Genomic DNA, 56,441 nt, shown 5'->3' with positions numbered 1-56,441 from the left:
AATCAAACTCCGGCTCATCAGCACCCAACGCCGCATCTTCGGCGGTAAAGGAAGGCTCGATCGGCGGATGCTCGAGGCTCTGGGACAGGCGATCGAGCTCAGCGTTGACGTCGTCCAGCTCGGATGTGAAGGCATCCGGCTTGGCGGCCGGCGGCGCTTGCGGTTCGTCAGCCAGGGACAGGTCGAAGTCTTCCGGCAGGTCGAAATCATCCAGTGCGGCAGGGGTAAGGGTTGGCGGCTCAACAGCCGGCACATCCTTCATCTGGTCTTCAAGGCCCGAGAGGAAGTCATCGTCCGATTGCGTGGACGACGGCGCGTCCAGCTGCAGGTCCAGATCGAAGTCCGACACATCATCCGGCGCGGGCTTGGCTTGCGTCTGGCGCTGCAGGACAGACTCGAAACTCGATTCATCCTTGGGGCTGACCACGGCCGGCGAAGCGGCTTCCAGATCGTCCAGGCTCAAGTCGAAATCCGTATCGAACGCGTCGGGTTCCGGCGCCGGCGCTGCCGGTTTGTCTTCAAGCAAGTTCTTCACGTATTGAGCGTCCAGCGCCGCCGCGGCCACCGCAGCGCTGACGCCCGCGGCCAACACGGCCATGGCCGGGAAGCGACTCTTGAGCTGCTCGACCTGGGCGTGGTTTTCGCCCGTGGCCACCAGTTGACGCTCTTGCGTGACGAAGCCGTCCTTATCGCTTTGCAGACCGTAGACTTCCATCAGCTTCAAGCGCAGGTCACTGCGCTTGGGCTCGCGCTTGATCGCCTGCTCCAACACATCGGCGGCCTGATTCAGGTGACCACGGTCGATATGGGATTGGGCTTGTGCGAGCGCATCGCTGGAATTTTCCGGGGCCACGGCGACGGCCAAAGGCGCCAGCACGGAAGCCACGCTCGGCACCACGACAGGCTCAACCACCGGGGCAGGCGCAGGCGCGGCCGCCAGCTTGACGTTCGGCGGCGGCACTTCCAGGCCTTCGAAGCTGTCCGGCGGCAGGTCGTGATCCACATTCGGCGAAAACTGTGGTTCTTCAGCCAGCGCCCGCGCCATACGCAGGTGCTTTTCCTCTTCGAGGCGGGCATTGCGGTGACGGGCCCACAGCAGCAGGAGCAACAACACCAGCAAGCCGGCAGCACCGCCGATGACCCCGAGGACAATCGGGTTGGTCAGCAGATCGTTGAATTTACCTTCGGTGCTGCTGGCCGGCGCGGCATCCGGCTTGATCGGCTCGGGCGTAGCTACCACGGCAGCCGGCGTCGCATCGGGCGCCGGCGCCGTCGATGCAGTCGCCGCAGGCTCACCTGGCAGCTGCGCCGGAATGGCTGCCGTCGTCGGCGCAGTGCCCGGCACTGCCGGGTTACCGCCCTGAGCCTGCAACTTGGCCAGTTGATCGTTTTTCAATTGAATCAGCTTTTGCAGCTTGTCCAACTGACTTTGCAGGTCGGCCGCGCGGCTTTTCAGCTCGGCATTGTCGCGGCGCGTGGTGTCCAGCTCTTCCTGGGTCATCGCCAGCTTGTCGCTCAATGCACGCCCGTCAGCGGCCCTGCCCTTGGCACCTTTCTTGGCGGACTCGGCCGACACCAGGCTCAAGTTGTCCTTGGCATTGGTGCTCGAGGGCGCATCGCCTGCCTGGGTGCGCCGAGTGGCGTCCAGTTGCTGCTTGCCGGCGGCCTGATTATTGGCCGTGCGACGGCCCTCGCGCCAGGCGGCATTTTGCGCAGTGACTTCGGCAATCGCCTCCGGCTGCGGCAGGCTGGTGGCTTGCTGGCGATCCGGAAGACGCAGCACCTGGCCGGTTTTCAGGCGGTTGATATTGCCGTCGATAAAGGCATCAGGATTGAGCGCCTGGATCGCCAGCATCGTCTGCTGGACCGACGCGCCGTTGCGGTTCTTCGCGGCAATTTCCCACAAGGTATCGCGAGACGTCGTGGTGTGCTGCGCAGCTTTGCTGACCGTGGGCGCCGTGCTGGCAGGTGCCGACTGGGTCGGCGCACTCAAGCGCGGTGCAGGTGCGCTGGCGGTCGGTGCCGGCTGCTCGAACTTGGCCGGGTCGAGCAGCACACTGTAGTCGCGCATCAGACGGCCGTTGGGCCATTGCACTTGAAGCAGAAACCGTACGTAGGAATCAGGCAGCGGCTTGCTGGAGGTGACGCGCACCACACTGCGGCCATTGGGGTTGATCACCGGGGTAAACGTCAGGTCATTCAGAAACGCCTGGCGATCCACGCCGGCGTCCACAAACGCCTGGTCAGACGCCAGGCTCGGGGTGATCTCGGAGGCAGTGAGGCCGCCGACATCGAGCAATTCGATTTCCACCGCCAACGGCTGGTTCAACTTCGACTTGAGGGTCATCTCCCCAAGCTGCAGCGCCTGCGCCATACCGGAAGACAGCGCCGAGGCGGCCGCTATTGCTAACACCAGTTTGCGAACTTGAACCATAGCCTCATCCTTTGTTTGAACACTCCCCGGCCTGCGAGAAGGTTGGTAACCGCTGCCATAAGGCATGGCGAGCCGATAGGTTACCGACGCGCTTCTGTTTCGCTTGGGGCCAAGCATAGCGCTTGGCTAGAATCAATCTACAAATTGCCGCCAAGTATCTTTTACACAAGGCCTTTTATCAACAACTGCGCCAGTTGCACGGCGTTCAATGCCGCGCCTTTGCGTACGTTATCTGACGTCAGCCACAGATTTAGTTCCGCCGGGTCGTCCACGCCCGCACGCACTCGGCCAACGTAGACCACATCCTGGCCGACCGCATCCCCAACGGCCGTGGGGTAGTCGCCCTCTTCCACCAGCTCGATCCCCGGCGCTGCCTCCAGTGCACGGTTGACAGCGGCCAGGTCGACCGGCGCGCCCAACTGCAATGACACTGTCAGGCTATCGCCAAAAAACACCGGGGCTTGAACGCAGGTTGCGGAAATCTTTAGCAGAGGTGTTTCCAGCACCGCACGCAACTCGTGTACGAGGCGTTTCTCCAGGGCTGTATGACCCTGGGCGTCAGGCGTGCCGACTTGCGCCAGCAGGTTGAAGGCCATCTGCCGATCAAAGAACTTCGGCTCCAGCGGGCGCACGTTCAGCAACTCGGCGGTCTGCCGGGCCAGCTCGCTGACGGCCTCGCGGCCCTGGGCCGAAACGGCCAGGTTGGCAGTGACGCTGACGCGCTGGATCTCCAGCAGGCCGCGCAACGGCGCCAGAACCACCGCCAGGTTGGTGGCCGACGGACTCGGGCTGCCGAGCTGGAAGGGCTTTTTCAGACCCTTGAGAATATGCGCGTTGGCTTCCGGCACGACCTGAGGTGCCTGATCGGCCGGCAAGGCGCCGGAGAGGTCGATCACCGAGCAACCGGCCGCCGTGGCGCGTGGCGCGAAACTCAGGGTCACCGCCGGGCCTGCCGCGAAGAACGCCAACTGGGCTTTTTTGAAGTCGAACTCATCAACTTCCTTGACCCGCACGTTCTTGCCGCGAAACGGCACCGAGGCGCCGGCCGAGTTGCTGCCCGCCAGCAGATACAGGGTGCCTACCGGAAAATCCAGCTCTTCGAGAATCTGCACCAGGGTTTCACCCACGGTGCCGGTTGCACCGATCACGGCGATTTCAAAGGTCTGGGTCATGGTGGCTGCCTCGGGCATTGCGGGGGGAGCGGCACTTTACCGGGTGGTGGGGAGTGAGGCAATTGACCTGGGGTGGATGGTGTGGCTGATGGCCTCATCGCCGGCAAGCCAGCGCCCACATTCAAACGCCTCCCAACGTTGAAATGCGATCGAGTGTGAGAGTGGACTTGCCCGCAAAGAGGCCCTGAAGGGCAATAAAAAACCCGCGCCTGTCACCAGAACGCGGGTTTCCTACTCACCAGCAGCGATCAACGCTCCAGCAAAATCCGCAGCATGCGACGCAGCGGTTCAGCCGCGCCCCACAGCAGTTGGTCGCCGACGGTGAACGCGCCCAGGTACTGAGTGCCCATGTTCAGCTTGCGCAGACGGCCAACCGGCACATTCAGGGTACCGGTGACCTTGGTCGGGCTCAGCTCCCGCATGCTGATGTCGCGGTTGTTCGGCACCAGCTTGACCCATGGGTTGTGCTGGCTGATCAGCCCTTCGATATCGGCGATCGGCACATCTTTGTTCAGCTTGATGGTCAGCGCCTGGCTGTGGCAGCGCATGGCGCCGATGCGCACGCAGATGCCGTCCACCGGGATCGGGTTCTTGAAGCGACCGAGGATCTTGTTGGTCTCAGCCTGGGCCTTCCACTCTTCGCGGCTCTGGCCGTTCGGCAATTCCTTGTCGATCCACGGGATCAGGCTACCGGCCAAAGGCACGCCGAAGTTTTCGGTCGGGTAGGCATCGCTGCGCATGGCTTCGGCCACACGGCGGTCGATGTCCAGGATCGCGCTGGCAGGGTCAGCCAGTTGATCGGCAACGGCCGCGTGGGTGGCACCCATTTGCTTGATCAGCTCGCGCATGTTCTGCGCGCCGGCGCCGGAAGCCGCCTGATAGGTCATGGCGCTCATCCACTCGACCAGGCCAGCCTCGAACAGGCCACCCAGGCCCATCAGCATCAGGCTGACGGTGCAGTTGCCGCCCACATAGTTCTTGGTGCCAGCGTCCAGCTGCTGGTCAATAACCTTGCGGTTCACCGGGTCGAGGATGATCACGGCGTCGTCCTGCATGCGCAGGCTCGAGGCGGCGTCGATCCAGTACCCCTGCCAGCCGGCTTCGCGCAGCTTGGGGAAGACTTCGCTGGTGTAGTCGCCACCCTGGCAGGTCAAAATCACGTCGAGGGTTTTGAGCTCTTCAATGCTGTAGGCGTCTTTGAGCGGAGCAATATCCTTGCCCACGGACGGCCCTTGGCCACCCACGTTCGACGTGGTGAAAAACACCGGCTCAATAAGATCGAAATCCTGCTCTTCCAGCATCCGCTGCATGAGCACGGAACCGACCATACCGCGCCAACCGATCAGACCTACACGTTTCATCGCAACTACACCTTGTTAAAAAGTGGGCCGCCTTGCAGCAACAACTGCAAGCGGGCCCGAGAGATTACAGATTCCGCAGCGCGGCGACTACTGCGTCGCCCATTTCTTGCGTCCCAACCTTGGTGCAACCCTGCGACCAGATGTCGCCGGTGCGCAAACCCTGGTCCAGTACCAGGCTCACAGCCTTCTCGATTGCATCCGCCGCTTCACTCAGGTTGAAGCTGTAACGCAGCATCATCGACACCGACAAGATGGTCGCCAACGGGTTGGCAATGCCTTGGCCTGCGATGTCCGGCGCCGAACCGTGGCACGGCTCGTACATGCCCTTGTTGTGGGTGTCCAGCGACGCCGACGGCAGCATGCCGATGGAACCGGTCAGCATCGACGCCTGGTCGGACAGGATGTCGCCGAACAGGTTGTCGGTGACGATCACGTCGAACTGCTTGGGTGCACGCACCAACTGCATGGCGGCGTTGTCGACGTACATGTGGCTCAGTTCGACGTCCGGGTAGTCCTTGGCCACTTCTTCGACGATTTCGCGCCACAGTTGGCTGGAGGCCAGTACGTTGGCCTTGTCGACCGAGCAGACCTTCTTGCCACGCACGCGGGCCATGTCGAAACCGACACGGGCGATACGGCGGATCTCGCTCTCGCTGTACGGCAGCGTGTCGTAGGCCTGACGCTCGCCATTTTCAAGGGTGCGCACGCCGCGTGGCGAGCCGAAGTAAATACCGCCGGTCAGCTCACGCACGATCAGGATGTCCAGGCCCGCCACCACTTCCGGCTTGAGGCTCGACGCGTCGGCCAGTTGCGGGTAGAGAATCGCCGGACGCAGGTTGCCGAACAAGCCCAGTTGCGCGCGAATTTTCAGCAGGCCGCGCTCCGGGCGGATGTCACGCTCGATCTTGTCCCACTTCGGGCCGCCCACGGCGCCGAGCAGTACGGCGTCGGCTGCACGGGCGCGGTCCAGGGTTTCGTCGGCCAGGGGCACGCCGTGCTTGTCGATGGCGGCGCCGCCGATCACGTCGTGGCTCAACTCAAAGCCCAGGCTGTACTTGCTGTTGGCCAATTCCAGGACTTTGACCGCTTCGGCCATGATTTCCGGACCAATACCGTCGCCAGGAAGAATCAGAATCTGCTTGCTCATGCGTTCCTCATTTCATCAAGCGACCCGCCCGTGGGCAGGTCGGGAAAATTAATCAGCGTTCGGCAAAGACCACCAGCACGTCGGTGCTGAAGGTGCCGTCGGCTTGAATCTCGTAGTAATCGCGTACTTCCTGGCCCATCGCCTGCTGCAACTCAAGGATCGCGGCGCGCAATACCTCTGGGGTGCGCATGCGCTCCACCCACGAGGTGTATTCCAGGCGCAGGCGCTGACGGCTGCTGGTGCGTACGTGCAGGCCGGCCTCGCTGAGCTGGCGCATCCATTCGGCGGCGGAGTAATCGCGCACGTGGCTGGTATCGCGCAGCACTTCGACGGTTTGCAGGTAAGTGTCCAACAGCGGGCTGCCCGGTGACAAGACATCGACAAATGCCGCGATACCGCCAGGCTTGAGCACCCGACGCACTTCACGCAGGGCCAGGCCGAGGTCGCTCCAATGGTGGGCCGAATAGCGGCTGAACACGAAGTCGAACTCGCCATCGGCGAATGGCAGGCGCTCAGCGGCGCCGTGCACGGTGCGGATGTTGTTCAGGCCACGCTCTTTTGCGGCGGCTGCCACCACGTCGAGCATCTGCTGGGACAGGTCGTAGGCCACCACTTCTTCAACCAGCGGCGCAACGTGGAAGCTCACATGCCCGGCACCGCAACCCAGGTCCAGCAGTCGCGCAGCGCCCTGCCCGGCCAATTCGGCCTGGAGTAGCGCGAATTCGGTGCCTTGAGCGTGAACTGCGCTGCTCAGGTAGGCCGAGGCCTGTTCGCCGAATTGTTTTTGCACGACTTGGGTGTGGGCGGTGCTGGTCATGGTGGTTTTCCTTGGGTTTTGTGGTGTTGGTACGGGCGCTATCGCAGGCAAGCCAGCTCCCACACTCGACCGTGTTCACAGGTCAACATGTGGGAGCGGGCTTGCCCGCGATGGGGCCCGCACGGCCTACCTCAAATCAAGCGTCGCGAAACAACCAGGGCTGGCTCGCCCGGTGCCTGGTTTCAAACGCGGCAATCGCATCGCCGTCCTGCAAGGTCAGGCCGATATCGTCCAGGCCATTGATCAGGCAGTGCTTACGGAACGCATCGACTTCAAAGTGATACACCTTGCCGTCCGGGCGGGTCACGGTCTGCGCAGCCAGGTCAACGGTCAGTTGGTAGCCGACATTGGCTTCGACCTGCTTGAACAGCTCGTCCACTTCGGCGTCGCTCAAGATGATCGGCAGCAAGCCGTTCTTGAAGCTGTTGTTGAAGAAGATGTCGGCGTAGCTCGGCGCGATGATGCTGCGAAAGCCATATTCTTCCAGGGCCCACGGCGCGTGTTCACGGCTGGAGCCGCAGCCGAAGTTCTCGCGGGCCAGCAATACGCTGGCGCCTTGGTAACGCTCGGCGTTGAGCACGAAGTCCTTGTTCAACGGGCGCTTGGAGTTGTCCTGGTAGGCGTAGCCCACGTCCAGGTAGCGCCACTCATCGAACAGGTTCGGACCAAAGCCGGTGCGCTTGATCGACTTCAAGAACTGCTTGGGGATGATCTGGTCAGTGTCGACGTTGGCACGGTCCAACGGCGCGACAAGACCGGTGTGTTGGGTAAAAGCTCTCATCGGGTTTTCCTCAGATCAATTCGCGAACGTCGATGAAACGACCGTTGACGGCAGCGGCGGCGGCCATGGCCGGGCTGACCAGGTGGGTACGCCCACCGGCGCCCTGACGCCCTTCGAAGTTACGGTTGGAGGTGGACGCGCAATGCTCGCCCGACTCCAAACGGTCCGGGTTCATCGCCAGGCACATGGAGCAGCCCGGCTCGCGCCATTCAAAACCGGCCTCAAGGAAGATCTTGTCCAGGCCCTCGGCTTCGGCTTGCGCTTTGACCAGGCCCGAACCTGGCACCACGATGGCTTGCTTGATGGTCGAGGCCACTTTGCGGCCCTTGGCGATCACCGCCGCGGCGCGCAGGTCTTCGATCCGCGAGTTGGTGCAGGAACCGATAAACACGCGATCCAACTGGATGTCGGTGATCGCCTGGTTGGCCTTCAAGCCCATGTACTTCAAGGCACGCTCGATGGAGCCACGCTTGACCAGGTCGGTTTCCTTGGCCGGGTCCGGCACGTTCTGGTCGACGGCCAGGACCATTTCCGGCGAGGTGCCCCAGCTGACTTGCGGCTTGATCTGCGCGGCGTCGAGCTCAACCACGGTGTCGAAGACAGCGTCGGCGTCGGACACCAGGTCTTTCCAGGCCTCTACGGCAGCCTCCCAATCGGCGCCTTGCGGAGCGAAAGGACGGCCTTTGACGTATTCAACGGTTTTTTCATCCGCCGCGACCATGCCGACACGGGCACCGGCTTCGATGGACATGTTGCAGATGGTCATGCGGCCTTCGATGGACAGGTCGCGGATGGCGCTGCCGGCGAACTCGATGGCATGGCCGTTACCGCCGGCCGTGCCGATCTTGCCAATCACGGCAAGCACGATGTCCTTGGCGGTCACGCCAAATGGCAATGTGCCTTCGACTTTGACCAACATGTTCTTCATCTTTTTGGCGACCAGGCACTGGGTGGCGAACACATGCTCCACCTCGGAAGTGCCGATGCCATGGGCCAGGGCGCCGAATGCGCCGTGGGTGGAGGTGTGAGAGTCACCGCAGACCACGGTCATGCCCGGCAAGGTGGCGCCCTGCTCCGGGCCGATCACGTGCACGATGCCCTGACGCACGTCATTCATCTTGAATTCGGTGATGCCATATTCATCGCAATAGTCGTCGAGGGTTTGCACCTGCAAACGCGACACCTGGTCGGCAATGGCCTCGATGCCGCCTTTGCGCTCCGGGGTGGTCGGTACGTTGTGGTCCGGGGTGGCGATGATCGAGTCGACGCGCCAGGGCTTGCGCCCGGCCAGCCGCAGGCCTTCAAACGCTTGGGGCGAGGTCACTTCATGGATGATGTGACGGTCGATATAGATCAGCGACGAGCCATCGTCGCGCCGTTTCACTTCATGGGAATCCCAAAGCTTGTCGTAAAGCGTTTTGCCGGCCATCAGTCGGTCCTCATCATCGGTCTTTCTATGCCCCGGGCTTTTGAGACATTCAATAACCCTTTGGCTTGTGAGGCTGATGGTATGGCGCTACATTAAATAACTCAAATTCATATTTTTTATGCTTTGGATTACCAACTGGAATACCACAATGGACCTGGCCAACCTTAATGCCTTTATTGCCATCGCCGAGACCGGCAGCTTCTCCGGCGCCGGCGAACGCCTGCACCTGACCCAACCGGCCATCAGCAAGCGCATTGCCGGGCTGGAACAACAATTAAAGGTACGTTTATTCGACCGCCTGGGCCGTGAAGTCGGCCTGACCGAGGCCGGGCGCGCTCTGCTGCCGCGTGCTTACCAGATTCTCAATGTGCTGGACGACACCCGCCGCGCGCTCACCAACCTGACCGGCGAAGTCAGCGGCCGCCTGACATTGGCCACCAGCCACCACATCGGCCTGCACCGCCTGCCACCGATTTTGCGCACCTTTACCCGCGAGTACCCGAACGTGGCGCTGGATATTCAGTTCCTCGATTCGGAAGTGGCCTACGAGGAAATCCTCCATGGTCGCGCTGAAGTGGCCGTTATCACCCTGGCGCCCGACCCGCACAACCTGGTACGCGCCACGCCGGTGTGGGACGACCCGCTGGATTTCGTGGTCGCGCCCGAGCACAGCCTGACCGCCAATGGCACGGTCAACCTGGCCGATATCGCCAAACACCCGGCGGTATTCCCCGGTGGCAACACCTTTACCCACCATATTGTCAGCCGCTTGTTTGAAGCCCAGGGCCTGACGCCGAACATCGCCATGAGCACCAACTACCTGGAAACCATCAAGATGATGGTGTCCATCGGCCTGGCCTGGAGCGTGTTGCCGCGCACCATGCTCGATGAACAGGTGGCAAGTATCGCTTTGCCGGGCATACAGCTCAGTCGCCAGCTAGGCTATATCGTGCACACCGAAAGGACGCTGTCGAACGCTGCGCGGGCTTTCATGAGCCTATTGGATGCACAGGTCGATCTGCCAGGGACACCGGCATGAAGCTGTGCGGCCTCAAGGTCTGAATAAACCGCGCCGAACGCCCATTGAGCCAAGGCCCTTTGATAATGCGCAACCCCGTCGATTCCGTGCCACCCCTGCCCCGCATTTACGCCCTGGACCCTCAAGAGGCGGAACAAAGCTGGGACAGCGCTCCGCAGTTGCTGGCAGCCCTCAACGCTGCCCGCCTGGGCGCATGGTGCTGGGAAATCGACACCGGCAGGATCAGCTGGTCACGCGGCACCCAGGCGCTGTTCGGCTACGATCCGCGCCAGCCGTTACCCAAAGACCTGGATTACCTGGATCTGCTCGCGCCTTCGGATCGCGCGCGCGTGGTGCGGGCCTTTCACGCCGTGCTGGCGGGCGAGCCGTTTGAACAGGCCATGCACCACCACATCCAGTGGCCCGATGGCAGCCATCACTGGCTCGAAATCAACGGCAGCCTGGCACCGGACAGGACCGGCCGGCGCCGCATGATCGGCGTGATTCGCGAAACCACTCGCCAGCGCGAGCGCGAACACGCCCTTATCCACTCGGAAAAACGCTTCGCCACACTGTTTCATCTGTGCCCGAATATGGTCCTGCTGACCCGCCAGGCCGACGGCCTGATCAGCGAAGCCAACCAGTATTTCGAGATGCTTTTCGGCTGGCCCGTGGCCCAGGCCATCGGCCGCACCACGCTGGACCTGGGCCTGTGGCGTGACCCGCAACAGCGCGCCCTGCTGGTCAGGGCAACCCAACGCAAGGGCGAACCCATCAGCATGGAAGTGCAGTTCTGCGCCAGCAACGGCCAGATCCACGACGGCACCTTGAGCGCACAAAAAGTCGAGCTGGAGGGCGAGGCCTACCTGATCAGCACGTTTGTCGACACCACCGAGCGCAAAAACGCCGAGCAGGCGCTCAAGGACAGCCAGGAGCGCCTCGACCTTGCCCTGGATTCGGCACAGCTGGGCACCTGGGACTGGCATATCCCCAGCGGCATGCTGTATGGCTCGGCCCGCGCGGCGCAACTGCACGGCCTGGAGGCGTTGCCGTTTCACGAACCTTTCGATGCGTTTTTTGAAGGCATGTCCGATGAAGAACGCGAGGGCATGCGCAACGCCTATCGCAGCCTGCGTGAAGGCCCGGACGGCAATTACCAGCTGACCTACCGCGTACAGATGGAGGACGGCAGCGCTCGTTACCTGGAAAGCCGCGCGCGGCTGTATCGCGACGAATCGGGCAAACCGTTGCGCATGGCCGGCACCTTGCTGGATATCACCGACCAGGTGGAACGCGAGCAGCGCATCACCGCCTCCGAAGAAAAGTTCGCCAGCCTGTTCCAGGCCAGCCCTGACCCAATCTGCGTGACCTACCTGGACAGCGGCGCCTTTATCGAAATCAACCCCGCGTTCACTCAGACCTTTGGCTGGACCGCCGCCGAGGTGATCGACAAAAGCGCCGACCAGATCGGGCTGTGGGATGACTCGAGCAAGCGCCTGCAACGTATCGAACGGGTCATTCGCGAGCAGTCGTTAAACAATGTCGCCATTGTGGTGCATCACAAAAACGGCCAAAGCCTGACCTGCGTGATTTCCAGCCGCCTGATCAAGGTCGGCGACCAACCCTGCATTGTCACGACCCTGCGCGATATCACCCAGCAACAACGCTCCGAGGCCGCCCTTAAGGCCAGCGAAGAAAAATTCGCCAAGGCCTTCCATTCAAGCCCCGATGCCATCTCCATTACCGAACGTGACACCGGCCGTTATGTGGAGGTCAATGACGGCTTCTGCCGCCTCACCGGTTACCGCGCCGAGGAGGCCATCGGGCTGACGCTGTATCAGATCGGCATCTGGGCCGATGAGAATCAGCGCGCGGCGCTGCTGGCCGAACTGCAGATCAAGGGCCGAATTCATCACCTGGAAATGCTGTGGCACAACAAACGTGGCGAATTGTTGGCCGTGGAGGTATCGGTCGAACCGATCACCCTCAATGAGACGCCGTGCCTGCTGCTGACGGCGCGGGACGTGAGCCTGCTGAAAAACGCCCAGGCGCAGATCCGTCACCTGGCCTATCACGACCCGCTGACCAACCTGCCCAATCGTGCGCTGCTGATGGACCGCCTGAGCCAGCAGATCGCCCTGCTCAAACGCCATAACCTGCGGGGCGCCCTGCTGTTTCTCGACCTCGACCATTTCAAGCACATCAACGATTCCCTCGGCCATCCGGTGGGCGACACCGTGCTGAAAATCGTCACCGCACGCCTAGAAGCCAGCGTGCGCATGGAAGATACGGTGGCGCGCCTGGGCGGCGATGAGTTCGTGGTGCTGCTCAGCGGCCTGGAAGGTACACGCGTGGAAGTCAGCGCCCAGGTACAGGAACTGGCGGACACCCTGCGCGAATTGCTCTCGGAACCGATGTTCCTCGATGGCCATCGCCTGCAGGTCACGCCGAGCATTGGCGTGGCGCTGATCCCCGACCATGGCTCGACACCCGCAGACCTGCTCAAGCGTGCCGACATTGCGCTGTATCGGGCCAAGGATTCAGGACGCAACACCACGCAGATGTTTCATAACAGCATGCAGAAAACCGCCAGTGAACGCCTGCGCATGGAGACCGACCTGCGTCTGGCGCTGTCACGCGGTGAGTTCAGCGTGCATTACCAGCCTCAAGTCGATGCGCGCGGCAATCGCATCATCGGTGCCGAAGCGCTGGTGCGCTGGCAGCACCCGCAACTGGGGGCGCAGTCACCCACCGAATTTATCAAAGTGCTGGAAGACAGCGGCCTGATCCTGGAAGTCGGCACCTGGATTCTTGATGAAGCCTGCGGCGCATTTGCCCAATTGATCGCCGATGGCTTGGTGGACCCGTTGAATTTCAGCCTGTGCGTGAATATAAGCCCGCGCCAGTTCCGCCAGAACGACTTCGTGGAGCGGGTGGAGCGCAGCCTCAAGCAGCATCACCTGCCGTATAGCCTGCTGAAACTGGAAATTACCGAAGGCATCGTGATCCAGAACCTGGATGACACAGTGGCCAAGATGCGCCGCCTGAAAAAACTCGGCGTGAGCTTTGCCATGGACGACTTCGGCACCGGCTATTCGTCGCTGACCTACCTCAAGCGCCTGCCGGTGAATGCGTTGAAGATCGATCAGTCCTTCGTGCGCGACGCCACCCACGACCCCAACGATGCCGAAATCATCCGCGCCATCGTCGCCATGGCGCGCAGCTTGAACCTGGATGTGATCGCCGAGGGCGTGGAAACCCCGGAACAACTGGCATTCCTGCAAAAGCTGGGCTGCCATTTGTTCCAGGGGTATTTACACAGCCGGCCTCTGCCCATCGAGGCGTTCAGGAAGCTACTGGGCTGACCCTTACACGAGCTTCAATGCGCGAAACCCGGTGTTCATCCATCGCGATGACGCCAGGTCCTGCTTTTGCCCATAGAAGTCCAGCGCGCCATTGATGACCGCGACCGAGTGGCCCGTGTCCGCCAGCGTACCGACCGCGCCCCGGGCCAGTTCTTCAACCGTGCTTTCACGCATATAGGCGTACAACCCAAGCCGCCGCAGCGCCTCCCCCGGGTACTCGCCGTCGTTGAGGGTGTGCAGGGCGGCTGCATAGCTCTGTCCGGCGCGCATGTCGTTATTCTCCATGTGCGCGCGCTTGGCGCTGACCGCGTACAAGAAGTTGGCGTAATTGATCAGCTGCGTATGACTGCCGTGGAAGTTTGACGCGACGATGGCCTGGCGCAGTTCATCATGGGTCACCGTCAGCGTGAAGGAGTCCCTCATGACCACCTCAAAACCGTCGGCGGTGACTTGGATGCGCTTATAGATCCCCTGAGGGTCCTGCCAGAACCGGATGATCGCCGCCTTGATCGCCGACACCGTGACGCAATTGCCTTCCACGCCCTGATAAAAACCACCCCAGATCTGTTCGGGCGTCATGCCGGACACGACGTCGGACACCTGCCTGGCGTTGTCGGGGGCCGCCGGTTTGTCGTCGAACAACACGTACCCGTAACCCTGCTTGACCGTGCGCCGCTCGTGGTAATGATGGCTTACGCCCTCCATCACCAGCGCCGAGCCAAAGTTGTGCGTCCCCATGACCCCCACCGCGCCCTTTGCCTGCATGGCACTTGACGGCACGTACTGGCACAGGCCGAACAGGCCCATGCCCTGCAAACACCGCTGGACGGTCTCGCCCTCCAGTGTTTTTGCCAGCGCAGCTTCAAACGTCGGGTAATTGCCGGTCAGTTGCTTGCGCTTTACGAACGCCGCGAACACAAAATTGGCATCCTTGACTGCCCCGCTATCGTCGCCGCTGAACCTTGAGGCCTGCGTCGCCTGCGCCAACTCCTGGCGAGACAACTGAACCTTGAACTCGTCCTTCATGGTGATGTGGTACCCATCGCCCGTGGCAGTCAGCGCATTGAACATGCCAGCCGGGTGTTGCCCGAAGGTTGTCATCATCAGTTTGATGACGGCTGCGTGGGTGCTGGTGTCAAAGTGCTCGCCAAACTGGCCGTGCGCCGCATTGAATGCACGGATGATCTGCGCAGGTTTTTCCCCCGCACGTTTCGACGAAAACACCGAAGCCGCGTCGTCGTACCCGTTGGCCGGCGAGCCTGGGCCATTACTTGCTGTGATATTCATTCACTGATTCCTGAGACTTACCGAAGCAATAACCTGCAAAACACAATCGGGGCGGCGTTGCGATGGGGTGAGCCGCCCGCATCGCCTGTGGTCGCGCCCTAGAAAAGTGCTATCGCCTGACCGCGGGCAGGCGTGGCGCCCCTGCGTCCCCACAACTCTTCGCGGCCGTTGATCACCGCCACCGAATGCCCGGTGCGATTGCACATGCCCAATTGCCCACGGGCGAGCTCTCGCACAGAGACCGTTTTCATGTGCTTGCGCAGCCCCAGGCGCATGAACCCCTCCCCCGGCCCATGCTCATCCTCACCGTTGTTCAGGCTGCGAATCGCAGCCTGATAACTTCTGCCCGCCGTGTAATCGTTGTTTTCCATCTGTGCGCGCTTGGCACTGACCGCAAACAGAAATTGCGCATCCTTGAGCATGCCCTTGTCCTGCCCTCTAAACTTCGCGCCTCGCGCACCTTCGGCCAATTCACGGTCAGTCAGGGTGAGCTGAAAATCATCGCGCATCACTACTCGATAACCGCCGCTGAGGCGGGTGACGTGCTGGTAGATATCCGTGGGGCTCTGGCCAAATCGGTGCATCGCCGCCTTGATCGCCGACACCGTCACGCAGTTGCCATCGGGGCCTTGGCGAAATCCACTCCAGATGTTGTCCGGCTTCGCACCGCCACGCTTGTTTGAAAGGCACGGGATCGCGGCTTCGGAATTGGGCCTGGGGGTGATCGGCTCATGCACCACCGACGGATTGACCGGTGGCGTGGGTATAACGGGGACGGACTTATCTTTGTCGGCCGACAACACCCTCAGTATCTGAGTCAATAAAGAACTCAACAGCGCAGCAAACGATTGAACAGCATCGCGTTCATTATCGCCGCGCACCCGGCGCTCTGAATGACTGACAGAGGGACGACAAATAGTCGCCGCAGTTTTTTGTTCAATCAGGTTCAAGTGAATATCCACTGGATGATTGGCACTTCTTAAATCACTATTGATCGCCTGCCTGACATCGATGACACGCGCAATATTATTAATTAAACAGTTAGACATATGCCCCCCATGGGCAGGCGCCTCTTTGCAACTTACAGCCAAAGAGGTGCCTGCACGCCTCAAGAAGTTAAACCGGGTTTGGGACGATCAGGCCTTGAACATTGGCCTGGTATTTAACCGCCAGTTTCTTGGATCAAAATGATCTTCAACCGGGCCTGGGCTGGTTAAGTCCGGAACCGGCGTATCAGGCAAGGGCTTTGGAGTGATGTCCGGCACCACCGACGGCGTTGGCTCTGGCGTGACCACCGGCGTGACGCTGCCTGGCACCGCCGGTGTTTGGTCTGGCTTGATCTCGGTCTTTGGCGCTGGCGGCACGCCAGGCTTGATACCCGACTCGACCTCAGGCGTGACCGTGCCGGGCACCTCAGGGGCAGGTTCTGGCGTGATGTCAGCCTTCACGTCCGGTGTCACACCTGGCTTGATCCCCGGCTGCGGGGCGGTTTCAGGCAATGGCGACAGATCCAGCACACGCTTTAGTTGTGGCACGTTGTTCACAACCGCCTGCGCATCCGTGCAATGGCAATGACCGGCATTCACATTGACGTGTACGTTGGTCTTGCCGTCATTCGTCACGGTAATCGCCGGCTCGGACGCGGACTGATGTGGCAGCGCCACTGGCGCCTTGAGTGCAGTGGGCACTACCACCGCAGCATCCATCAGTTGCCGCTTTGCTTGCGGCTTCGGCGCCTGCGGTTCGGCCGGCAAGTTGCCCACCTCCGGCGTATTCGGCTGCTTGGCGACATCGGAATTCACCGGCAACGTGCGCGCCTCAGGCTTTGCGGCTGGCACAACGCCTGGGCCGGACAGCAGCGCGGGCGTCAAATCCTTTCCGGAGACCATTTCACGTATAGCCTTGAAAACCTGTTCGAGCATGTCAAATAACCGCATGAGCGCAGTACCCGGAATCATCAGTTCGTTGGGCGAGAACCGGACGTTGTCAGTGCTCAGCGGCGTGTTGGCAACACGCACTCCGGAAACCTGCACGTCTGTTGTTTCAGCCAACTTAGCGGATGAAATACTGTTGCGATCCAGCACAGATGCATTAACTTTCATGAACGATGGATTATTAACCGACAGCGACATTTAGCAATTCCTTATTTAACAGTGCCTGGCCGATCAGCGGGCCAGAGAAGTGAGCGTGTCAACAGCTGAGAACAACAATGTTGCTTCACAGTCCTTACTTACGTGGAAAGTTAGGCTATCGAGTTCCGCCAATCGCAGCTCATATAAGGAAACCAATGCGCGTTATCAGACTTTGCCGCATGAACTATCGCGACAGGGCCTTGGCGCAAGCCCCTCGTGACGCTGAAGAATCGTCACACCCGTTAATACACTGCGGGCATGCAACTCACCGACAAGATTAAACCGCCTGTTCGCCACTCTTTTGTGCTAGCCCACACACGAAAAAAGGGCGCCAATGGCACCCTTTTTTAGTGAACGTGAACAATCAGGCTGCAACGGGGTGCTGCATGCCCAGCAGGTGGCTGACGTGTTTTAAATCCGTCTCGCGCCGCAATGCGGTAAACAGCGCCACCGCCTCGGGATAATTGCGCGTCAGCATCGCCAGCCATTGCTTCAACCGGCCCGGTGCCTGCTTTTCAGTCAATTGCGCCACTGATTGGCTCCAGAACGCCTGAAGCATCGGCTGCATCTGCGCCCAGGTCATTTCCACCACTTCTTCGCCCGCCTTGGCTGCCACAATTTGGCGCGCCAGGTCAGGCCGTGCCACCAGGCCCCGGCCGAGCATGATGTCTTCGGCGCCGCTGATTTCACGGCAACGCTTCCAGTCTTCGACGCTCCAGATATCCCCATTGGCGAACACCGGCACGTTGACCACGTCCTGCACCCGCGGGATCCACTCCCAGTGGGCCGGCGGCTTGTAGCCGTCGGTCTTGGTACGCGCATGCACCACGATATGCGCCGCGCCACCTTCAGCCAGCGCCGTGGCGCACACCAGCGCACCGTCCGGGCTGTCGAAGCCAAGGCGCATCTTGGCGGTCACGGGGATATGCGCGGGCACGGCACGGCGCACATGTTCAACAATCTGGTTGAGCAGCTCCGGCTCCTTGAGCAGCACGGCGCCGCCGCGCGACTTATTGACCGTCTTGGCCGGGCAGCCGAAGTTAAGGTCAATCACCTGGGAGCCCAGCTCGCACGCCAGCGCGGCGTTTTCGGCCAGGCACACCGGGTCCGAACCCAGCAACTGCACACGCAGCGGCACGCCCGCTGCGGTGTGGGCACCGTGCAGCAGTTCCGGGGCGAGCTTGTGGAAATAGGCGGGAGTCAGCAGGCGGTCGTTGACGCGGATGAACTCGGTCACGCACCAGTCAATACCGCCCACGCGGGTCAGCACATCGCGCAGGATGTTGTCGACCAACCCCTCCATGGGCGCCAAAGCAATTTGCATGGAAAACACTCAACAAAAATCGTGGCGCAGTTTACTGGGTTTCCTGCAAGAAACGTTAACCCCCTGTCAGCGCGGGACCGTAGCCGTCGAGAAATTCGGCCGGCATACGCTTGGGCTTGCCCGTGGAGAGTTCGATGCAGACAAACGTGGTGTGGGCGCGCAGCAAGGTCGCGCCGTCGCGAGGACGGACCAGCTGGAAACGGCGGGTCATCTTCAGGCGCTGGTCCCAGTCGACGATCCAGGTCGCCAGCTGCAGCTCATCGCCTTCGTAGCCGGCCGCCAGGTAGTCGATCTCATGGCGCACCACGGCCATGGCGCGGTCGAGTCGACGGTATTCGGTAAGGTCCAGCCCCAGGCGCTGGGAATGGCGCCAGGCGCAGCGCTCCAGCCAGGACACGTACACCGCATTGTTGGCGTGCCCGAGGCCGTCGATGTCTTCAGCGCCAACCTGCAGATCGATGATGAATGGCGTTGCCAAATCCCAGCCCATGCCTTGCTCCAGTCGATTGATGTCGGCGGGGCAGTGTATCAGGCAGTTTGCCGCGCCTGTAGACGACGGCCGGCCAACAGGGCAAGCACACCCTCGATCACCCGCGGATCGGCCAACACTTTCTGGTGCCCGCCTTGTTCCAGTCGCAGCAGGCGGCTGTCGAACCAGGCCTCGTGAATGGCTTGCGAGGCTTTGACCGGCACAAAGGTGTCGTCTTCGGCGTGCACGATCAAACCGGGGATATTCATCTGGTAGTGAGCCACGTCCAGGTGTTTGAGCGGCATGCCGAAGGTCAATTCGACTTCCTGGATAAACGCCGAGCGCGCCCGTGGCGGCAACCCGACCATGCCGGCGAAACCGCGCAGCACATCGAGAAAGCGCGAAGGCGCCGCAATGCTCACCAGCGCCTCGGTGCGCAGGCCCAGTTGCACCGCCAGCATCGCGCTGGCACCGCCCATGGAATGCCCCACCACCGCGTGCAACGGCGGCAACTCAGCGGCGGCGTCGAGCATGGCGCGGGCGAACAGCAGCACATGCGCCTCGCGCCCGGGTGAATGGCCATGGGCCGGGCCGTCCAGGGCAATCACCGAATAGCCGTCATCCACCAGCGCCGTGATCAGGCTGGCGAACTGCGTGGGGCGCCCTTCCCAGCCGTGCATCAGCAGCACGGCGGGGCCCTGGCCCCAACGCAACGCCGACAAGCCGAAACGCAGGGTGATGCGCTCCGACTGCGCCAACAGCGGCAGCTCCCAGTCGCGCGGCGGCAGAGTGCGTGGCGTCATGAAGGTACGGCGCAACTTGCTGGCCACCAGGTTCGGCGCCACGCGGCCGACGGTGCCATTAAAGCCTCGAATCCAGGTCAACGCGCCCATCAGGCGACTCCTTTTTCAGCGCACCGCCGATTTGGCCGCGCGCAACACGCGGTCCGACAACTCGCCCGGCCCGAGCGCGCGAGCCAAGGCCAGGCCGCCAATCATCAAGGCCATATCCGCCAGGGCTTTGTCGGTGTCCTCCGGGCTGGCGGCCAACTGCGCGGCCATCAGCTCCGTGTGCTCGTTGAGCGCCTGGCGAAACTCATCCGGCAAGCGGCTCATCTCGCCCACGGTGGCTGGTATCGGGCAGGCCTGGTCCGTGGAGTCACGGTGCTTGCGCGACAGATAAAACGCCGCCACCAGGCCTCTGCGCTCTTCACCGGTGAGTTGCGCGTCCATGTCGTCAATCGACGCGCGTCGCCGGGCGAGCAACTGGGTGAAGGCCTCCAGCATCAACGCGTCCTTGCTTTCAAAGTGCGCGTAGAAACCGCCGACCGTAAGCCCCGCCGCGCCCATGACTTCGCCGACACTCGGTTCGGCCGGGCCGCGCTGGATCAACGCCGCGCTGGCAGCCTGCAAAATGCGTTCGCGGGTTTGCGCTTTTTTATCGCTCATCGTTGCCTCCGTCTCTCATGGGTTGAATATTATTACCATAATAATATTTCGCAAGCCACCCGCATGACCGCTCGTCCGAGCAGCACAGATCACATCAAGGGAATAAATCGCTCGCCCCAGCCGTTCTCATTGCAATGAACTGCACATCGGAGAGAACGACATGGCCTGGCGGCAGCAAAACCAGAACTGCGCGTGGGTAGCCGGAGAAGCCCCCTACGTGTTCGCCAACGAGTACACCGCGAACTTCATCAGCGGCTTTCGCACGGTGCTGATCGCCAAGGTTGAAGGCGAAGGCGTGGGCAACCAGCCGTTTGGCAAATTCTTCAACGACGCCGACGGGCATGCCGAGGCCAACTTCCTGGAGGCCCTGCGTGCCAATGACTGGGTATTCGATGCGGGGTATCAGGAGATCGTGGTGAGCATCAACAACTCACCGTGTCGGCAATGCTGCGTGCTGTTCAAGCAGTTCATGGAAGACATCCTGCTGCGCTTTCCAAACACCCGGCTGGTGATTGAAACCGCGAATATCTACCACCCCAACGACGAAATAGACCAGGGCTGCCTGCGTGCGATTTCACGCTTGCCCGGCATTCGCGTCGAAATGTGGAACGTCGCGCTGGAGAATGCCCAGAACAGAGGCCCACAGGTTGATCAGCAAAAAGAGCTGGCGCGCATCAACAAATCCCTGCGCACCGCCAACGTGGTACGCAGGATGCCGTAAACGGCTGCGCGAAAACCCAAACGCCAGACAAACAAAAGGGCCATTCAATAATTGAATGACCCTTAAAAATCCCGCAGAGCGGGTAATCGTGGCGTCCCCTAGGGGACTCGAACCCCTGTTACCGCCGTGAAAGGGCGGTGTCCTAGGCCACTAGACGAAGGGGACACAAACCTTCTATACAACTGACCAGCGCTGAGAGCTGATCGATTCAAGGACGGTGTGGCCAGACCTTGAACCTGTAAATTGGTGGAGCTAAACGGGATCGAACCGTTGACCTCTTGCATGCCATGCAAGCGCTCTCCCAGCTGAGCTATAGCCCCGGATTTTTCGTCTCGCGACGCAGCAGACCTTTCGAGCTGCTTGTTGAAACTGGCGTCCCCTAGGGGACTCGAACCCCTGTTACCGCCGTGAAAGGGCGGTGTCCTAGGCCACTAGACGAAGGGGACAAAACCTTCTGTACATCTGATCAGCGCTGAGAGCTGATCAATTCAAGGACGGTGTGGCCAGACCTTGAACCTGTAAATTGGTGGAGCTAAACGGGATCGAACCGTTGACCTCTTGCATGCCATGCAAGCGCTCTCCCAGCTGAGCTATAGCCCCTCATCGGTGAGGACGGGGCGAATCTTAATGGCGGTTTGGAAACGTGTCAAATTTATTTTCAACTATTTCCAAAATTTTTTGCCGGGATAACAATCACTTACCGACGAAACCCCGGAAAACCGGGGTTTCGTCGTAACAACAGCCGACTTAAGCGATAGCGCCCAGCAGCTTTTCCCACTCTTTGTTTTCTTTCTTCGACACACCACCAAGCAAATCAAGGGCTTGGCGCAGACGGAAACGCGTCAGGTCCGGGCCGAGAATTTCCATCGCATCCAGTACCGACACCGAACTGGCCTGCCCGGTGATCGCTGCAAACATCAGTGGCATCGCATCGCGCAGTTTCAGATCAAGGGACTCGACCACCGCCTGAATCGTCGCAGTGATTGCATCCTTCTCCCACTGACGCAGGCTTTCGAGCTTCCACAGGATCAATTGCATCAGTTGGCGAACCTGATCGCCCGAGAGCTTCTTGGACTCAAACAACGTGGCATCCGGGTTCACGCCACCGGCAAAGAAGAAGCTGGCCAACGGAGCAACCTGGCTGAACGTCTCCACCCTGCCCTGCACCAACGGCGCGATCTTCATCATGTACTCGGGGTTCAACGCCCACTGCTGCACACGGCTGGCGAATTCTTCTACCGGCAGGTCACGCAGCCACTGGCCGTTGAGCCACGACAGCTTCTCGATATCGAAAATCGGCCCGCCCAGGGATACGCGGGACAGGTCGAAGTTGTCGACCATTTCCTGCAACGAGAACTTCTCACGCTCGTCCGGCATCGACCAGCCCATGCGGCCCAGGTAGTTGAGCATCGCCTCGGGCATGAAGCCCATGCGCTCGTAGAACGTCACCGAGGTCGGGTTCTTGCGCTTGGACAGCTTGCTCTTGTCCGGGTTACGCAGCAGCGGCATGTAGCACAGCTGCGGCTGTTCCCAGCCGAAGTATTCGTAGAGCAGGATCAGTTTCGGCGCCGACGGCAGCCATTCTTCGCCGCGCAGCACGTGGGTGATGCCCATCAGGTGGTCGTCGACCACGTTGGCCAGGAAGTACGTCGGCAGGCCGTCGGTCTTCATCAACACCTGCATGTCCATGCGGTCCCACGGAATTTCGACGTCACCGCGCAGCATGTCCGGCACCACGCACACGCCTTCGCTCGGCACTTTCATGCGAATCACGTGAGGCTCACCGGCAGCCAGGCGCTGGGCCACTTCTTCTTTGGACAGCAGCAGCGCACGGCCGTCGTAACGCGGGGTTTCGCCACGGGCCTGTTGCTCGGCACGCATCTGGTCGAGTTCTTCGGCGGTGCAGAAGCACGGGAACGCATGGCCCATGTCGACCAATTGCTGGGTGTACTGCTTGTAGATGTCGCTGCGCTCGCTCTGACGATACGGGCCGTGCGGGCCGCCGACGTCCGGGCCTTCGGCCCAGGTGATGCCCAGCCAGCGCAAGGCATCGAAAATCTGCTGTTCCGACTCACGGGTCGAACGCAGTTGATCGGTGTCTTCGATCCGCAGGATGAATTCACCGCCGTGCTGCTTGGCAAAGCAGTAGTTGAACAGGGCGATGTAAGCAGTGCCGACGTGGGGATCCCCAGTAGGCGATGGCGCAATGCGCGTGCGGACGGTGGTCATGGCAGGTCTCGAATGGGCGATATAACTGAAAATTGAAACAAGGGGCGAATGGTAACAGCCTGGGGGATTTCTGGAAAACCGAGGCGCGGTCATCGGGGGCAAGCCCCCTCCCACATTTGCCGGCGTTCACACGCCAACGTGTGGGAGGGGGCTTGCCCCCGATGAGGCCCGCCCATTCACCGCAAATCAAACAGCCAGCAACCGCTCGCGCAATTTGCCGATCTCGTCGCGCATCTGCGCCGCCGCTTCAAACTCAAGGTCGCGCGCCAGCTGGTACATCTTCTCTTCCAACTGCCGGATACGCTTGGTGATCTCACTCGGCGAGCGCAATTCGTTCTCGTACTTGGCGCTTTCTTCAGCGGCCTTGGCCATGCCTTTGCGCTTCTTGCTGCGCGAGCCGGGTACGGTGGCGCCTTCCATGATGTCGGCGACGTCCTTGAACACGCCTTTGGGGATGATGCCGTTCTCCAGGTTGAACGCGATCTGCTTGTCACGGCGACGTTCGGTCTCGCCAATCGCGCGTTCCATGGAGCCGGTGATACGGTCCGCGTACAGAATCGCCCGGCCATTGAGGTTACGCGCCGCCCGGCCGATGGTCTGGATCAGCGAGCGCTCGGAGCGCAGGAAGCCTTCCTTGTCGGCGTCCAGAATCGCCACCAGCGACACCTCCGGCATGTCCAACCCTTCACGCAACAGGTTGATGCCCACCAGCACATCAAAGGTGCCCAGGCGCAGGTCGCGGATGATCTCGACGCGCTCCACGGTGTCGATGTCCGAGTGCAAATAGCGCACGCGCACGCCATGGTCGGCCAGGTAATCGGTCAAATCTTCGGACATGCGCTTGGTCAGCGTGGTCACCAGCACCCGCTCTTCCAGGGCCACGCGCTTGGTGATTTCCGACAGTAAGTCATCGACCTGGGTCAGCGCCGGGCGGATTTCGATTTGTGGGTCCACAAGGCCTGTCGGGCGCACCAGTTGCTCAATCACGCGGCCCGCGTGTTCAGCTTCGTAGTTACCTGGCGTGGCCGAGACGAAGATCGTCTGCGGGCTGATGCTTTCAAACTCGTCGAAACGCATCGGCCGGTTGTCCAGTGCCGACGGCAGGCGGAAACCGTATTCCACCAAGGTTTCCTTACGCGAGCGGTCACCTTTGTACATCGCGCCCACCTGCGGCACGCTGACGTGGGACTCGTCGATCACCAGCAAGGCGTCATCCGGCAGGTAATCGAACAAGGTGGGCGGCGCCTGCCCGGATTCGCGACCCGAGAGGTAGCGCGAGTAGTTTTCGATGCCGTTGCAGTAACCCAGCTCCAGGATCATTTCCAGGTCGAACCGCGTGCGCTGCTCCAGGCGCTGGGCTTCCACCAGCTTGTTGTTGGCGCGCAGGTAATCCAGGCGCTCCACCAGTTCGGCCTTGATGCCTTCGATGGCGCCCATCAGTGTTTCGCGCGGCGTTACGTAGTGGCTTTTGGGGTAGAAGGTGAAGCGCGGCAGCTTGCGAATCACCTCACCGGTCAACGGATCGAAGGCCGACAGGCTTTCGACCTCATCGTCGAACAGCTCGATGCGAATCGCTTCCAGGTCGGATTCGGCCGGGTAGATGTCGATCACATCGCCGCGCACACGGAAGGTGGCGCGGGCGAAGTCCATGTCATTGCGGGTGTACTGCAAGCTCGTCAGGCGCCGCAGCAGCTCGCGCTGGTCGAGTTTGTCGCCACGATCGACGTGCAGCACCATCTTCAAATAGGTTTCCGGGCTACCCAGGCCGTAGATGCACGACACCGTGGTGACGATGATCGCGTCCTTGCGTTCCAGCAGCGCCTTGGTCGCCGACAACCGCATCTGCTCGATGTGGTCGTTGATCGACGCGTCCTTCTCGATGAAGGTGTCAGAGGATGGCACGTAGGCTTCGGGCTGGTAGTAGTCGTAGTAGGAAACGAAGTACTCCACCGCGTTGTTCGGGAAAAACGCCTTGAACTCGCCATACAGCTGGGCGGCCAGGGTTTTGTTCGGCGCCAGCACCAGGGTCGGGCGATTGGTCTGCGCAATCACATTGGCAATGCTGAAGGTCTTGCCTGAACCGGTCACCCCAAGCAGCGTCTGGTGCGCCAGGCCGGCTTCAATGCCTTCAACCATCAGGCGAATGGCTTCGGGTTGATCGCCGGCGGGTTCAAAGCGGGTGACGAGCTGGAAATCCGACATAACGTACCTCGTGTAGTCACCCCAGACTCGAAACCGCCAGGGACGAAAAAGCTCAGCAACCCGCGAATAGTCAACGCAGGTTGCAGGAAAAAACCATGATAGCTGTAGAAGTGGAGGCGAATGTGACGGGTTTCAAGGCAATCGTCCTACCTGCCGTCGCCGCCCCATGTTGCAATAAGACTAACGGTCGGCAAATAAACCGAAAAACTTGGCCGAAAAGCCGTTTCGGTTGTCGCCCTGAGCCTGGATGGCCTCTATACTAGCTCCCCGTTTGTGCACCGCTCTAGTGCATTCGGCTGGAGCGCGACACGTCCCTCCATTCCCCCATAGAGCTGCCGCAAAAATGAGCCTGTTCTCCGCTGTCGAAATGGCACCACGCGATCCAATCCTGGGCCTCAACGAAGCATTCAACGCCGACACACGAACCACCAAGGTCAACCTTGGCGTGGGCGTTTACTGCAACGAGGAGGGGAAGATTCCACTCTTGCGTGCCGTTGCCGAAGCGGAAGCCATTCGCGTGGCGCAACACGCCGCCCGTGGCTACTTGCCGATCGACGGCATCGTTGCCTACGACCAGGCCGTGCAAAAGCTGCTGTTCGGCGCCGACTCGCCCCTGCTCAGCGCTGGCCGTGTGATCACCGCGCAAGCCGTCGGCGGCACCGGCGCGCTGAAGATCGGCGCCGACTTCCTCAAGCAACTGCTGCCCAACGCCGTGGTTGCCATCAGCGACCCGAGCTGGGAAAACCACCAGGCGCTGTTCGAAAAAGCCGGCTTCCCGGTGCAAACCTACCGCTACTACGACGCCGCCACCCACGACGTCAACCGTGCCGGCCTGCTCGAAGACCTCAACGCCCTGCCGCCACAGTCCATCGTGGTGCTGCACGCCTGCTGCCACAACCCGACCGGCGTCGACCTGAGCCCGGCCGACTGGCAAAACGTGCTGGACGTGGTCAAGGCCAAGAACCTGGTGCCGTTCCTCGACATGGCCTACCAAGGCTTTGGCGATGGCATCCACGAAGACGCCGCAGCCGTGCGCCTGTTTGCTGAGTCGGGCCTGACCTTCTTTGTGTCCAGCTCGTTCTCCAAGTCGTTCTCGCTGTACGGCGAACGCGTAGGTGCGCTGTCGATCGTCAGCGAATCCAAGGAAGAAAGCGCGCGCATCCTGTCCCAGGTCAAGCGCGTAATCCGCACCAACTATTCCAACCCGCCGACCCACGGCGCGGCGATTGTGGCGGCGGTGCTGAACAACCCTGAGCTGCGCGCCCAGTGGGAAGCGGAACTGGCCGAAATGCGCCTGCGCATCCGTGGCATGCGTGAGCAGATGGTGGCTGAACTGGCCAAGGCTGCCCCAGGTCACGACTTCAGCTTCGTTGGCCGCCAGCGTGGGATGTTCTCCTACTCCGGCCTGACCGTGGAGCAAGTCACCCGCCTGCGTACCGAGTTTGGTATCTACGCGCTCGACACCGGCCGCATCTGCGTAGCGGCGCTGAACCAGTCCAACATTGGTGCAGTGACCAAAGCGATTGTTCAGGTGCTGTAAGCCTGCAACGGTTGTGACAAAGGGGAAGTCATTCAATGGCTTCCCCTTTTTTGTCGCCAGCAGGCTTCCCGTGGCAAACAGGCCTCCTGTGGCGAGCGGGCTTGCCCCGCGTTGGGCTGCGAAGCAGCTCCATAAAGCCCCCCCGTGAACTTACTGAAAGAACCCGGTGCCTGAACAAGGGGCCACTGCGCAGCCCAACGCGGGGCAAGCCCGCTCGCCACAAGAGGAAAACCTCGCTGCTTGCCGCGACCAGCCCTAGACTGAACCCCAACTGCCCCTTTGCTGTGAGAGCCTTATGAGAAACGACGACCTGGACCTGCGTGCCGACCGCGACGAACTGCATGACTTCACCCCGCGCGCGCCGCAAGCCAAGCGCCAGAAAAGCCTGGTGCTGCAAGTGGCACTGGGTGTGTTCCTCGGTGGCCTGGCTCTTTGGTTGGTGCAACTGGGCGCCACGGCCATCATGGCAAAACTCGCCATGGGCACCCTGCAATTTGGCGGCTGAAAACACGATCAACCGGTGGGAGCTGGCAGGCCTGCGATGGCGTCAGCCCAGCCTGCACGGCCTTGGCTGATACACCGCCATCGTAGGCCAGCCAGCTCCCACATTAGATCTAAGTGGCTACCAGACCACGTTCCTCCAACAGCTTCACAAAACTGTTCAAGCTCTGCGACACCGTGCCCCGGCGCCAGATCAGCCAGGTATTGAGGATGCGGAACGCGTCGCTCAGCGGCCACACACTCACCGCCGTGAACCCTGGCATGCTCTCCAGCATGCTGCGCGGCATCAGCGCCAGGCCGGCCCCGGCACTGACGCAGGCGAGCATGCCGTGATAAGACTCCATTTCAAAGATCTTGCCCGGCACCGCGCCATCCTGTGAGAACCAGCGCTCGAAGTGATGGCGATACGAGCAGTTCGAGCGAAACGTATAGATGCTCTCCCCCGCCACATCCTGCCCGCGCGTGATCGGCGCATGGTGCAGCGGCGCAATGACCACCATCTCCTCCTCAAACACCGGCACGCCTTCCAGCGTGGCATGCAGCACCGGCCCGTCGACAAACGCGGCCGCCAGGCGTCCCGACAACACGCCCTCGATCATCGTGCCGGACGGCCCGGTGCTCAGGTCCAGCTCAACCTTGGCGTGCTTCTGGTTATACGCCGCGAGCAACGCCGGAATGCGCACCGCCGCCGTGCTCTCCAGCGAACCCAGCGCAAACGCGCCCTGGGGCTCCTCCCCCGCCACCGTGGCGCGGGCTTCCTGCACCAGATCAAGAATGCGCCGCGTGTAGCCGAGGAAATTCCACCCGGCCGGCGACAGGCGCAGGCGGCTCTTCTCACGGATAAACAACTCAACGCCCAGGTCCTGCTCCAGTTGCTTGATGCGCGTGGTCAGGTTCGACGGCACGCGATGAATCAACTGCGCGGCGGCGCTGATGCTGCCTTGCTCGGCAACGGCCTTGAAGATTTCCAGCTGCACCAGGTCCAAGTCATTCTCCAATCGTGAATGTATTGCTTAATATTATTCAGTTTCCAGAAAACATGCAGCCCCGTAGGCTGAACCCATCCACTCATTCAGCCGGACGGTGCCATGAACGCTATCACTCGCCAGACTCACGCCTTGTCGATCAACCCCGCCACTGGCGAAACAGTCGGCAGCTACCCTTACGAAACCGAGGCGCAGTTGGACGCGGCGCTTAATCGCGCCACTGAGGCCTTCCGCACCTGGCGCCGCCAACCAGTAAGCCAGCGCGCCGAGTTGTTGCTGGCCCTGGCCGCTGCGTTGCGTGAGCAAGCCGAAGACATGGCGCAGATGATCACCCTGGAAATGGGCAAACCCATCGCCCAGGCCCGCGCCGAAATCGAAAAATGCGCGCAACTCAGCGAATGGTATGCCGCCCACGGCCCGGCCATGCTCGCCCCGGAGCCCACGCTGGTGGACAACGGCAGCGCCCAGATCGAATACCGCCCACTGGGCCCGATCCTCGCCGTCATGCCGTGGAACTTCCCGGTGTGGCAAGTGCTGCGCGGCGCCGTGCCGACCCTGCTCGCCGGCAACACCTACGTGCTCAAACATGCACCCAACGTGATGGGCAGCGCCTACCTGATGAAGGCGGCGTTTCAAAAAGCCGGCTTCGCCGATGGCCTGTTTGAAGTGGCCAACGTGACCAACGACGGCGTGTCCAAGGCCATCGCCGACCCACGCATCGCCGCGGTCACCCTCACCGGCAGCGTGCGCGCCGGCGCCGCCATCGGCTCTCAGGCCGGCGCCGCGCTGAAGAAATGCGTGCTGGAACTGGGCGGCTCCGACCCGTTCATCGTGCTCAACGACGCCGACCTCGACGCCGCCGTCCAGGCCGCCGTGATCGGGCGTTTCCAGAACAGCGGCCAAGTCTGCGCTGCCGCCAAGCGCCTGATCATCGAAGAAGGTGTGGTGCAAGCCTTTACCGCCAAATTCCTCGCCGCCAGCCGCGCCCTGGTGATGGGCGACCCGACCGACGCCAGCACCTACGTCGGCCCAATGGCCCGCTTCGACCTGCGCGACGAGCTGCACGGCCAGGTGCAGGCCACGTTGGAAGAAGGCGCAACCCTGCTGCTGGGCGGCAACAAAGTCGCCGGTGCCGGCAACTACTACGAACCGACCGTGCTGGCCGACGTCACCGACCAGATGACCTCGTTCAAACAGGAACTGTTCGGCCCCGTGGCCTCGATCATCACCGCCCGCGATGCCGACCACGCCGTGGCCCTGGCCAACGACAGCGAGTTCGGCCTCACAGCAAGCATCTTCACCACCGACGCGGCGAAGGCACGGGATATCACCAACCAGCTGGAAACTGGCGCAGTATTCGTCAACTCGTTCAGCGTGTCCGACCCGCGCGTAGCGTTTGGTGGAGTGAAAAAGAGTGGGTTTGGGCGCGAACTGTCCCACTTTGGCGTACGTGAATTCTGCAACGCACAGACCGTATGGCTGGATCGCAAATAAAACAGGCAACACCCTCCAACTGTGGGAGCTGGCTTGCTCGCGAAGGCGGTGTCTCAGTTGGCAAATTTGCCGACTGACAGACTGCATTCGCGAGCAAGCCCGCTCCCACCTTTGATTTGCGGTGTTTGTGGCCGTGCGTGAATTCTGCAACGCACAGACCGTGTGGCTGGATCGCAACTAAAACAGGCAACCCCCCATCAACTGTGGGAGCTGGCTTGCCTGCGATAGCGGTGGATCAGTGACAACTCTTTGGCTGACACGCTGCAATCGCAGGCAAGCCAGCTCCCACCTTTGATCTTCGGTGTTTGTAGCCGCGCGTGAATTCTGCAACGCGCAGACCGTGTGGCTGGTTCGCAAATAGAACAGGCAACACCCTTCAACTGTGGGAGCGGGCTTGCTCGCGAAGGCGGTGTATCCGTTGGCAAATTTGTCGACTGACAGACTGCATTCGCGAGCAAGCCCGCTCCCACCTTTGATTTGCGGTGCTTGTGGCCGTGCGTGAATTCTGCAACGCACAGACCGTGTGGCTGGATCGCAAATAAAACAGGCAACACCCTTCAACGGTGGGAGCTGGCTTGCCTGCGATAGCGGTGGATCAGTGACAACTCTTTGGCTGACACACTGCAATCGCAGGCAAGCCAGCTCCCACCTTTGATCTGCGGAGTGTGTAGCCGTGCGTGAATGCTGCAACGCACAGACCGTGTGGCTGGAACGCAAATAAAACAGGCAACACCCTCCAACTGTGGGAGCGGGCTTGCTCGCGAAGGCGGTGCTTCAGTTGGCAAATTTGTCGACTGACAGACTGCATTCGCGAGCAAGCCCGCGCCCACTCAAACCCGCTCCCACCGTTGATCTGCGGTGTTTGTGGATTAGTCCACAGTGACCTTTCCAGTTGAAAACTCGACCTTCAAATTAAGCCTCCCTTCATTCACCAACCACGGCCGAATCGAAAACCTGCGCGCACCGCACTGATGCATCGGGTCTTGCGCGGCGATGGCCTTGGCATGCTCAAGCGACGTTGCACGAATCACAAACATGCCGTCGCCGTCCCAATACTGCTCATCCTCACTCCAATGCGGCCCGGCGGCGACGAGGATACCGTCGCGCTCGATCTGGCATTGATGCTCGAGGTGAATCGGCAGGTTCTGCATCACCGGGCCAAACCCGTCGGTTGGCGTTGAAAACACTACATAGAACTGCTTTTGCAGCATGCCCTTACTCGCATCCAGCACTTGCTGACGCGTTACCCGGTTTGTTTGCATGGGTTTACCTGTAGGAATATCGACGTAGTAGCGCAGGCGTGTTGGCACCGCGTGTCGTGGAGCATTCCCTATCCGTCAGGGCAAGCAGTAGGCCGTTCGCAGGCATAAACCTTATGCCGGGCAGGAATACACGAGTCAGCCGTTCAACAACGGCAGCGTCACCACAAACTCACTGCCCTTGCCCTTGCCCGCGCTTTTGGCGGTGACCTTGCCGCCATGTGCTTCAACCAGCTCGCGCACCACCGTGAGCCCGATCCCCAAGCCCGAGCCGTTGAAGCCGATGGCGTGTTCATCCTGCACGTAAGGGTCAAAGATCAGCGGCAGCGCCTTGGCTGAAACGCCGATGCCGTTGTCACAAATGCTGATCCTGAGCGCGTCCGTCGCGGTCACAGACAGCACAATCGAGCCACCCACCGGCGTGTACTTGGCCGCGTTGGCCAGCAGGTTGTGCAGAATCTGCGCAAGACGCCCGGGGTCTGCGCTCACCATCAGTTGGCCGTCAGGCAGGTGGGCATCAAATTGCTGTCTTTTCGCCCGCATCACCGGGCCGCAGGCATCAATGGCACTTCTAAGGATCTGCAGCATGTCTACATCGCGTCGATCGATGCGCAGCTTGCCGGTGCTGACGCGGGACACGTCCAGCAAGTCGTCGACCAACTGTGAAATATGCTGCACCTGACCTTCAATCAGCGCACGCATGCGCGGCAGCTGGTCGCTGGGCATGCGAACCATGCGCTCGGCGATCATGCTGATCGGCGTCAATGGGTTGCGCAGCTCATGCGCCACCATCGCCAGGATGCTTTTCTGCTGACTCAACGCGCGCTCGGCCGTGGCTTGCAGGTCTTGCGCACTGAGGGCCGCGATCACCAGTTGCGCATTCGCCTCGCGAAGCTCCTGGTACAGGCGTTGCTCCTCCAGGGGCGGCGGGCTGGCGGCGTCCGACTGCGCAAGGAGGATCGCCAGCACCAACTGCTGGTTAGCTTCAATCACCTGCTCGACGTGCTGGGTATCCACCAGACGGCTGCTGGCGTCAGTCAGTTGCTGCTGCAGCGCCGCGAGCGCCGCACGCGCCTCAACGGTTTTTTGGCCAATGAGGAACAGCTCGTGAGCCGCCGTGGTCAGCTCACTTTCATGCTTGCCGTCGCCGTCACTCATGAGTCGGGCTCACACATGTTTGGTTTTCGCCGAAACCTGCCGGGTCGGGTGCCCACCCAGCAACCCTTCCTGCTCCGGCAGCATGTCGCGAATCTGCAGGCCGTTATCGTCGATGTGGTACTGGCGCAGTTGGTCGGAGTGGGCGCTGGCGCGCACCTTGACCACGGCCATGATGCGCAGTAACCGGCTCTGCACCTCGATATAGCGCTGCACGATGATCGCGTCGGTCAGAAACGCCGTGCCATAAGGGCTGAAGCGCAGGTCGGTGTAACGGTCTTCGAGCTCCGAGGTCATCAACACGCTGACCCCAACGGCAGTCAGCGCCGTCACCATGCGTGACAGCGACTCGCGAAAATCCGCACGGAAGGTAGGCGCCAACGCCAGTTCAAAGCCTGACAGCGAGTCAATCACTACACGGGTGGCGTTCAACCGGCTGATTTCACCGAGCAGCAGCTGCACGATTTCGTCGATGGACAGGTCCGGCGCGCGGCTGTCCACCAGGCCCACTTTCCCGCTCTTGATCAACTCGGCCAATTGCGGGTTCTGCGAATGGTTGGGCCGTTGCTCGAACGCCGCAATCACCCCGGTTTCGCCGTTGCGCGCGCCTTCAGCGAGGAAGGTCGCCGCCAGGATGCTCTTGCCCGAGCCGGACGGGCCGGCCACCAATAGCGAATAACCCCGAGGCAGGCCGCCGCCGAGCATCTCATCGAGCGCCGGCACGCCCATTTTCAGGCGGGTGATCGGGAACGTCGACGGCGCTTCAACCAGACGGTTGACGGCGGCCGGCGGGAACACCTTGACCCCCGAGGTGGCAATACGAAAGGTGTGCAGCCCCGGCAACGTCGGTTGGCCGCGCATCTTCATGATTTCCATCTTGCGCACCATCGAATTACGCTCAACGCTCTGGCGTAGCCAGATCAGGCCATCGGCCACGGTGAAAATCGGATTGGTGTCGGTCTCGGTGAAGTATTCGCCGATCAGGAAGGTGGTCGCCTGCCACGTGGTCATCAACATGCCCAACTGCTGGATGAACTGCGGCAGGTTGTTGTTCGGGTTGTGCTGGGTCTGGCTGGCCAGCACCACGGAGCGGAACGAATCGACAAACACCAGCGACGGTGAATGCGCCTCGACCTCGCTGACAATGCGCCGCAGTACCTCGTCCAGGTCGCCCGCCAGGGTGTCGTCGGCCAGGTTGATATAACGAATCGACCGGTTAATGGCAGCGTCGTCGAAAAAATCGAATTGCTGCTGATAGCGCAGCATCTTCAGCGGCGGCTCACCGAGCACGGTAAAGAACAGCGCCGGGCGCTCCGGCGTGGCCAGGGCGAACATCATCTGGTGCGCGAGGGTGGTTTTGCCGCAGCCTGGCGGGCCGGCGATCAGGTTGAACGAAAACTCCGGCAGGCCACCGCCCAGGACCTCGTCCAGTCCTGGCACACCCGTGGCCAGACGGTTGATAGTCACTTTGGTGCTCATGGCGAAATTTCCTGCGAAGAGGTGTCGCTCGAAGAAGGCTGCCACACGCCAACCAGCAGACGTGCGGTGAGTGAAGGCCCGATCAGCGTGGTCAGAAGCTCGTAGAGGGTAGTCAGCAACACCTCACCGAAAAACAGCACATCGGTTTCGTTCTGCTCGACGAGTACGGATTTGAGGGCAATCAAGTCCATCGCGGCCGGCACCCTGTCATAGGTGGCGGCCAGGCGTGGATGGGTCGAGACGCACAGATGGAAGCTGCGACGGTACAGCGCGGCAACGCCTTGCTGGCCGATGATGGGCGCCAGTGCTGCGCCCACATCCTGCAAAATCGAAACAACCGCCGCGGCGATGCTTGCAGTGTCAGCCTGCGGACCAACACGGTGCGCCAGAGAAGCTACGATCCGGCGGCTCTCTTCGCTAAGCGTGGGCATGTCTGACTAATATCTGATGAACAGAGACCGATGGTACACCCTATATCCGGAGATAGAGACCCCGGCGGCCTGCCAATTGCGCATGGAAAGGCTCCCCGTTGCGGGCATGATCGACTACCATAACGCGCCGGTTCCCACACGGGACTAATAGGGAATCCGAAGCGCGTTCATTGTGCCAATCGGAACTGCCCCCGCAACTGTAGGTGCTGAGCCTGCTCCACATCGCCACTGGGCATTGCCCGGGAAGGCCGGAGCGTGGCGACGACGCATCAGTCAGGAGACCTGCCGGCCCAGCAAAATCACTAACCGGCGGGGTGTCCGGGAAGTACCTCCGCGCCCTGCGATGCCCGCAGCGCTACAGGGTGTATTTCCGAGCCGTACCTCCCCAGTTCCACGTACGGTTTACCCGGAGATTGCCCGATGCTGCCACGCGTTACTGCCCTGATCACCGCCCTGGGCTTTTGTGCCCTGGCCCAAGCGGCGCCCACTCACTACCCGCTGACGGTGCAGAACTGCGGCAGCACCTTGACCTTTGAGCAGGCGCCTGCGCGCACGGTGACCATCGGCCAGGCCGCCACCGAAATGCTTTACGCCCTGGGCGTCGGCGACAAAGTGGTCGGTACCTCGCTGTGGTTCAACAACGTATTGCCACAATACAAGGCGCAGAACGACGCCATTGAGCGCCTGGCCAACAACGAACCCAGCTTCGAAGCGGTGATCGCCAAGCGCCCGCAGCTGGTGGCCGCCGAGCTGGAATGGGTAGTGGGCCCGCAAGGTGTGGTCGGCACCCGCGAGCAGTTTCACGAGCTGAAAATCCCCACCTACCTGCTGCCCTCCGACTGCGAAGCCAAGGACAACCTGGTGGGCGCCGACGGCACGCGGCTGGAGCCGTTTCGCGTCGAGACCGTCTATAAAAGCATCAGCCAACTGGCCGAGATTTTCGACGTACAGGCGCGCGGCCAACAATTGAACGACGAACTCAAGGCGCGCTTGGCCAAATCCATCGCCACCGCCCACAGCAAAGGCCTCAAGCAGGCCAGCGCATTGGTGTGGTTCTCCAGCTCGGAAATGGCCAGCGACCCGTACGTGGCCGGCCACAAGGGCGTGCCCGAATTCATGCTCCAAACCCTGGGCCTGCACAACGTGGTGCAGTCCGATGAAGAGTGGCCCGCCGTCGGCTGGGAGACCATCGCCAAGGCCAACCCGACCTTCCTGGTGATCGCGCGCATGGACCGGCGCCGCTACCCCGCCGACGACCATGAAAAGAAACTCGCCTTCCTGCGCAGTGACCCGGTGACGCGCAACATGGACGCGGTGAAAAACAACCGCATCATCATCCTCGACGCTCTGGCATTGCAGGCCAGCGTGCGCACGTTCGATGGCCTGGAACAGCTGGCCGCCGCCATCGACGGCTACGACCTGCGCAAATGATGCGTACCCTTCTCGCCCTGGCGCTGCTGTTGCTCGCCGTGCTCGCCGGCGTGGCCATTGGCGAAACCGCCATCGCACCGCAGGTGGTGTTGCAGGTGCTTGCCAACAAACTGTGGGCAGCCGGTTACGCGCTCGACCCGATCGACGAAGGCGTGGTGTGGAATTACCGCCTGACCCGCGCCCTGGTCGCCGCCGCGTGCGGTGCCGGGTTGGCCACGTGCGGGGTGATCTTGCAGTCGTTGTTGCGTAACCCGTTGGCCGATCCTTATCTGCTGGGCATCAGCGCCGGCGCCTCGACCGGCGCGGTATTGGTGGCGCTGATCGGCGTCGGCGGCGGTCTGGTTTCGCTGTCGGCAGGCGCGTTTGTCGGCGCCATGGCGGCCTTTGCGCTGGTGATTCTGCTGGCGCGCGCCAGCGGCTCGGCGAGCGGCACCGGCCAGATCATCCTCGCCGGCATCGCCGGGTCACAGCTGTTCAACGCCCTCACCGCGTTCCTGATCACCAAGTCCGCCAGCTCCGAGCAGGCACGCGGCATCATGTTCTGGCTGCTGGGCAACCTCAGCGGGGTGCGCTGGCCGTCGGTGTGGCTGGCGGTGCCGGTGACCGTCGCAGGCCTGGCGGTGTGCCTGTGGCACCGCCGCGCGCTGGATGCCTTCACCTTCGGCACCGACTCGGCGGCCTCGCTGGGCATTCCGGTGCGCCGGGTGCAGTTTGTGCTGGTGGGTTGCGCGGCATTGGTGACGGCGGTGATGGTGTCGATTGTCGGCTCCATTGGCTTTGTCGGGCTGGTGATTCCGCATGCCGTGCGCCTGCTGGTCGGTACCGGGCATTCACGGCTGCTGCCGGCCAGCGCCTTGGGCGGTGCGCTGTTTTTGATCGCCGCCGACGTGCTCTCGCGCACGTTGATCAAGGGCCAGGTGATTCCGGTCGGCGTGGTCACCGCGCTGGTCGGCGCGCCGGTGTTTGCGCTGATCCTGATCGGCCGGAGAAATGCGCGATGACGGTGCTCAGTTGCACAGCGCTGGGGTTCAAAGTGCGCGATGCCGAGTTGCTGCGCGATATCCACTTGGACGTTCAGCAAGGTGAAACCTTGGGCATTGTCGGGCCGAACGGTTCCGGCAAGTCCACCCTGCTCAAACTGCTCGCCGGTTTGCGTGCACCGGCGTCCGGTGAAGTGCTGTTGGGCGGCCAGCACTTGGGCCGCCTATCCCGGCGCGCCATCGCGCAGCAACTGGCCGTGGTGGAGCAGCAGGCTGATACCGACGATGCCATCCGCGTGTTCGACGCCGTGGCGCTGGGCCGCACGCCCTGGCTGTCGGCGCTGAGCCCGTGGTCTGACGAAGACGACGCCATTGTGGGTCAGGCGCTGCACGACGTAGACGCCACCCACCTGAGCAAACGCGCGTGGCGCAGCCTTTCCGGCGGCGAACGCCAACGCGTGCACATCGCCCGCGCCCTGGCGCAACGGCCGCAGATTCTGTTGCTGGATGAGCCGACCAATCACCTGGATATCCAGCACCAACTGGCGATCTTGAAGGGCGTGCAGGCCTTGCCGGTAACCACCTTGATTGCGCTGCATGACCTCAACCAGGCACTGACCTGCGATCGCCTGGCCGTGCTGGACCGCGGGCGGCTGGTGGCGCTGGGCCCACCACTGGAGGTGCTGACGCCGCAGCGATTGCAAGAGACATTCGGGGTACAGGCGCACTACCTGACAGACCCGTTTGACGGCGCTCAGATCCTGCGGTTGCGCTCGAACTGATGAGCTGACTGCGGCCCCTAACAACACCACCAATCAACTGTGGGAACTGGCTTGCCCGCGAGGGCGGTGTGTCAGTGGCATGTCAGTCGGCAGACCCGCCGCCTTCGCGGGCAAGCCCGCTCCCACAGTTTGACCGCGTTCATCTGCCAGTGCCGCACCGCTTTGCCTTTCTGTGGGAGCTGGCTTGCCTGCGAGGGCGGTGTGTCAGTGGCATGTCAGTCGGCTGACCCGCCGCCTTCGCGGGCAAGCCCGCTCCCACATTGAATTGGGTTCAGCTCTCAGAATCAGGTCGGCTGTCAGGCCGCCTCGCTTGCGCTTTTGATCTAACCACTCAGGTCGGCTACTAGGCCGCCGTGCTCTGCTTTTGATCTTGATCTGCTTTTGATCTTAGGCGCCCCGTTAAACCACGCTGGCCGAACGCAGGTTTTGGAGCGTGGGTAAACCGGCAGGACGCCGGTTTAGCCGTGTTGGGCCATGGATGGCCCATCGCGGCGGCCCACGATCCAAAGCCTGCGTGAGGGCACACCGAGCCTAAGCGAGGTGCCGAGTGGTGGGGCAAGAGCCCTTTGGTTACTTTGGGGCTTTTCCAAAGTGACCCGCCGTAAGGGCGGAACCCTCTGAGCCACCCCCCAATCACGGATATCCACTCAGCCCCCCAAAAAAACCCAGCCGCCAGCGCTACAGCGACCGCTGCATATGCGTCGTCCGCCAAACCGGATCCGCCTCGACATCAACAATCTCAAACCCCTGCCGAAGCCAAAAATCAATCGCCCCAGCAAGAAACGGATGAGTATGCAGGTAAACCATCTCCACCCCCTCCCCCCGCGCCTTCGCCTCCAGCGCGCCGTACAACTCACCCGCCAACCCGAATCGGCGCGACGCCGGCGCCACAAACAGGCGTACCACCTCCACCGTCTTGAGGCCCTGGTAATTCAACTGGGAGAAGCGCCCGTCGTAGGGCACATAGCCGATGGCCGCAACAATCCGGCCATCGACGCGGGCGATCGAAAACTGGCCGTCGCCATGAACATACACCGCTTCAAATCGCACCAGATCGTCCGGCATGCCGGCTGCGCTGAGCTTGGGGAAAAGCTCGCCGCGAGCCTCAAGGACAAAATCCAGCACTGCTGGAATGTCGTCGCAGGTCACGTCCTGAATGACCGGTCGCTCGTTCATACAACCCTGATCTGACTGATCCCTACCACCTGCGCCTGCTCCAGAATCTCCTCGGGCGTCGCATCCGCAGGCGGCAGGATCAACCCATTCTCCGCATCGCCAAAATGCAATTGCAGTAAATGCATCGCCGCCTCGTGCAGGGGCAGTTCAGGCTGTTTGAGTTCAAACACGTGGGTGCGGGGCTCGTCGTTGAACAGGTAGTTCAGGGTGTATTCGCGCATGGTGAGGTCCTGATGAGGGAAAGGAGCAACTGATTAACCTGACTTATCGATCAGCTTTTAAGTTCCCAACCCACACGCTCAGTGTCATTTGGTCTGCACGTAGCACAAAGCAGAGCCCTTCACGCCCGAGGCATGGACGCTGACATGGCGAGTGGAAAAACCTGGCTTCTCGACGAACTGCTTCTCTTGCCAACTCGCATAGACGCCGTACTGATAACCGATGGCGCCATTGGCATACCACGACACGGCGAGCTTATACACGCCCTTCTCATCGGGGGCCTGCCACAGCGTCTTGTCAATGACCGGCTTCGCCTGATTGAACGTACGCAGGTGGAACGTGCGAGGCCCGCCGTTTGGCTCGGTAGAACTGGACAGAAACAGCGTGTCGTCCTCGGCATCGTCTTCGGCAGCCGCCAGAATCACTGACGGCACCCACTTCTCGCCCCGGTATTCTTTTTCGATGAACACCGTGCAGTTCAACGTGCCGTCACCTGGGGTCTTCATTTTGAATTGCCGCTCGTACTGCCCATAGGGCACATCAAACGAGAAGTTGTATTCGGCGGCTTGAACACCCGCCACCAGCAAAAATGCCGATAGCCCTACGACTGCATGGGAAATGGTCACGTGTGCGTCCTTGCGAGAGTCTGAAAATCAGGGTGTCAGAGGTTACGCGGCCTGTAGGAGAATCGGAAAGATATCACCCACTCTACCTTCACTTTTCAGGACTTCACGCTGGAAGGCGTCGTGAGTGAAGACGAGTGTTCATGACCGCAGATCCAGATGTTGACGTCGGAAGATAAAGCGAGCGCCGTGTGGCTCGAATGGCTAATGGCTGTAATCCAATACCGCCTAGATCCTCGCCGATATCCACCCCCGACTGTAAGCAAGTACGCCATCTGCCATCGCCACCGGAAAATGAATAAACCCATGGGCTGATTCCGGCAACAGGTGTGCCTCAACCTGCGCAGCCGCGCCCCAGCGTTCGGCCATCTGCAGCGTGTCGTCCAGCAACGGGTCGAGTTCGCCGACAAACATCAACGCTGGCGGCAAGTCGGTCAGGTCGCCATACAACGGCGACAACGGTGGTTGCCGACGTTCTTCATCACTCAACCCCGGCGTGAGCATGCGCAGCGCTTCGACCATTCCCGGCCCGTCCAGCAACAATGTCTGCGGCCCCGCCGTGCGCACGCTCGGTGTGCCGGTCAAGTCGTACACGCCGTAGTACAACACCGCACCGCTCACGCGCTTGAGCAAATCCGGCCATTGCTTAAGCGCCAGCAAGGTTGCCGCCGCCAGATGCCCACCGGCTGACTCACCCACGACAAACACCGGCAAGTCGGCAAACTCGTCACTGCTGAGCAGCCAGCGCGCAGCATGCAGGCAGTCCTCCATCAGCCCCTCAACCGGCGTGTCGATCGCCAGCCGATAATCCACCGACACCACTGCCACGCCACACGCCTGCACCATGCCCAGGTTCAGGTCGTCGTCCATCTGCGCATTGCCGATCACCCAGCCGCCGCCGTGGATATCCAGTACCACGCCTTTGGCTTTGCCTGCCGGCCGCAGAATACGCACGGGCACTGCGCCCACCGTGCGGGTTTCTGCCGGCGGCGCTTTCTTGAGCGTTTGGCTGACCCGCAACAGCGCCTGAATCACACGCGGCGTGACGCGGTTGCGGATTTTAAAGCGCGGCATCCAGGCAAGCTTCTTGTTGAAGTCGCGCATCTGCGCCAGCTCAGGCTCGCTGGCAGGCCAGGGTGTGTAGGCCATCAGCGATTGTTCCGCAAAATCGAGAAATTCAACGCCGCCGCCACGCTCAGCCACGCCAGGTAGGGGAACAGAATCAACCCGGTGATCAAGTCCAACCGCAACGCCATCACCACCAACGCCGCCACCACCAGCCACAGCAGCACAATCACCACCATCCCGGCGAAGAGGTTATGCGCGCCGAAAAACACCGGCGTCCACAGCGTGTTCAGCGCAATCTGCGCCGCCCACAAGCCCAGGGCCAATTGGCTGCCGGGGATCATCGTCAGGCGATAGCCCGCCCACGCGAGCAGCAGGTAGATGACCGTCCAGGCCACCGGAAACAACCAATTGGGTGGGGTGAAGCTGGGTTTTACCAGGCTTTCGTACCACTGGCCGGGCTTGAAAATAACACCGGTACTGGCGGCCGCGCCGCAGGCGATGAGGAAAATCAGGAAGATCATGGGCTATCCACTCTCAGGGTTCATTTGAAGATAGGACGTATGGGGAGTCGGTAAAAGTTCACAAATCATCCGGCGCAACGATCTTCAGCCAAGGCCAGCGCGCTTGATAACTGCGGGCCTTGGCGGCGAACAACTCAGGCTCCGGGTGCAGCGGGTTGATGCGCAACACGCCCTGCTCCACATCCGCTAAGCCATAGGGCGCATACACTTCGCCCGTGTCGATCTCCAGCCCGATGCACGTACCGGCCACCAGGTAGCGGTCCACGCCCTGTTTAGCCGAGTGCAGCTGTGGGTAAGGCCGCCCAAAGCGCTCGCCGTACCACAGGTGCACCCGCGCCTGGTTCTTGACCTCGACGTTAACGCCCAAATCCTCAAATAAACGTTCGGCGGCGCGGATCACTTTGTCCTCAGCTTCGTAGGACAGATCCGTGTCGAAGTAAAAGACGTCGTAGTCCTTTACGCCCTGAGCCGCAGGCAAGTTTGACTGATGGTTCCATACGGCCTGGAACAGGCAGCCCGCCGTGAGCATGCACTGCTCCACACCGAGGTCGGGCAGGCGCGCGGTAATCTGGGCGTTGATGGGGTTGGCCATGGCCAGTTCGAGCAGGGTGTTGACGGTCAATGTCATGGTTAATCCTTGGCTGTTCAGTGCGGCTCAAGCCACCGACCCTACACGACTGGCGGGAGGGTTTCGTGACAGCCATATTTCTATACACTTTGCCCGCCCGCTACCAATCGTCAAGGATAAAACGATGCGAATCAGAGAAATGGCCCTCATCACCGCCGCCGCGTTGCTGCTCACCGCGTGCAGCGACAGCCCATCGGACGCCGACATTCAAGCCGCGCTGCAACCCAGGCTGGAAGGGGCTTCCTGCGTAAAGGCGGCGATGTTCAACAGCTTCCCGGTGACCTTGAGTGACAGCGTCATGAGCGGCACCTCCAGCGCCAACCAGCCGGCCTTCGATGCGCTGACCAACGCCGGCCTGCTGGCCAAAAGCGACAAAACCTACACCCTCACCGACGCCGGCCGCGCCGCCTACGTGCAGCAGGAATCCGGGTTCTGCTACGCCCAGGGCTATGAAATCGCCAAGGTCCAGAACATTGCCGCCAACACCAACCCCATGGGCGCCGCCGTGGACAAATCCTGGGTGGTAACCGTCGACATCCGTCAGAAAACCATCGCCGACTGGGCCAACACCCCGGCGATTGAAAAACTGGCCCGCAACCCGGAAAACCTCTCCGAAGCGCCAAAGACCTACCACGTGGTAGTCGGGCGCCTGAAGGGCGAGCAAACGCTGAAGCTGATCGACCCACGGTTTTCGGTCATGCGTGGGGTTGGGGTGAACCAGGCGTTCTAACCCGGCATGGTGGTGGCAAGCAGGCTTGTTGTGGGTTGAAGGCCTTTTGTGGCTTGAAGACTTCTTGTGGCTTGAAAGTCTGTTGTGGATTGAAGACTTGCTGTGGCTGAAGGCCTGTTGTGGCTTGAAGACTTGTTGTGGCTGAAGGCCTGTTGTGGCTTGAAGACCTGTTGTGGATTGAAGACTTGCTGTGGCTGAAGGCCTGTTGTGGCTTGAAGACCTGTTGTGGATTGAAGACTTGCTGTGGCTGAAGGCCTGTTGTGGCTTGAAGACTTGTTGTGGCTTGAAGACTTCTTGTGGCGAGCAGGCTTGCCCTGCGTTGGAGTGCGCAGCGCTCCCAACCCAGCCACCGCGATCCAACAGTAAGACTCGGTCGCCGGTTTTAGGGCCGCTTCGCACCCCAACGCAGGGCAAGCCTGTGCTCGCCACAAGGGAGTTTCCTCTGCCTGGGGAATTGCGAACGGCCCGCAGCACCTTGCCCCATTGCCTACGCGTGCGTCAGAATCCGCCGGCTTGTGCGCTGGGGTGGCCGTCTCTAAGGTGGCTCGGTCGCTGAATGTTCAGTGATCGGGTTTAGTAGCCTGAGGGTTTATCCAAACAGTGTGCACAAGCTTCATCAGTCAGACATTTTGTCTGTATTTGATGGCGGCTGTGCGCAGGGCACCTTAGGGTGCGCCGGCTTCGTTTGGATTCCCCGGTCTACTAACCTGCGTACAGCCGCCACCCTTATGTTTAGTAGCTAAAGGGTGATGGCTCTAAACAGGAATTCAAACATGCTAAAAGCAGACTCAACCACCCTCTTCACCGTCGTCCCCGACGCCAGCACCGAAACCCTCATCACCAACAGCTACGAAACCTTCACCAGCGTCAGCACCCTGCTGCTCGACCTGTCCGAAGACCTGTGCGGCAAACACCGCGACATCGCCCTGGCCATCCACCAACTGAGCGAACTGGGCGTGCTGCTCACGGCCAAATTGCTCGACCGCGAAGCGCCTTGCCCTGGCTGACCCACAGCCCACGGCAGCGCCGCTGAGGGCGCTGCCTTCAATTAACCCCAGGGAACGAATCAACGTACTGAATGGTGAAGTCTGGAAAGGAGTCAACAATCTGGATCTTGTAGTCGGGGAAACTCTCGACTGTTTTCCACTTGCCGGCCGAATCGGGAAAACTGCTCACCTGTTTTACCTTAAGGTCAGGGAAACTGTTTACCACCTTGACCTTATAGTCCGGGAAGCTACTGACAAACTTGATGTTGCCGTAAATCTTTGACACATCAACAGTCGTATCCGCTTGAGCGCCGAAGGCACACGCCAGCAGCAGTGACGCGAGAGCAACTTTGAACATGACAGCCTCATCCTGAGAAATAAAAAGGCGCCCAGTTTACCGACCTGCGCGCGCAACGTCCTGCATTGCCGGTTCTTAACCCTTCAACTCACCCGCGCGGTTACTCGCCGCATCGTCATAAGCCACATACAACGACTCGGCGATCTGGCTTTTGATGGCTTTGGTGGCTTCCAGCCCCAACACAAACCCTTCAGCCTTGCCGCCAGCGCGGTTGAGTTCTTCGTGCGTGGAAGCGCCGGTGATGGCGTCGAGCAGCTTGATGGCGTGAGGGCCAACGCCTTTTGGGAGGGAGATTTGGTCGATGGACATGGCGATACCTTGATAAAAAAATGATCGGGAGCGCATGGACCACTGCCGGGGGATGCCATGGTAGACCGGTTAGCGGGGAAAGGGGCTGCTTTCGGCCAAAAGCGGACGCTGATGACAGGTCAGCTTCCGGCCAAAAACGAACGGAGGCTGACGTGACCTAGAGGGAACATAGCTGAACGTCGAACTCGAAGAAGAGGAATGCGCCCGTCCTCCCACCTCCTGAGTCGTTGCAGCGACCAGAGCTTTCTCTAGTTGATGGCAGACGCCTTCGATTTATATCGATTTTTGCGCTCCCGCGCGTTAATGCGCACATGGACATTTGAGCTGATTAGGTCTTGACTGAGTGTTGGCCGCTAAGTGAACAACATAGATCACCGCAAAGGAACGCCCCCTATGAATACAGATAAAGCATTCAGAGCGTTTTTAGAGATTAAAAGATATGCTGAAGCTAATGCTGACTCGATCATCACAGAGCAGGATGCGCGGTTTCAATTAATCGATAGGTTTTTGATGGAGGTGCTTGGCTGGCCTAGAGAGTCTTTTAAAACTGAGCCTCATCTAGATGAAGGGCGGATCGATTATTTACTGCAGTATGGGGATCGAAATCGTTTTGTTGTCGAAGCAAAACGAAGCGAAATCTCTCTTGTTACAACGAAACAAGAAAAGCGTGCGTACTATAAATACGACGGACCTGCGGCGAAGAATGCCCAGTCAACCTTAAGGCAAGCTGAGATGTATTGCTTAGACGTTGGCGTACAATTTTGCGCACTAACTAACGGATATGAATGGATAGGTCATTGGCCGATAAGAGGTGACGGCAGACCTAAAAAAGATTACAAAGTGGCGACGTTTCCTAATCTGAAGTCAATAGAAGATGATTTTTCCGAATTTTATGAGCTTTTCTCTATAGAAGGTGTAACGCAAGATTTATACAAATATTACCTCCATGAAAGTGAAGGTATATCTGTAACGCAATCGGAACTTCTTCAGTCAGCGAAGATAGACTCTCAATCATCAATGATGAGAAAAACTGACTTAGCCAGAGATATCGACAAAGTATTTTCGAGTTTTTTTAGCTCAATGTCTGGCGATCATGATCCTGACATGCTCATCAATTGCTTTGTCGAAAGCAAAGAAAGCAGAGAAACAGACATCCATCTTGAAAAAATTGCAAAGAACATTGTGGATAGTATCTCTTACGTCGACTCGAACCCACATTATGGGCTCGAGGCAGATATACGCGACGCTGTAGCAAGCGAGCGCGGCGAATTCGCCTTAATTATTGGAAATAAGGGGGCTGGAAAATCCACTTACATTGATCGTTTTTTCAAAGTTACCTTAAATGATGAACTCAGATCCAAATGCCTGGTTCTAAAAATTGATTTGCGGGATTCGCCTGGTAGCATTGAAGGCATTACTGCCTGGTTAGACGCTCGGCTAGCTTCGATTTGTGAGCGGGCATTATTTCCGAATGAGCCAGAGTACGACGATTTACGGGGTGTGTACTGGCGCGAGTATAAGCGCTGGTCTACTGGCGAGATGAAGGAGTTATACATTACCAACAAATCACAATTTAAGATAGATTTTGGCAAGCATATTAACAAACAGCGACTTGAACAACTGGACTTGTATTTAAGTAATTTGCTATGGCATTGCGTAGGAGCCCGACAGATGATGCCATGCTTGGTGTTTGATAATGCAGATCACTTTTCAAGAGAGTTTCAAGAAGCGGTTTTTCAATACGCACAAGCTATATTTAGATCCATCAAAAAGTCTTTTGTCATATGTCCAGTCACCGATAGAACTATTTGGCAGCTTTCTAAGCATGGACCATTTCAATCATATAACTATAAGGCATTTTATTTGCCAACACCCTCAACAAAGGAAATACTTCAAAAGCGCGCTGCCTTTGTACAAACAAAACTTGACGACAATGATGCCGGCCAAGCAACTCGCTATTTCCTGACGAAAGGTATCAGGGTTGGCCTGCAAGACTTAAAAGCCTTCGTTGCTTGCATTGAAACCATTTTTATAGAAACCGAATATATATCTCGACTGATTAGCTCGCTGTGTAATTACGATATCAGGCGAAGCCTTGAACTCACGAGAAAAACGCTTGTCTCCCCTCATATCGCAATCGAAGACCTGATAAAAACTTATATGTCCCAGGGGCACAGGCTACGCATTCCAACTTCAAAAATAAAAAAAGCGATTTATCTTGGTGATTACACCTGTTTCTCTCAAGAGGACAGTGCCTTCATACTCAACATGTACGCCATTCATGCCGATCATATTTCTTCGCCGTTAGCTAGACTCTCGATCATGCAGGTGTTGAAGAATAAGAGTGCAGTCACTGACGACATTGAATCCAAGTATCTTGAAGTTAATCTTTTGATGGATTACTTGGAGCCCATTGGTTTGGCCCGAAAAATTACACGCAGGCATTTGGACGCTCTTTTTTCCTATAGATTAATCGAAGCATACGACCCGACCATGGAAACTCTTGAGGATAATACACGGGTAAAAATCACCCCATCTGGATTAATCCACATAGAGCTTGCATCAGATGATGCCACCTATGTTGAGCATGTTGGACTATCAACGCCAATCCGATCATGTGACGCGCTATTTAAAATACGAAATTTACTAAATTCAAAAAAGCTGGATGCGGGTGACTGGGCACATTTGGCAGGAATGTTTGTAGAATATCTAATTACTCAGGACGAAATTTTCTGCCCCGGTGCTTCGGCACTTAGTGGGCAAGGCGTCATCCGTTCAAGTTTGCGTCATCACATTAGGGCTGAAGTAATGAACGGCTATAGGCAACCGGATGCTTAGATCTATAGTTATTGCATTTCAAAGAGAAATAAGCTGGCTACATTTAAGCTTGCACTTAATGCAGCCAGATTTAACGTGAAAATCTAATCGAAAAGTTCAAGCTGTGGTTTTACTGTCAATTTAACAGCCACAAGCGAACAATCATCCGTGGGCACCAGCCGTACAATACGTCTACGTAGGTTTGCTGCGAACCGGCTTGGATCTTCCAGAGTACTTTCCAAAAAGCGAGGCCTCAACTCCCACGGGTGATAAGCGCCATCAGACATAATGAACAAACTAACACTTCCATCATGCGCGCAAATTTGATCATATCTCAAAAAGATCTCTTGGAAACGCAAGTTGATTTTTTTTGATATAGCCGAAAACAGAGTATTTTTCCCGCCGGCCTCTTTAAGCTCAGAAGGTTTGTATAGACCTTCGTCTATAAGCATTTGATGCTGGGTATGATCTTTAGGAGAAACAATAGGGTCAGACCACCATTATCTAAATGTGGTCTGACCCTATCTTTAATTCAACCTGGTGAGCGGCCAATCCTTCTCACTTATTGCTTGACTCACTGTGATTGATCAGGCCTGTTAGTGCCGCCTCTACCTCCATTAATAAGGAAATTATGAAGCCTCTCTACCTGTGCTCAGTTCTGCTACTTGTAGGCTGCGCCCCACCGCCGAAATACCTTGTGCCGGCGGGGGCGCCCCAGGCGCTGATCCGCAGCGAATTGGTCTCTATGGAAAATTATCGAAACGGCGTGACTCTGGTCGAGGCGCCTGCCATCGGCTGCAAATACGGCAGAACCGTGGCGACTGAGTCAGGGATGGGGAAGCAGTTGGTTTCCGTTTATAAGAATGTCTCGACGCCGGAGGGATTTTTCCCAATTGAAGCCGGCAAGCCGCTGCACTTGGAAATGCGCGGCGTGGCCAATGCCCATCGCTCGTGCAGCGTAGCGTTTGTCAGCGAATTTTCGCCGGGCGCACGCTATGTGATAAAGGGAGGGATTGTCGACGTCCCGGGCTCGCTGAGCCGTTGTTACATCGACATATTCAATGTCGATTCGGGCGTGCGCGTGCCCACGGCCGACGAGCCGAAAATAGAGCGCACTTGCGCGCTGGACCGGTTACCGACGCTGTAGTGGACAACTGCACCCTACCTGACCGCACTTTTGGTAGATTCCTCAGGGTCAGCCCACGTTTAAACCAATGGTGATCTGACCTCGATTTCATATAAACGGCGGACTGAGGCACTGGCAATCATTGAGATACCCGTTGATGAACTATCAATCACGGTCAAATGGCCAACTCCCGACCCCGAGGGATGCGCACGCTTTGTTCGTGAGCTTGCTAAATGATTGAGGGCCGCAAGTAAGAGGTAAAGGGACAGATTTTTTCCTGAAAATAAATCTGCCCCTTTTACCGGAACAATAGTGGCTTCACTGACGCAAGCTCAGAACAGCTGTTCCGATTCGCAGGCATAGGTTTGGAACACAGAAAAAATCAGGACATCAAGGGTGTATCTAGAAAACTGGTGACAGGCTTGCTTTGTGACTATATTGATAGCAACCTTGCCAGCATGACTACAATGGATTTTGTTATCACCATCAAATGAATGTAATCGGGGTCAGACCACGTTTGGGCGATTGCTTAAATCGTGACCTCACCCGATTTATGCAATTTTCATATATCGCGAAAGCGGACCGCCGCTTTTTCTCAGCACATACAAATCAAAAAGGAGTAATATTAATGGAGCCAGCAGTACAGGGAGCATTGGTTGGAGCAACTGCAGCAATTATCGGAGTAGTTTCAAGTGGTGCTATTCAATGGGGTTTAAAAATCTCTGAAGAGTCACGCCGAAAACAAGAAGCTGCAGAGCTGATGATATTTTACTGCCGTCGACTTCGAAGTGTGCTTCGAAAACTCAGCATTCAACCCAGTCTCTCTAGCCATTTAGCACTAGGGATTTCAATTAATGATGACGATATTAGCGATCTAGAATACATCCTTAAAGAACTTACGACAAAAATCCCCCAACTTAATTTGATAGCTTTCGACATCAGAAGAGCATTAAAAAATATTCAAAACTATTCAAATCAATATTGGGACCTACTAGACACCCTAAAAAAAGGAGCAGGAAATCAAAAGGATCTACCCATAATTGAGTCATGGCTTATGACTGATGCACGACAAGGCAGCATCCAAGCCCACAATGCCATACAGCTTTCATTTGAACAGCTTACAAAATCGAGAAGAAAAATAGTTATTCACAAGGTTCGCCTCGATGACACATATAGCTATAAATGAGCCCTAACTCAATAGCGCAGCCAATCTCTAGCACAGAAAATGGGGGCGGACTTACTTTCAAGGAAATTAATCTGCTTCCATTTTTTACTAGTTTTTTAGATACACGTATGCTGCCTTGTGAAAAGGCACTTTTTTCATATACCTTTTGAATGTCCGTTATTGGCCGAAAACTGCCCTTTCCAATAACCCGCTACCGAACAAACGTAAATAAATACATCATTTCCCCACCCTCCCCACCAACACCCCAAACAACTCCCCCCGCGGCATCTCACTCACCGCAATCCCCGCATTCTCAAACCACGCCTTCCCCGCCTCCGGATGCGGCCCGCTCAGCACCACCACGCCCTTCTCATACCGATACCGCGCCGCCGCCACATCCCCATTGCGATAAGTCGCAATCACCGTATACGGCGCGTGGCCATCAACCTCGGGAAAATACGGCCCGTCCTGATAGAACACACTGTCCAGCTTGCCATCCCACACCACCCGCACCGCCGCATCTTCAATCCCGCGCACTTCAAACCCTGGCCGCCCGGCTTCGGAGTCCAAGTCCTGCGGTATCAACCCAAAGTTGCTGTTGTCCGCCAGATAAGCGCCCATGCATAACCCCAGGTAGCGCCCGCCCTTGGCCACGTATTCACGAATGGCGTCCACGCGTGCGTCACCAAAGCTGTCGAGCGCAGCGGGAATATCTTGCCCGCCGCCCGGCTGAACATAGAGGTCGTAACGCGCAAGGTTTTGCGGGGTGATGTCGATGGCTTCGTCCGCGCCGACAAAGTCGATCTGGTAGTTCGGGCTGAGCCGTAGCAAGGCGTTTTTGACGTTCTCGGAACAGTCATCACACCCCGCCGGGCCACGGTAGAGGGCGACATGGGTGATGGGCGTCGCGCCTTGCGCCCATGGTGACTGCAAGGTGGCGAGGGCAAAAAACGTGACAGCGATGGCAGGCAGTTGCATGGCGGCAGGCTCAGCGAACAGTGGGTCGGGCTGTTGAAAGCCTATAACGAAGGTTTCTTTGAATACGTAAACAGTTGTAAATCGACTAGTGTCGCCTGAACCCACATCCGCCAGAGGGCATGCAATGGAGCTGACATTCAGCCACGTCGATGTATTGGTCGAGGACCTCGAACAGGCGTGCGCGTATTACGCCAACATTTTCAACGCCAACCTCTCCACCACTCAAGTCTGGAATCGCGGCGGCTTTCATGTGCGGTATGCGGTTGTGCTGATGGGCCAGGAGCGTTTCATGCTGGTGCAGCCGCTGGCGGGTAACTTGCGCGAGCTGTTGGACGCACACGGCGAAGGGATGATTTACCGGCACTGCTACACCACGCCGGACATCGAGGTGGCCTATGCCGAGTTGGTCGCCAAGGGCGTGCAACCGGAGGATGAGAACGGCCGGCCATTGGCCCTGGAGGATCTGCAGTCGCCATCCGGCACGCGCATCATTTGGTTGCCCAAGCGATTTGGGCATTTCTCCATCGAGATTCTGGAAGAAAAAGGCTTGCAGGCATTTATGCAGGCGGCGTTTGCTTGAGCGGCGTTGCATTACCCCTCTACATGAGGATTACTGTAGGCCGTGCCTGACTCAGAGATCGCCGCCATGTTTGAACTCGCCTCCCTCGTCACCTACGTCGCCGTGGTGATCGGTCTTTTCCTGATCCCCGGCCCTTCGGTGCTGTTGGTGCTCACGCGCACGATTCAAGGCGGGCGCAAGGTGGGCATCGCCACCGGGCTGGGGGTGGCTTGCGGCGATTTGATTCACACACTGTGCGCGGCACTGGGCCTGTCGGCGATTTTGATGACTTCGGCGGCGGCGTTTAATGCAGTGAAGTGGGCCGGTGCGGCGTATCTGATCTACCTGGGCGTGCGGGCCTTCATGGCTAAAACCGGCACGCATGCGCGCCTTGAGTTACCGGCGGTGACGCCGCGCCAGGCGTTTTTCCAGGCGATCGGGGCCGAGGTGCTGAACCCGAAAACCGCGATCTTTTTTCTGGCCTTTTTGCCGCAATTTGTTCATCCAGAATCCGGCTCGTCGCTGGTGCAGTTTGCGGTGCTGGGTTTGATTTTTTCGGTGCTCAGCGCGATTTATACGAGCTTGCTGGCGATCTCGATTCGCCCGTTGAGTCGCGGGATCAAGGGGCTGTCAAAGTTGCGTCGCTGGGAAGGCAAAATCATCGGCACGCTGTTTATGGGGCTGGGGCTCAAGGTCGCCTTTCAGCAACGATAGGCAGGCGCGATGAAATTCCACGGTTTTGTACTCGGGCATATAGAGGTTGAGGTCGAAGGACGCGCCTGTGACCTGCACAATTTCTATGTCGCCAGCAACATCCATTACGCGCTGTCTGAGCGCACGCTGTCGCTCAGGTTTACGCGACGAACCGAGGACTGGGTGCCGCCCGAAGAGCCACGGGAAATCACCATCACCTTCCATGGCGTGAGTTATTTTTCGGCCGAAGGGCGCCATGACAGCCCGATTGAGGACGACACAGTGCTTCACGCCATCGGCATTGTGGCGGCCGACGCCGAGGCAGAAACGTTCTACCTCTGCGACACCTTCCCCGCCGACCATCACGTGGTCGTGTGCTTCGCATCGGGGCTGACCTTGCGGCTGCACGCCGTTGAAGCGTGGTGTGACATTCAGGTCTAAGGCGTTTCACTTCGAACCGATGGAAGCACCTGGCTAACCCGTGAATACGGGCCGGATGATGTGATGACTTTTTTTGAATCTCAGGACCTTTGATGCCCCTAACCAAACGCGACACCGCCCGCCTCGAACGCCGCCTGGTCGCCACGCTGACCGAAGCCTGCGAAACCGCCAAGGCTGAAATCCCGGGCTTCGAGTGGCTGACTCACACGGTTGATTACGCCGCGTTCCCGCAAAGCCTCCGGGTGATTTGGGTGTTCGATACGCGGGCCAACAAGGAGCAGGCCCTGGCAAACGGCGCGGACAAACGTATGCGCGAACTGACGGCTGCGGCATTGCACGACGCCGAGGTGGCCCCCGTGAAAATCGAGCGCTGCGTGCGCTTTGATTGCGAAGAAGCCTGCAACCTCCAGCATGGCGGTGATTGGCGGGCACGCCTGGCCTGATACTGCAGCGATTCAGGTCTTTCGGCTCGGCAGGTCGCCCGTGTTGATGCCTTCGCAGGCAAGCCAGCTCCCACAGTGATTGTGGGAGCTGGCTTGCCTGCGATAGCTATGGGTATCTACACAACTTTTGAAGGCAGCCAATTTCTCCTGTGGCGAGCAGGCTTGTTCTGCGTTGGGCTGCGAAGCAGCCCCAGTAAAGGCACTGCAATTTTCCTGAAAGAACTCAGCGTCTGGATTTGGGGCCGCTTCGCAGCCCAACGCAGGGCACGCCTGCTCGCCACAACAGCCCACTCTATGCTGCGATAGCGGTGGATAAGTGGCATAGGCTTACGCTGACACACCGTCATCGCAGGCAAGCCAGCTCCCACAGTTGATCTTTGTTGCCTGCCGAGCGCTGTGGGAACTGATCATTCCAGTGGCCGCAATGCCGAGGCCACCAGCAAATCCCGCGTATACGCATGCTGCGGCGCCTCAAACAGCTGCTGCGTACTCCCCGCCTCCACCACCACGCCGTCCTTGACCACCATCAAGTCGTGCGCCAACGCGCGTACCACGGCCAGGTCATGGCTGATAAACAGGTAAGTCAGGCCGTGCTCCTCCTGCAACCGACGCAACAGGCTCACCACTTGTTTTTGTACGGTGCGGTCCAGCGCCGAGGTGGGTTCGTCGAGCAGAATCAGGTCGGGTTTGATCACCAGCGCGCGAGCGATGGCGATGCGTTGGCGTTGCCCGCCGGAAAACTCGTGGGGGAAACGGTGGCGGGTGTCGGGGTCGAGGCCGACGTCGCGCAGTGCGCTGATGACGTCGGCTTCACGCTGGGCGGCAGTGAGGTCGGTGTGCACGCGCAGGCCTTCTTCAATGATTTGCTGCACGCTCATGCGTGGGCTGAGGCTGCCAAACGGGTCCTGGAACACCACTTGCAGCTTGCGCCGCCATGGGCGCAGCGCCTTGCCTTTAAGGGCGTCGAGGGCCTGGCCCTCAAAGCGGATACTGCCCTGGGCGTCCACCAGGCGCAGGATCGCCTGGCCCAGCGTGGACTTGCCCGAGCCGGACTCGCCGACAATGCCCAGAGTTTTGCCGCGCTGCAAACGCAGGTCGATGCCGTCCACCGCCTTGATCGGCGGCTTACGCCGCAGCAGGCCGCCTTGGGCGAACCAGACTCTCAGGCCGTCCACTTCCAGCAGGTTGCCGGCCGGCGCGCGTTCGAGCGCACGCCCGTCCGGCTCGGCTTCCAGCAACTGGCGAGTGTAGGCGTGCTGCGGTGCAGCAAACAGGGTCTGGCACTCGGCCTGTTCGACGATCTGCCCCGCGCGCATTACCGCCACGCGCTGGGCAATGCTGCGCACCACGTTGAGGTCGTGGCTGATCAGCAACAGCGCCATGCCCAGGCGGTGTTGCAGGTCTTTGAGCAGCGTGAGAATGCGCCGCTGCACGGTCACGTCCAGCGCGGTGGTAGGCTCATCGGCGATCAACAGCAGCGGCTCACACGCCAGCGCCATGGCAATCATCACCCGTTGACGCTGGCCGCCGGAGAGTTGATGCGGGTAGGCATTCAGGCGCTGGCGCGGCTGCTGGATGCCCACCAGTTCGAGCAATTCCAAGACGCGCGCGCGTGCGGCCGCACCGCCCAGGCCTTTGTGCAGCAGCAGGGTTTCGGACAGTTGTCGCTCGATGCTGTACAGCGGGTTGAGCGAGGTCATCGGCTCTTGAAAGATCATGGCGATGCGGTCGCCACGAATCTGGCGCAGGCGCGCAGGCGGCGCGCCGAGCAGCTCTTCGCCCAGGTAGCGAATGCTGCCCTGGGTGCGCGTGGTGTGCGCGGGCAGCAATTGCAGGATCGAATGCGCGGTCACCGACTTGCCGGAGCCCGACTCGCCCACCAGCGCCAGGCATTCGCCGGCGCGAATATCCAGGTCAATACCGCGCACCGCCTTGTGCCCCTCGAACGCCACCTGCAGGTTTCGGATTTCAATCAACGCATCAGTCACGGCACGGCTCGCTTATCAGGATCGAGGGTCAAAGGCATCGCGGCAGGCTTCGCCGATAAACACCAACAGGGACAGGATCAGCGCCAGCGCAAAAAATGCCGTCAGCGCCAGCCATGGGGCTTGCAGGTTGTTTTTGCCCTGCCCGATCAACTCACCCAGCGAGGCGCTGCCGGTGGGCATGCCGAAGCCGAGAAAATCCAGCGCAGTGAGCGTGGATATCGCGCCGGTGAGGATGAACGGCAGGTAGGTCAAAGTCGCCGTCACGGCATTGGGCAGGATGTGCCGCAGCATCACCGCAAAATCGCCCACACCGAGGGCGCGTGCGGCCTTCACGTATTCCAGGTTGCGCCCGCGCAGGAACTCAGCGCGCACCACGTCTACCAGGGTCAGCCAGGAAAACAGCGCCATGATCCCCAGCAACCACCAGAAGCTCGGCTCGACAAACCCGGACAGGATGATCAGCAAATACAGCACCGGCAGCCCGGACCAAATCTCGATCAAGCGCTGCCCCAACAGGTCGACCCAGCCGGCGTAATAGCCTTGCAGTGCGCCGGCGGCGACACCGATCAAGGCGCTCACCACGGTCAATGCCAACGCAAACAACAGCGACACGCGGGTGCCGAAAATCACCCGTGCCAGCACATCCCGCGCCTGGTCATCGGTGCCCAGCCAGTTCTGCGCGCTGGGCGGCGTGGGCGATGGCGCGGTGAGGTCGTAATTGACCGTGTCGTAGCTGAACGGCACCGGCGCGAACAGCATCCAGCCGCCCTGCCCTTCGATCAGCTCGCGCACGTAAGGGTCGCGGTAGTCCGGTTGAAACGGCAGCGTGCCGCCGAAGTCCTGCTCGGTATAGCGCTCCAATGCCGGAAAATACAAAGCGCCCTGGTAGGCCACCAGCAAGGGCTTGTCATTGGCCAACAGCTCACCGCCCAGGCAGGCAACAAACAACGCCACAAACAGCCACAGCGACCACCAGCCCCGGCGATTACGTTTGAAGTGCAGCCAGCGGCGGCGTGTGGTCGGGGAAAAAGCCTGCATCAATGCGCCCTCGCAGAAAAATCCAGACGCGGGTCCAGCAGCCGGTAACACACATCACCGAGCAATTTGATCACCAGCCCCACCAAGGTGAAGATAAACAGCGTGCCGAACACCACGGGATAATCCCGCGCCACCGCCGCTTCGTAGCTCAAGCGGCCGAGGCCGTCGAGGGAGAAAATCACTTCAATCAGCAGCGAGCCACCGAACAGCATGGCCGTAAGCGCCTGGGGCAGCCCGACCACGATCAACAGCATGGCGTTACGAAACACGTGCTTGTACAACACCTGCTTTTCGCTGAAGCCCTTGGCCCGTGCGGTCACCACGTACTGGCGGCTGATTTCATCGAGAAAGCTGTTTTTGGTGAGGATGGTCAGGGTGGCAAAGCCGCCGATCACCAGCGCCGACACCGGCAGTACCAGGTGCCAGAAGTAGTCGACCACCTTGCCCGCCCAGGACAGCTCGGCGAAGTTTTCCGAGACCAGCCCGCGCACTGGAAACCAGTTCAACAAGCTGCCGCCGCCGAACACCACGATCAGCAGCAACGCAAACAGAAACGCCGGCATGGCATGGCCGATGATCACCGCCGCGCTGCTCCACACATCAAAGCGGCTGCCATGGCGCACGGCCTTGCGAATGCCCAGCGGGATCGACACCAGGTAACTGATCAGCGTGGCCCAAAAGCCCAGCGACAAGGTCACCGGCAGTTTTTGCAGGATCAGGTCGGTGACCTTGGCGCCACGAAAGAAGCTGTCGCCGAAATCCAGTCGCGCGTAGCTGCTGAGCATCAGCCACAGGCGTGCGCCCAAGGGTTTGTCAAAGCCGTATTGGCGCTCGATATCGGCCACCAGCGCCGGGTCCAGGCCACGGGTGGTGCGTGATTCAGTGCTGCCCGTTTCCACGCGGGTGCCCGCCGCGGAGGCCTGGGTGCCGATGCCTTGCAGGCGCGCGATGGCTTGCTCCACCGGACCACCGGGTGCGGCCTGCACGATAAAAAAATTCACCAGCAAAATGCACAGCAGGGTCGGCACGATCAGCAACAAACGGCGCGCGCTATAGGCCAGCATGTTGGCTCACCTCGGTCAGTTCACGCATTTGCGCGGTGGTCAGCGGCGTCGGGCTCAGCTCCCACCAGGTGTCGATGCCCACCTCATTGAGCGGCGCCGTGCGCGGGCGGCCGAAACGGTTCCACCACAGCGACGAC

The 56,441-nt window shown here is 59.7% G+C and carries 52 protein-coding genes, 4 tRNA genes and 1 riboswitch (2 of these 57 running past the window's edge); of the genes, 18 read left to right on the top strand and 38 right to left on the bottom strand.

The annotated features are described in order from the left end of the window. The 7 genes from AC19YS_RS18665 to leuC form a co-directional block, all read right to left on the bottom strand. A protein-coding gene (locus tag AC19YS_RS18665) for a FimV/HubP family polar landmark protein (RefSeq protein ID WP_200625572.1) crosses the window boundary here: on the bottom strand, window positions 1-2,434 show its 5' portion. Its footprint begins 161 nt before the window's first position; the window shows 2,434 of its 2,595 coding nt (coding positions 1-2,434); the start codon lies at window positions 2,432-2,434; its stop codon lies beyond the left edge, outside the window. A 161-nt stretch (window positions 2,435-2,595) separates the two neighbouring features. After that, window positions 2,596-3,606, bottom strand: a complete 1,011-nt coding sequence (locus AC19YS_RS18660; RefSeq protein WP_106576683.1) for an aspartate-semialdehyde dehydrogenase — start codon at window positions 3,604-3,606, stop codon at window positions 2,596-2,598. Between the two features lie 248 nt (window positions 3,607-3,854). Next, the gene (gene asd / locus AC19YS_RS18655) at window positions 3,855-4,967 is read right to left on the bottom strand and encodes an aspartate-semialdehyde dehydrogenase (protein WP_500602369.1); all 1,113 of its coding nucleotides are present in this window, start codon (window positions 4,965-4,967) and stop codon (window positions 3,855-3,857) included. Window positions 4,968-5,031: 64 nt separating this feature from the next. After that, on the bottom strand, window positions 5,032-6,114 hold the full coding sequence (leuB, locus tag AC19YS_RS18650) for a 3-isopropylmalate dehydrogenase (protein ID WP_124418041.1): 1,083 nt from the start codon (window positions 6,112-6,114) through the stop codon (window positions 5,032-5,034). 52 nt (window positions 6,115-6,166) lie between these two features. Continuing rightward, window positions 6,167-6,931, bottom strand: coding sequence for a class I SAM-dependent methyltransferase (locus tag AC19YS_RS18645; RefSeq protein WP_200625569.1), 765 nt, complete (start codon window positions 6,929-6,931; stop codon window positions 6,167-6,169). 136 nt (window positions 6,932-7,067) lie between these two features. Then, a complete protein-coding gene (gene leuD / locus AC19YS_RS18640; protein WP_179677043.1) occupies window positions 7,068-7,712 on the bottom strand; it encodes a 3-isopropylmalate dehydratase small subunit in 645 nt (214 codons plus the stop codon). A gap of 10 nt (window positions 7,713-7,722) precedes the next feature. Further along, window positions 7,723-9,141, bottom strand: coding sequence for a 3-isopropylmalate dehydratase large subunit (gene leuC, locus AC19YS_RS18635; protein WP_106576679.1), 1,419 nt, complete (start codon window positions 9,139-9,141; stop codon window positions 7,723-7,725). A 148-nt stretch (window positions 9,142-9,289) separates the two neighbouring features. Between leuC and AC19YS_RS18630 the strand changes: the two genes are divergently transcribed. Beyond that, the gene (locus AC19YS_RS18630; protein WP_106576678.1) at window positions 9,290-10,180 is read left to right on the top strand and encodes a LysR family transcriptional regulator; all 891 of its coding nucleotides are present in this window, start codon (window positions 9,290-9,292) and stop codon (window positions 10,178-10,180) included. A 65-nt stretch (window positions 10,181-10,245) separates the two neighbouring features. Continuing rightward, window positions 10,246-13,524 (top strand): EAL domain-containing protein, encoded by a 3,279-nt coding sequence (locus AC19YS_RS18625; protein WP_500602368.1) that lies wholly within the window; start codon window positions 10,246-10,248, stop codon window positions 13,522-13,524. Window positions 13,525-13,527: 3 nt separating this feature from the next. On the opposite strand, the gene AC19YS_RS18620 is transcribed toward AC19YS_RS18625, so the two are convergent. The 7 genes from AC19YS_RS18620 to AC19YS_RS18590 all read right to left on the bottom strand — a co-directional run bounded on the left by AC19YS_RS18620 (window position 13,528) and on the right by AC19YS_RS18590 (window position 20,184). Further along, window positions 13,528-14,811 carry a hypothetical protein gene (locus AC19YS_RS18620; protein WP_500602367.1) on the bottom strand — a complete coding sequence of 428 codons (1,284 nt, stop codon included), beginning with the start codon at window positions 14,809-14,811 and terminating at the stop codon, window positions 13,528-13,530. A gap of 98 nt (window positions 14,812-14,909) precedes the next feature. Then, window positions 14,910-15,632: a hypothetical protein gene (locus AC19YS_RS18615; protein WP_500602390.1), complete on the bottom strand. Its 723-nt coding sequence runs from the start codon at window positions 15,630-15,632 to the stop codon at window positions 14,910-14,912. Window positions 15,633-15,947: 315 nt separating this feature from the next. After that, a complete protein-coding gene (locus AC19YS_RS18610; RefSeq protein ID WP_500602366.1) occupies window positions 15,948-16,943 on the bottom strand; it encodes a hypothetical protein in 996 nt (331 codons plus the stop codon). 364 nt (window positions 16,944-17,307) lie between these two features. Further along, complete coding sequence (locus tag AC19YS_RS18605) at window positions 17,308-18,267, bottom strand: tRNA dihydrouridine synthase (protein WP_119742617.1); 960 nt, start codon at window positions 18,265-18,267, stop codon at window positions 17,308-17,310. Window positions 18,268-18,322: 55 nt separating this feature from the next. Beyond that, entirely contained in the window at window positions 18,323-18,757 is a 435-nt protein-coding gene (locus AC19YS_RS18600) for an acyl-CoA thioesterase (RefSeq protein WP_106576673.1), read from the bottom strand. 38 nt (window positions 18,758-18,795) lie between these two features. Next, the gene (locus tag AC19YS_RS18595; protein ID WP_500602365.1) at window positions 18,796-19,629 is read right to left on the bottom strand and encodes an alpha/beta hydrolase; all 834 of its coding nucleotides are present in this window, start codon (window positions 19,627-19,629) and stop codon (window positions 18,796-18,798) included. A 15-nt stretch (window positions 19,630-19,644) separates the two neighbouring features. Then, window positions 19,645-20,184: a TetR/AcrR family transcriptional regulator gene (locus AC19YS_RS18590; RefSeq protein ID WP_083357717.1), complete on the bottom strand. Its 540-nt coding sequence runs from the start codon at window positions 20,182-20,184 to the stop codon at window positions 19,645-19,647. A 160-nt stretch (window positions 20,185-20,344) separates the two neighbouring features. Here AC19YS_RS18590 and AC19YS_RS18585 point away from each other — a divergent pair, with 160 nt between their 5' ends. Continuing rightward, window positions 20,345-20,905 (top strand): hypothetical protein, encoded by a 561-nt coding sequence (locus AC19YS_RS18585; RefSeq protein ID WP_106576671.1) that lies wholly within the window; start codon window positions 20,345-20,347, stop codon window positions 20,903-20,905. Window positions 20,906-20,994: 89 nt separating this feature from the next. Here AC19YS_RS18585 and AC19YS_RS18580 read toward each other — a convergent pair. The 6 genes from AC19YS_RS18580 to uvrB all read right to left on the bottom strand — a co-directional run bounded on the left by AC19YS_RS18580 (window position 20,995) and on the right by uvrB (window position 25,336). Then, window positions 20,995-21,070: transfer RNA gene (locus AC19YS_RS18580), tRNA-Glu, on the bottom strand. Between the two features lie 79 nt (window positions 21,071-21,149). Then, window positions 21,150-21,225, bottom strand: a tRNA-Ala gene (locus AC19YS_RS18575). 50 nt (window positions 21,226-21,275) lie between these two features. Continuing rightward, a tRNA-Glu gene (locus tag AC19YS_RS18570) sits at window positions 21,276-21,351 on the bottom strand. Between the two features lie 78 nt (window positions 21,352-21,429). Further along, window positions 21,430-21,505, bottom strand: a tRNA-Ala gene (locus tag AC19YS_RS18565). Window positions 21,506-21,652: 147 nt separating this feature from the next. Then, window positions 21,653-23,134, bottom strand: coding sequence for a glutamate--tRNA ligase (gene gltX / locus AC19YS_RS18560; RefSeq protein ID WP_500602364.1), 1,482 nt, complete (start codon window positions 23,132-23,134; stop codon window positions 21,653-21,655). Window positions 23,135-23,320: 186 nt separating this feature from the next. Continuing rightward, window positions 23,321-25,336, bottom strand: coding sequence for an excinuclease ABC subunit UvrB (gene uvrB, locus AC19YS_RS18555; RefSeq protein WP_124418047.1), 2,016 nt, complete (start codon window positions 25,334-25,336; stop codon window positions 23,321-23,323). 343 nt (window positions 25,337-25,679) lie between these two features. Between uvrB and AC19YS_RS18550 the strand changes: the two genes are divergently transcribed. Both AC19YS_RS18550 and AC19YS_RS18545 read left to right on the top strand, forming a co-directional pair. Next, window positions 25,680-26,876, top strand: a complete 1,197-nt coding sequence (locus tag AC19YS_RS18550) for an amino acid aminotransferase (protein WP_200625563.1) — start codon at window positions 25,680-25,682, stop codon at window positions 26,874-26,876. A gap of 295 nt (window positions 26,877-27,171) precedes the next feature. Continuing rightward, a complete protein-coding gene (locus tag AC19YS_RS18545; RefSeq protein WP_078738148.1) occupies window positions 27,172-27,381 on the top strand; it encodes a hypothetical protein in 210 nt (69 codons plus the stop codon). A 109-nt stretch (window positions 27,382-27,490) separates the two neighbouring features. Here the strand turns inward: AC19YS_RS18545 and ptrR are convergent, their stop codons facing one another. Further along, on the bottom strand, window positions 27,491-28,363 hold the full coding sequence (gene ptrR, locus AC19YS_RS18540; protein ID WP_106576666.1) for a putrescine utilization regulator PtrR: 873 nt from the start codon (window positions 28,361-28,363) through the stop codon (window positions 27,491-27,493). Between the two features lie 102 nt (window positions 28,364-28,465). On the opposite strand from ptrR, the gene AC19YS_RS18535 reads away from it, so the two are divergent. Then, a complete protein-coding gene (locus tag AC19YS_RS18535) occupies window positions 28,466-29,857 on the top strand; it encodes an aldehyde dehydrogenase family protein (protein ID WP_500602363.1) in 1,392 nt (463 codons plus the stop codon). 869 nt (window positions 29,858-30,726) lie between these two features. Here the strand turns inward: AC19YS_RS18535 and AC19YS_RS18530 are convergent. The 4 genes from AC19YS_RS18530 to AC19YS_RS18515 form a co-directional block, all read right to left on the bottom strand. Then, complete coding sequence (locus AC19YS_RS18530) at window positions 30,727-31,119, bottom strand: YciI family protein (protein WP_500602362.1); 393 nt, start codon at window positions 31,117-31,119, stop codon at window positions 30,727-30,729. 135 nt (window positions 31,120-31,254) lie between these two features. Next, window positions 31,255-32,274: a sensor histidine kinase gene (locus tag AC19YS_RS18525; RefSeq protein ID WP_500602361.1), complete on the bottom strand. Its 1,020-nt coding sequence runs from the start codon at window positions 32,272-32,274 to the stop codon at window positions 31,255-31,257. 9 nt (window positions 32,275-32,283) lie between these two features. Beyond that, entirely contained in the window at window positions 32,284-33,750 is a 1,467-nt protein-coding gene (locus tag AC19YS_RS18520) for an ATPase domain-containing protein (RefSeq protein ID WP_106576661.1), read from the bottom strand. After that, a complete protein-coding gene (locus AC19YS_RS18515; protein ID WP_500602360.1) occupies window positions 33,747-34,181 on the bottom strand; it encodes a hypothetical protein in 435 nt (144 codons plus the stop codon). The genes AC19YS_RS18520 and AC19YS_RS18515 overlap by 4 nt, the downstream gene beginning before the upstream one ends. A gap of 111 nt (window positions 34,182-34,292) precedes the next feature. Beyond that, a riboswitch (cobalamin riboswitch) is annotated at window positions 34,293-34,485 on the top strand. A gap of 116 nt (window positions 34,486-34,601) precedes the next feature. On the opposite strand from AC19YS_RS18515, the gene AC19YS_RS18510 reads away from it, so the two are divergent. From AC19YS_RS18510 to AC19YS_RS18500, 3 genes are read left to right on the top strand one after another with little or no spacing between them, the layout of a single operon-like run. Continuing rightward, window positions 34,602-35,612, top strand: a complete 1,011-nt coding sequence (locus tag AC19YS_RS18510; protein WP_106576659.1) for an ABC transporter substrate-binding protein — start codon at window positions 34,602-34,604, stop codon at window positions 35,610-35,612. Beyond that, window positions 35,609-36,613 carry a FecCD family ABC transporter permease gene (locus tag AC19YS_RS18505; RefSeq protein ID WP_179677036.1) on the top strand — a complete coding sequence of 335 codons (1,005 nt, stop codon included), beginning with the start codon at window positions 35,609-35,611 and terminating at the stop codon, window positions 36,611-36,613. The genes AC19YS_RS18510 and AC19YS_RS18505 overlap by 4 nt, the downstream gene beginning before the upstream one ends. Then, window positions 36,610-37,374 carry an ABC transporter ATP-binding protein gene (locus tag AC19YS_RS18500; protein WP_500602359.1) on the top strand — a complete coding sequence of 255 codons (765 nt, stop codon included), beginning with the start codon at window positions 36,610-36,612 and terminating at the stop codon, window positions 37,372-37,374. Before AC19YS_RS18505 ends, AC19YS_RS18500 begins: the two co-directional genes overlap by 4 nt. A 678-nt stretch (window positions 37,375-38,052) precedes the next feature. Here the strand turns inward: AC19YS_RS18500 and AC19YS_RS18495 are convergent. The 6 genes from AC19YS_RS18495 to AC19YS_RS18470 form a co-directional block, all read right to left on the bottom strand. Further along, on the bottom strand, window positions 38,053-38,550 hold the full coding sequence (locus AC19YS_RS18495) for a GNAT family N-acetyltransferase (protein ID WP_500602358.1): 498 nt from the start codon (window positions 38,548-38,550) through the stop codon (window positions 38,053-38,055). Beyond that, window positions 38,547-38,771: a hypothetical protein gene (locus AC19YS_RS18490; protein WP_106576654.1), complete on the bottom strand. Its 225-nt coding sequence runs from the start codon at window positions 38,769-38,771 to the stop codon at window positions 38,547-38,549. The genes AC19YS_RS18495 and AC19YS_RS18490 overlap by 4 nt, the downstream gene beginning before the upstream one ends. 84 nt (window positions 38,772-38,855) lie before the next feature. Then, window positions 38,856-39,395, bottom strand: a complete 540-nt coding sequence (locus AC19YS_RS18485) for a hypothetical protein (protein WP_500602357.1) — start codon at window positions 39,393-39,395, stop codon at window positions 38,856-38,858. A 225-nt stretch (window positions 39,396-39,620) separates the two neighbouring features. After that, the gene (locus AC19YS_RS18480; protein WP_500602356.1) at window positions 39,621-40,541 is read right to left on the bottom strand and encodes an alpha/beta hydrolase; all 921 of its coding nucleotides are present in this window, start codon (window positions 40,539-40,541) and stop codon (window positions 39,621-39,623) included. Continuing rightward, on the bottom strand, window positions 40,541-40,981 hold the full coding sequence (gene tspO, locus AC19YS_RS18475; protein ID WP_106576651.1) for a tryptophan-rich sensory protein TspO: 441 nt from the start codon (window positions 40,979-40,981) through the stop codon (window positions 40,541-40,543). Before tspO ends, AC19YS_RS18480 begins: the two co-directional genes overlap by 1 nt. A 58-nt stretch (window positions 40,982-41,039) precedes the next feature. After that, on the bottom strand, window positions 41,040-41,609 hold the full coding sequence (locus tag AC19YS_RS18470; RefSeq protein WP_124418051.1) for a nucleotidyltransferase family protein: 570 nt from the start codon (window positions 41,607-41,609) through the stop codon (window positions 41,040-41,042). A 124-nt stretch (window positions 41,610-41,733) separates the two neighbouring features. Here AC19YS_RS18470 and AC19YS_RS18465 point away from each other — a divergent pair, with 124 nt between their 5' ends. Next, window positions 41,734-42,339 carry an SEN1982 family lipoprotein gene (locus tag AC19YS_RS18465; protein WP_500602355.1) on the top strand — a complete coding sequence of 202 codons (606 nt, stop codon included), beginning with the start codon at window positions 41,734-41,736 and terminating at the stop codon, window positions 42,337-42,339. Between the two features lie 773 nt (window positions 42,340-43,112). Continuing rightward, window positions 43,113-43,346 carry a DUF6124 family protein gene (locus tag AC19YS_RS18460; RefSeq protein WP_500602354.1) on the top strand — a complete coding sequence of 78 codons (234 nt, stop codon included), beginning with the start codon at window positions 43,113-43,115 and terminating at the stop codon, window positions 43,344-43,346. A gap of 37 nt (window positions 43,347-43,383) precedes the next feature. Here the strand turns inward: AC19YS_RS18460 and AC19YS_RS18455 are convergent, their stop codons facing one another. Together AC19YS_RS18455 and AC19YS_RS18450 are read right to left on the bottom strand one after the other, a co-directional pair. Then, on the bottom strand, window positions 43,384-43,683 hold the full coding sequence (locus tag AC19YS_RS18455) for a 7(1) septoil knot domain-containing protein (RefSeq protein ID WP_017136894.1): 300 nt from the start codon (window positions 43,681-43,683) through the stop codon (window positions 43,384-43,386). 75 nt (window positions 43,684-43,758) lie between these two features. Continuing rightward, complete coding sequence (locus tag AC19YS_RS18450) at window positions 43,759-43,992, bottom strand: hypothetical protein (RefSeq protein ID WP_106576648.1); 234 nt, start codon at window positions 43,990-43,992, stop codon at window positions 43,759-43,761. 393 nt (window positions 43,993-44,385) lie between these two features. On the opposite strand from AC19YS_RS18450, the gene AC19YS_RS18445 reads away from it, so the two are divergent. The 3 genes from AC19YS_RS18445 (at window position 44,386) to AC19YS_RS18435 (ending at window position 49,121) form a co-directional block, all read left to right on the top strand. Then, window positions 44,386-46,830, top strand: a complete 2,445-nt coding sequence (locus AC19YS_RS18445; RefSeq protein ID WP_500602353.1) for a hypothetical protein — start codon at window positions 44,386-44,388, stop codon at window positions 46,828-46,830. 610 nt (window positions 46,831-47,440) lie between these two features. Beyond that, the gene (locus tag AC19YS_RS18440) at window positions 47,441-47,956 is read left to right on the top strand and encodes a hypothetical protein (protein ID WP_500602352.1); all 516 of its coding nucleotides are present in this window, start codon (window positions 47,441-47,443) and stop codon (window positions 47,954-47,956) included. A 607-nt stretch (window positions 47,957-48,563) separates the two neighbouring features. Next, a complete protein-coding gene (locus AC19YS_RS18435; protein WP_124418052.1) occupies window positions 48,564-49,121 on the top strand; it encodes a hypothetical protein in 558 nt (185 codons plus the stop codon). A gap of 216 nt (window positions 49,122-49,337) precedes the next feature. Here AC19YS_RS18435 and AC19YS_RS18430 read toward each other — a convergent pair whose 3' ends face one another. Next, entirely contained in the window at window positions 49,338-50,078 is a 741-nt protein-coding gene (locus AC19YS_RS18430; RefSeq protein ID WP_500602351.1) for a BPL-N domain-containing protein, read from the bottom strand. Between the two features lie 124 nt (window positions 50,079-50,202). On the opposite strand from AC19YS_RS18430, the gene AC19YS_RS18425 reads away from it, so the two are divergent. The 4 genes from AC19YS_RS18425 to AC19YS_RS18410 all read left to right on the top strand — a co-directional run bounded on the left by AC19YS_RS18425 (window position 50,203) and on the right by AC19YS_RS18410 (window position 52,214). Then, entirely contained in the window at window positions 50,203-50,658 is a 456-nt protein-coding gene (locus AC19YS_RS18425; protein ID WP_169367247.1) for a VOC family protein, read from the top strand. A gap of 66 nt (window positions 50,659-50,724) precedes the next feature. Continuing rightward, the gene (locus AC19YS_RS18420) at window positions 50,725-51,351 is read left to right on the top strand and encodes a LysE family translocator (protein ID WP_106576645.1); all 627 of its coding nucleotides are present in this window, start codon (window positions 50,725-50,727) and stop codon (window positions 51,349-51,351) included. Between the two features lie 9 nt (window positions 51,352-51,360). Beyond that, a complete protein-coding gene (locus AC19YS_RS18415; protein WP_500602350.1) occupies window positions 51,361-51,771 on the top strand; it encodes a hypothetical protein in 411 nt (136 codons plus the stop codon). Between the two features lie 92 nt (window positions 51,772-51,863). Then, window positions 51,864-52,214, top strand: a complete 351-nt coding sequence (locus AC19YS_RS18410; protein ID WP_500602349.1) for a hypothetical protein — start codon at window positions 51,864-51,866, stop codon at window positions 52,212-52,214. Between the two features lie 407 nt (window positions 52,215-52,621). On the opposite strand, the gene AC19YS_RS18405 is transcribed toward AC19YS_RS18410, so the two are convergent. The 4 genes in view from AC19YS_RS18405 to AC19YS_RS18390 are tightly spaced (at most 15 nt apart) and all read right to left on the bottom strand, a layout consistent with a single transcriptional unit that may run on beyond the window. Next, window positions 52,622-54,202 (bottom strand): ABC transporter ATP-binding protein, encoded by a 1,581-nt coding sequence (locus AC19YS_RS18405; RefSeq protein ID WP_472526379.1) that lies wholly within the window; start codon window positions 54,200-54,202, stop codon window positions 52,622-52,624. A gap of 15 nt (window positions 54,203-54,217) precedes the next feature. Next, on the bottom strand, window positions 54,218-55,240 hold the full coding sequence (locus AC19YS_RS18400; protein WP_164487956.1) for an ABC transporter permease: 1,023 nt from the start codon (window positions 55,238-55,240) through the stop codon (window positions 54,218-54,220). Then, window positions 55,240-56,304 (bottom strand): microcin C ABC transporter permease YejB, encoded by a 1,065-nt coding sequence (locus AC19YS_RS18395; RefSeq protein ID WP_106576640.1) that lies wholly within the window; start codon window positions 56,302-56,304, stop codon window positions 55,240-55,242. Before AC19YS_RS18395 ends, AC19YS_RS18400 begins: the two co-directional genes overlap by 1 nt. After that, window positions 56,291-56,441: the final stretch of an extracellular solute-binding protein gene (locus AC19YS_RS18390; RefSeq protein ID WP_500602348.1), read on the bottom strand. The gene runs 1,706 nt beyond the window's last position; the window shows 151 of its 1,857 coding nt (coding positions 1,707-1,857); the start codon falls outside the window, past its right edge; it ends in the stop codon at window positions 56,291-56,293. The genes AC19YS_RS18395 and AC19YS_RS18390 overlap by 14 nt, the downstream gene beginning before the upstream one ends.

It is taken from the genome of Pseudomonas sp. MF08831, from assembly GCF_059862645.1.
The sequence above is the reverse complement of the archived record's forward strand: the minus strand, read 5'-3'. Positions and strand labels throughout refer to the sequence as shown.

Excerpts from the sequence above, each read along its gene's own strand:
- AC19YS_RS18530 (WP_500602362.1), bottom strand. The coding sequence starts at position 31,119 with ATGCAAACAAACCGGGTAACGCGTCAGCAAGTGCTGGATGCGAGTAAG.
- AC19YS_RS18535 (WP_500602363.1), top strand. The coding sequence starts at position 28,466 with ATGAACGCTATCACTCGCCAGACTCACGCCTTGTCGATCAACCCCGCC.
- AC19YS_RS18435 (WP_124418052.1), top strand. The coding sequence starts at position 48,564 with ATGGAGCCAGCAGTACAGGGAGCATTGGTTGGAGCAACTGCAGCAATT.
- AC19YS_RS18520 (WP_106576661.1), bottom strand. The coding sequence starts at position 33,750 with ATGAGCACCAAAGTGACTATCAACCGTCTGGCCACGGGTGTGCCAGGA.
- AC19YS_RS18430 (WP_500602351.1), bottom strand. The coding sequence starts at position 50,078 with ATGCAACTGCCTGCCATCGCTGTCACGTTTTTTGCCCTCGCCACCTTG.
- AC19YS_RS18585 (WP_106576671.1), top strand. The coding sequence starts at position 20,345 with ATGGCCTGGCGGCAGCAAAACCAGAACTGCGCGTGGGTAGCCGGAGAA.
- AC19YS_RS18490 (WP_106576654.1), bottom strand. The coding sequence starts at position 38,771 with ATGCGCGAATACACCCTGAACTACCTGTTCAACGACGAGCCCCGCACC.
- AC19YS_RS18450 (WP_106576648.1), bottom strand. The coding sequence starts at position 43,992 with ATGTCCATCGACCAAATCTCCCTCCCAAAAGGCGTTGGCCCTCACGCC.
- AC19YS_RS18590 (WP_083357717.1), bottom strand. The coding sequence starts at position 20,184 with ATGAGCGATAAAAAAGCGCAAACCCGCGAACGCATTTTGCAGGCTGCC.
- AC19YS_RS18395 (WP_106576640.1), bottom strand. The coding sequence starts at position 56,304 with ATGCTGGCCTATAGCGCGCGCCGTTTGTTGCTGATCGTGCCGACCCTG.
- gltX (WP_500602364.1), bottom strand. The coding sequence starts at position 23,134 with ATGACCACCGTCCGCACGCGCATTGCGCCATCGCCTACTGGGGATCCC.
- AC19YS_RS18545 (WP_078738148.1), top strand. The coding sequence starts at position 27,172 with ATGAGAAACGACGACCTGGACCTGCGTGCCGACCGCGACGAACTGCAT.
- AC19YS_RS18460 (WP_500602354.1), top strand. The coding sequence starts at position 43,113 with ATGCTAAAAGCAGACTCAACCACCCTCTTCACCGTCGTCCCCGACGCC.
- leuB (WP_124418041.1), bottom strand. The coding sequence starts at position 6,114 with ATGAGCAAGCAGATTCTGATTCTTCCTGGCGACGGTATTGGTCCGGAA.
- AC19YS_RS18495 (WP_500602358.1), bottom strand. The coding sequence starts at position 38,550 with ATGAACGAGCGACCGGTCATTCAGGACGTGACCTGCGACGACATTCCA.
- AC19YS_RS18470 (WP_124418051.1), bottom strand. The coding sequence starts at position 41,609 with ATGACATTGACCGTCAACACCCTGCTCGAACTGGCCATGGCCAACCCC.
- AC19YS_RS18525 (WP_500602361.1), bottom strand. The coding sequence starts at position 32,274 with ATGAGTGACGGCGACGGCAAGCATGAAAGTGAGCTGACCACGGCGGCT.
- AC19YS_RS18420 (WP_106576645.1), top strand. The coding sequence starts at position 50,725 with ATGTTTGAACTCGCCTCCCTCGTCACCTACGTCGCCGTGGTGATCGGT.
- AC19YS_RS18440 (WP_500602352.1), top strand. The coding sequence starts at position 47,441 with ATGAAGCCTCTCTACCTGTGCTCAGTTCTGCTACTTGTAGGCTGCGCC.
- AC19YS_RS18425 (WP_169367247.1), top strand. The coding sequence starts at position 50,203 with ATGGAGCTGACATTCAGCCACGTCGATGTATTGGTCGAGGACCTCGAA.
- AC19YS_RS18455 (WP_017136894.1), bottom strand. The coding sequence starts at position 43,683 with ATGTTCAAAGTTGCTCTCGCGTCACTGCTGCTGGCGTGTGCCTTCGGC.
- AC19YS_RS18400 (WP_164487956.1), bottom strand. The coding sequence starts at position 55,240 with ATGCAGGCTTTTTCCCCGACCACACGCCGCCGCTGGCTGCACTTCAAA.
- AC19YS_RS18630 (WP_106576678.1), top strand. The coding sequence starts at position 9,290 with ATGGACCTGGCCAACCTTAATGCCTTTATTGCCATCGCCGAGACCGGC.
- AC19YS_RS18550 (WP_200625563.1), top strand. The coding sequence starts at position 25,680 with ATGAGCCTGTTCTCCGCTGTCGAAATGGCACCACGCGATCCAATCCTG.
- AC19YS_RS18445 (WP_500602353.1), top strand. The coding sequence starts at position 44,386 with ATGAATACAGATAAAGCATTCAGAGCGTTTTTAGAGATTAAAAGATAT.
- AC19YS_RS18465 (WP_500602355.1), top strand. The coding sequence starts at position 41,734 with ATGCGAATCAGAGAAATGGCCCTCATCACCGCCGCCGCGTTGCTGCTC.
- AC19YS_RS18480 (WP_500602356.1), bottom strand. The coding sequence starts at position 40,541 with ATGGCCTACACACCCTGGCCTGCCAGCGAGCCTGAGCTGGCGCAGATG.
- AC19YS_RS18415 (WP_500602350.1), top strand. The coding sequence starts at position 51,361 with ATGAAATTCCACGGTTTTGTACTCGGGCATATAGAGGTTGAGGTCGAA.
- AC19YS_RS18510 (WP_106576659.1), top strand. The coding sequence starts at position 34,602 with ATGCTGCCACGCGTTACTGCCCTGATCACCGCCCTGGGCTTTTGTGCC.
- AC19YS_RS18600 (WP_106576673.1), bottom strand. The coding sequence starts at position 18,757 with ATGGGCTGGGATTTGGCAACGCCATTCATCATCGATCTGCAGGTTGGC.
- AC19YS_RS18610 (WP_500602366.1), bottom strand. The coding sequence starts at position 16,943 with ATGTCGCTGTCGGTTAATAATCCATCGTTCATGAAAGTTAATGCATCT.
- leuD (WP_179677043.1), bottom strand. The coding sequence starts at position 7,712 with ATGAGAGCTTTTACCCAACACACCGGTCTTGTCGCGCCGTTGGACCGT.
- AC19YS_RS18410 (WP_500602349.1), top strand. The coding sequence starts at position 51,864 with ATGCCCCTAACCAAACGCGACACCGCCCGCCTCGAACGCCGCCTGGTC.
- AC19YS_RS18505 (WP_179677036.1), top strand. The coding sequence starts at position 35,609 with ATGATGCGTACCCTTCTCGCCCTGGCGCTGCTGTTGCTCGCCGTGCTC.
- AC19YS_RS18645 (WP_200625569.1), bottom strand. The coding sequence starts at position 6,931 with ATGACCAGCACCGCCCACACCCAAGTCGTGCAAAAACAATTCGGCGAA.
- AC19YS_RS18620 (WP_500602367.1), bottom strand. The coding sequence starts at position 14,811 with ATGAATATCACAGCAAGTAATGGCCCAGGCTCGCCGGCCAACGGGTAC.
- AC19YS_RS18500 (WP_500602359.1), top strand. The coding sequence starts at position 36,610 with ATGACGGTGCTCAGTTGCACAGCGCTGGGGTTCAAAGTGCGCGATGCC.
- AC19YS_RS18595 (WP_500602365.1), bottom strand. The coding sequence starts at position 19,629 with ATGGGCGCGTTGACCTGGATTCGAGGCTTTAATGGCACCGTCGGCCGC.
- asd (WP_500602369.1), bottom strand. The coding sequence starts at position 4,967 with ATGAAACGTGTAGGTCTGATCGGTTGGCGCGGTATGGTCGGTTCCGTG.
- AC19YS_RS18625 (WP_500602368.1), top strand. The coding sequence starts at position 10,246 with ATGCGCAACCCCGTCGATTCCGTGCCACCCCTGCCCCGCATTTACGCC.
- leuC (WP_106576679.1), bottom strand. The coding sequence starts at position 9,141 with ATGGCCGGCAAAACGCTTTACGACAAGCTTTGGGATTCCCATGAAGTG.
- uvrB (WP_124418047.1), bottom strand. The coding sequence starts at position 25,336 with ATGTCGGATTTCCAGCTCGTCACCCGCTTTGAACCCGCCGGCGATCAA.
- AC19YS_RS18660 (WP_106576683.1), bottom strand. The coding sequence starts at position 3,606 with ATGACCCAGACCTTTGAAATCGCCGTGATCGGTGCAACCGGCACCGTG.
- AC19YS_RS18605 (WP_119742617.1), bottom strand. The coding sequence starts at position 18,267 with ATGCAAATTGCTTTGGCGCCCATGGAGGGGTTGGTCGACAACATCCTG.
- tspO (WP_106576651.1), bottom strand. The coding sequence starts at position 40,981 with ATGATCTTCCTGATTTTCCTCATCGCCTGCGGCGCGGCCGCCAGTACC.
- AC19YS_RS18515 (WP_500602360.1), bottom strand. The coding sequence starts at position 34,181 with ATGCCCACGCTTAGCGAAGAGAGCCGCCGGATCGTAGCTTCTCTGGCG.